Source organism: Pedomonas sp. V897 (assembly GCF_051304405.1).
In the GTDB taxonomy this organism is placed as follows: Bacteria; Pseudomonadota; Alphaproteobacteria; order Sphingomonadales; family Sphingomonadaceae; genus Pedomonas.
The window spans coordinates 83,600-139,943 of the sequence record NZ_JBPPGG010000004.1; the positions used below are offsets into that span (position 1 = coordinate 83,600).

The 56,344-nt window shown below is 67.4% G+C and carries 50 protein-coding genes, 4 tRNA genes and 1 other RNA gene (1 of these 55 only partly in view); 38 read left to right on the plus strand and 17 right to left on the minus strand.

All coding sequences use genetic code 11. The annotated features are described in order from the left end of the window. Positions 1-69: 69 nt before the first annotated feature. The 8 genes from pspB to ACSJJU_RS11175 all read left to right on the plus strand — a co-directional run bounded on the left by pspB (position 70) and on the right by ACSJJU_RS11175 (position 5,096). Complete coding sequence (gene pspB / locus ACSJJU_RS11140; RefSeq protein ID WP_435915538.1) at positions 70-294, plus strand: envelope stress response membrane protein PspB; 225 nt, start codon at positions 70-72, stop codon at positions 292-294. Position 295: 1 nt separating this feature from the next. After that, positions 296-676 carry an envelope stress response membrane protein PspC gene (pspC, locus tag ACSJJU_RS11145; RefSeq protein ID WP_435915540.1) on the plus strand — a complete coding sequence of 127 codons (381 nt, stop codon included), beginning with the start codon at positions 296-298 and terminating at the stop codon, positions 674-676. Between the two features lie 44 nt (positions 677-720). Beyond that, entirely contained in the window at positions 721-942 is a 222-nt protein-coding gene (locus ACSJJU_RS11150) for a hypothetical protein (RefSeq protein WP_435915542.1), read from the plus strand. Between the two features lie 62 nt (positions 943-1,004). Further along, positions 1,005-1,220: a hypothetical protein gene (locus tag ACSJJU_RS11155; protein WP_435915543.1), complete on the plus strand. Its 216-nt coding sequence runs from the start codon at positions 1,005-1,007 to the stop codon at positions 1,218-1,220. A gap of 148 nt (positions 1,221-1,368) precedes the next feature. Further along, positions 1,369-2,487: an efflux RND transporter periplasmic adaptor subunit gene (locus tag ACSJJU_RS11160; protein ID WP_435915544.1), complete on the plus strand. Its 1,119-nt coding sequence runs from the start codon at positions 1,369-1,371 to the stop codon at positions 2,485-2,487. A gap of 9 nt (positions 2,488-2,496) precedes the next feature. Continuing rightward, complete coding sequence (locus ACSJJU_RS11165; protein WP_435915545.1) at positions 2,497-3,741, plus strand: ABC transporter permease; 1,245 nt, start codon at positions 2,497-2,499, stop codon at positions 3,739-3,741. Further along, positions 3,738-4,445 (plus strand): ABC transporter ATP-binding protein, encoded by a 708-nt coding sequence (locus ACSJJU_RS11170; RefSeq protein WP_435915546.1) that lies wholly within the window; start codon positions 3,738-3,740, stop codon positions 4,443-4,445. The genes ACSJJU_RS11165 and ACSJJU_RS11170 overlap by 4 nt, the downstream gene beginning before the upstream one ends. Before the next feature lie 228 nt (positions 4,446-4,673). Beyond that, positions 4,674-5,096, plus strand: a complete 423-nt coding sequence (locus ACSJJU_RS11175; RefSeq protein ID WP_435915547.1) for a SufE family protein — start codon at positions 4,674-4,676, stop codon at positions 5,094-5,096. A gap of 215 nt (positions 5,097-5,311) precedes the next feature. Here ACSJJU_RS11175 and ACSJJU_RS11180 read toward each other — a convergent pair whose 3' ends face one another. The 5 genes from ACSJJU_RS11180 to ACSJJU_RS11200 form a co-directional block, all read right to left on the minus strand. Beyond that, positions 5,312-5,821 (minus strand): J domain-containing protein, encoded by a 510-nt coding sequence (locus tag ACSJJU_RS11180; RefSeq protein WP_435915548.1) that lies wholly within the window; start codon positions 5,819-5,821, stop codon positions 5,312-5,314. A 194-nt stretch (positions 5,822-6,015) separates the two neighbouring features. Continuing rightward, on the minus strand, positions 6,016-7,608 hold the full coding sequence (locus ACSJJU_RS11185; RefSeq protein WP_435915899.1) for a phosphoenolpyruvate carboxykinase: 1,593 nt from the start codon (positions 7,606-7,608) through the stop codon (positions 6,016-6,018). 234 nt (positions 7,609-7,842) lie between these two features. Next, on the minus strand, positions 7,843-8,418 hold the full coding sequence (locus tag ACSJJU_RS11190; protein WP_435915549.1) for a DUF2267 domain-containing protein: 576 nt from the start codon (positions 8,416-8,418) through the stop codon (positions 7,843-7,845). A 95-nt stretch (positions 8,419-8,513) separates the two neighbouring features. After that, positions 8,514-9,689 carry a CBS domain-containing protein gene (locus ACSJJU_RS11195; RefSeq protein WP_435915550.1) on the minus strand — a complete coding sequence of 392 codons (1,176 nt, stop codon included), beginning with the start codon at positions 9,687-9,689 and terminating at the stop codon, positions 8,514-8,516. Between the two features lie 14 nt (positions 9,690-9,703). Further along, positions 9,704-11,044, minus strand: coding sequence for an erythromycin esterase family protein (locus tag ACSJJU_RS11200; RefSeq protein WP_435915552.1), 1,341 nt, complete (start codon positions 11,042-11,044; stop codon positions 9,704-9,706). Positions 11,045-11,435: 391 nt separating this feature from the next. Here ACSJJU_RS11200 and ACSJJU_RS11205 point away from each other — a divergent pair, with 391 nt between their 5' ends. Next, positions 11,436-11,714: a hypothetical protein gene (locus ACSJJU_RS11205; protein ID WP_435915553.1), complete on the plus strand. Its 279-nt coding sequence runs from the start codon at positions 11,436-11,438 to the stop codon at positions 11,712-11,714. A gap of 94 nt (positions 11,715-11,808) precedes the next feature. Further along, a complete protein-coding gene (locus tag ACSJJU_RS11210; RefSeq protein WP_435915555.1) occupies positions 11,809-12,261 on the plus strand; it encodes a hypothetical protein in 453 nt (150 codons plus the stop codon). 32 nt (positions 12,262-12,293) lie between these two features. On the opposite strand, the gene hutI is transcribed toward ACSJJU_RS11210, so the two are convergent. After that, positions 12,294-13,565: an imidazolonepropionase gene (hutI, locus tag ACSJJU_RS11215; RefSeq protein ID WP_435915556.1), complete on the minus strand. Its 1,272-nt coding sequence runs from the start codon at positions 13,563-13,565 to the stop codon at positions 12,294-12,296. Between the two features lie 86 nt (positions 13,566-13,651). On the opposite strand from hutI, the gene ACSJJU_RS11220 reads away from it, so the two are divergent. The 8 genes from ACSJJU_RS11220 to ACSJJU_RS11255 all read left to right on the plus strand — a co-directional run bounded on the left by ACSJJU_RS11220 (position 13,652) and on the right by ACSJJU_RS11255 (position 22,526). After that, on the plus strand, positions 13,652-15,028 hold the full coding sequence (locus ACSJJU_RS11220; RefSeq protein ID WP_435915557.1) for a formimidoylglutamate deiminase: 1,377 nt from the start codon (positions 13,652-13,654) through the stop codon (positions 15,026-15,028). 46 nt (positions 15,029-15,074) lie between these two features. Beyond that, entirely contained in the window at positions 15,075-15,773 is a 699-nt protein-coding gene (gene hutC, locus ACSJJU_RS11225; protein ID WP_435915558.1) for a histidine utilization repressor, read from the plus strand. Between the two features lie 141 nt (positions 15,774-15,914). Beyond that, positions 15,915-17,588 (plus strand): urocanate hydratase, encoded by a 1,674-nt coding sequence (gene hutU, locus ACSJJU_RS11230; RefSeq protein WP_435915559.1) that lies wholly within the window; start codon positions 15,915-15,917, stop codon positions 17,586-17,588. Between the two features lie 6 nt (positions 17,589-17,594). Continuing rightward, positions 17,595-19,139: a histidine ammonia-lyase gene (gene hutH / locus ACSJJU_RS11235; protein ID WP_435915560.1), complete on the plus strand. Its 1,545-nt coding sequence runs from the start codon at positions 17,595-17,597 to the stop codon at positions 19,137-19,139. Beyond that, complete coding sequence (gene hutG, locus ACSJJU_RS11240) at positions 19,136-19,951, plus strand: N-formylglutamate deformylase (RefSeq protein WP_435915561.1); 816 nt, start codon at positions 19,136-19,138, stop codon at positions 19,949-19,951. The genes hutH and hutG overlap by 4 nt, the downstream gene beginning before the upstream one ends. Before the next feature lie 374 nt (positions 19,952-20,325). Beyond that, entirely contained in the window at positions 20,326-20,739 is a 414-nt protein-coding gene (locus ACSJJU_RS11245) for a YfiR family protein (RefSeq protein ID WP_435915562.1), read from the plus strand. After that, positions 20,736-22,007, plus strand: coding sequence for a diguanylate cyclase domain-containing protein (locus tag ACSJJU_RS11250; protein ID WP_435915563.1), 1,272 nt, complete (start codon positions 20,736-20,738; stop codon positions 22,005-22,007). The genes ACSJJU_RS11245 and ACSJJU_RS11250 overlap by 4 nt, the downstream gene beginning before the upstream one ends. A 15-nt stretch (positions 22,008-22,022) precedes the next feature. After that, positions 22,023-22,526: an OmpA family protein gene (locus ACSJJU_RS11255; RefSeq protein ID WP_435915565.1), complete on the plus strand. Its 504-nt coding sequence runs from the start codon at positions 22,023-22,025 to the stop codon at positions 22,524-22,526. 21 nt (positions 22,527-22,547) lie between these two features. On the opposite strand, the gene ACSJJU_RS11260 is transcribed toward ACSJJU_RS11255, so the two are convergent. From ACSJJU_RS11260 to ACSJJU_RS11280, 5 genes are all read right to left on the minus strand, one after another. After that, the gene (locus tag ACSJJU_RS11260; RefSeq protein WP_435915566.1) at positions 22,548-23,261 is read right to left on the minus strand and encodes a glutathione S-transferase N-terminal domain-containing protein; all 714 of its coding nucleotides are present in this window, start codon (positions 23,259-23,261) and stop codon (positions 22,548-22,550) included. A gap of 251 nt (positions 23,262-23,512) precedes the next feature. Further along, a tRNA-Glu gene (locus tag ACSJJU_RS11265) sits at positions 23,513-23,588 on the minus strand. A gap of 84 nt (positions 23,589-23,672) precedes the next feature. Beyond that, complete coding sequence (locus ACSJJU_RS11270) at positions 23,673-24,875, minus strand: dipeptidase (protein ID WP_435915567.1); 1,203 nt, start codon at positions 24,873-24,875, stop codon at positions 23,673-23,675. A gap of 103 nt (positions 24,876-24,978) precedes the next feature. After that, the gene (locus tag ACSJJU_RS11275; RefSeq protein WP_435915569.1) at positions 24,979-26,349 is read right to left on the minus strand and encodes a glutamate--cysteine ligase; all 1,371 of its coding nucleotides are present in this window, start codon (positions 26,347-26,349) and stop codon (positions 24,979-24,981) included. A gap of 168 nt (positions 26,350-26,517) precedes the next feature. Then, the gene (locus ACSJJU_RS11280) at positions 26,518-27,249 is read right to left on the minus strand and encodes a 16S rRNA (uracil(1498)-N(3))-methyltransferase (protein WP_435915570.1); all 732 of its coding nucleotides are present in this window, start codon (positions 27,247-27,249) and stop codon (positions 26,518-26,520) included. 107 nt (positions 27,250-27,356) lie between these two features. On the opposite strand from ACSJJU_RS11280, the gene ubiA reads away from it, so the two are divergent. From ubiA to ACSJJU_RS11295, 3 genes are all read left to right on the plus strand, one after another. Next, the gene (gene ubiA, locus ACSJJU_RS11285) at positions 27,357-28,295 is read left to right on the plus strand and encodes a 4-hydroxybenzoate octaprenyltransferase (protein ID WP_435915571.1); all 939 of its coding nucleotides are present in this window, start codon (positions 27,357-27,359) and stop codon (positions 28,293-28,295) included. Positions 28,296-28,430: 135 nt separating this feature from the next. Further along, entirely contained in the window at positions 28,431-29,777 is a 1,347-nt protein-coding gene (locus ACSJJU_RS11290; protein WP_435915572.1) for a TldD/PmbA family protein, read from the plus strand. Positions 29,778-29,804: 27 nt separating this feature from the next. Beyond that, complete coding sequence (locus ACSJJU_RS11295) at positions 29,805-30,656, plus strand: 3'(2'),5'-bisphosphate nucleotidase CysQ (RefSeq protein WP_435915573.1); 852 nt, start codon at positions 29,805-29,807, stop codon at positions 30,654-30,656. A gap of 1,414 nt (positions 30,657-32,070) precedes the next feature. Here the strand turns inward: ACSJJU_RS11295 and rlmB are convergent. Then, positions 32,071-32,865, minus strand: coding sequence for a 23S rRNA (guanosine(2251)-2'-O)-methyltransferase RlmB (gene rlmB, locus ACSJJU_RS11300; RefSeq protein WP_435915574.1), 795 nt, complete (start codon positions 32,863-32,865; stop codon positions 32,071-32,073). Positions 32,866-32,953: 88 nt separating this feature from the next. Between rlmB and ACSJJU_RS11305 the strand changes: the two genes are divergently transcribed. From ACSJJU_RS11305 to ACSJJU_RS11315, 3 genes are all read left to right on the plus strand, one after another. Next, positions 32,954-33,040: transfer RNA gene (locus ACSJJU_RS11305), tRNA-Tyr, on the plus strand. Positions 33,041-33,294: 254 nt separating this feature from the next. Continuing rightward, positions 33,295-33,750, plus strand: coding sequence for a WGxxGxxG family protein (locus ACSJJU_RS11310; protein ID WP_435915575.1), 456 nt, complete (start codon positions 33,295-33,297; stop codon positions 33,748-33,750). A gap of 235 nt (positions 33,751-33,985) precedes the next feature. Continuing rightward, positions 33,986-34,222, plus strand: coding sequence for a hypothetical protein (locus tag ACSJJU_RS11315; RefSeq protein ID WP_435915576.1), 237 nt, complete (start codon positions 33,986-33,988; stop codon positions 34,220-34,222). A 68-nt stretch (positions 34,223-34,290) separates the two neighbouring features. Here the strand turns inward: ACSJJU_RS11315 and ACSJJU_RS11320 are convergent. The 3 genes from ACSJJU_RS11320 to ACSJJU_RS11330 all read right to left on the minus strand — a co-directional run bounded on the left by ACSJJU_RS11320 (position 34,291) and on the right by ACSJJU_RS11330 (position 39,007). Further along, a tRNA-Gly gene (locus ACSJJU_RS11320) sits at positions 34,291-34,364 on the minus strand. A 214-nt stretch (positions 34,365-34,578) separates the two neighbouring features. Then, positions 34,579-37,716, minus strand: coding sequence for an efflux RND transporter permease subunit (locus ACSJJU_RS11325; protein WP_435915577.1), 3,138 nt, complete (start codon positions 37,714-37,716; stop codon positions 34,579-34,581). Positions 37,717-37,831: 115 nt separating this feature from the next. Further along, positions 37,832-39,007: an efflux RND transporter periplasmic adaptor subunit gene (locus ACSJJU_RS11330; protein WP_435915578.1), complete on the minus strand. Its 1,176-nt coding sequence runs from the start codon at positions 39,005-39,007 to the stop codon at positions 37,832-37,834. Positions 39,008-39,254: 247 nt separating this feature from the next. On the opposite strand from ACSJJU_RS11330, the gene ACSJJU_RS11335 reads away from it, so the two are divergent. From ACSJJU_RS11335 to ACSJJU_RS11380, 10 genes are all read left to right on the plus strand, one after another. Next, positions 39,255-39,330: transfer RNA gene (locus tag ACSJJU_RS11335), tRNA-Trp, on the plus strand. 158 nt (positions 39,331-39,488) lie between these two features. Further along, positions 39,489-39,686, plus strand: coding sequence for a preprotein translocase subunit SecE (gene secE, locus ACSJJU_RS11340; protein ID WP_435915580.1), 198 nt, complete (start codon positions 39,489-39,491; stop codon positions 39,684-39,686). A gap of 51 nt (positions 39,687-39,737) precedes the next feature. Then, positions 39,738-40,274, plus strand: a complete 537-nt coding sequence (gene nusG, locus ACSJJU_RS11345) for a transcription termination/antitermination protein NusG (RefSeq protein WP_435915582.1) — start codon at positions 39,738-39,740, stop codon at positions 40,272-40,274. A 205-nt stretch (positions 40,275-40,479) separates the two neighbouring features. Further along, positions 40,480-40,914, plus strand: a complete 435-nt coding sequence (gene rplK, locus ACSJJU_RS11350; RefSeq protein ID WP_435915584.1) for a 50S ribosomal protein L11 — start codon at positions 40,480-40,482, stop codon at positions 40,912-40,914. A 4-nt stretch (positions 40,915-40,918) separates the two neighbouring features. Continuing rightward, positions 40,919-41,620 (plus strand): 50S ribosomal protein L1, encoded by a 702-nt coding sequence (gene rplA, locus ACSJJU_RS11355; RefSeq protein ID WP_435915585.1) that lies wholly within the window; start codon positions 40,919-40,921, stop codon positions 41,618-41,620. Between the two features lie 359 nt (positions 41,621-41,979). Further along, on the plus strand, positions 41,980-42,495 hold the full coding sequence (rplJ, locus tag ACSJJU_RS11360; protein ID WP_435915587.1) for a 50S ribosomal protein L10: 516 nt from the start codon (positions 41,980-41,982) through the stop codon (positions 42,493-42,495). Positions 42,496-42,546: 51 nt separating this feature from the next. Beyond that, positions 42,547-42,924: a 50S ribosomal protein L7/L12 gene (gene rplL / locus ACSJJU_RS11365; RefSeq protein WP_259278625.1), complete on the plus strand. Its 378-nt coding sequence runs from the start codon at positions 42,547-42,549 to the stop codon at positions 42,922-42,924. A 199-nt stretch (positions 42,925-43,123) separates the two neighbouring features. After that, a complete protein-coding gene (rpoB, locus tag ACSJJU_RS11370; protein WP_435915588.1) occupies positions 43,124-47,218 on the plus strand; it encodes a DNA-directed RNA polymerase subunit beta in 4,095 nt (1,364 codons plus the stop codon). Positions 47,219-47,339: 121 nt separating this feature from the next. After that, entirely contained in the window at positions 47,340-51,497 is a 4,158-nt protein-coding gene (gene rpoC / locus ACSJJU_RS11375; protein WP_435915590.1) for a DNA-directed RNA polymerase subunit beta', read from the plus strand. A gap of 367 nt (positions 51,498-51,864) precedes the next feature. Further along, positions 51,865-52,764 (plus strand): ATP-grasp domain-containing protein, encoded by a 900-nt coding sequence (locus ACSJJU_RS11380; RefSeq protein WP_435915591.1) that lies wholly within the window; start codon positions 51,865-51,867, stop codon positions 52,762-52,764. A gap of 67 nt (positions 52,765-52,831) precedes the next feature. Here ACSJJU_RS11380 and ACSJJU_RS11385 read toward each other — a convergent pair whose 3' ends face one another. Both ACSJJU_RS11385 and ACSJJU_RS11390 read right to left on the minus strand, forming a co-directional pair. Further along, the gene (locus tag ACSJJU_RS11385) at positions 52,832-52,996 is read right to left on the minus strand and encodes a hypothetical protein (protein ID WP_435915592.1); all 165 of its coding nucleotides are present in this window, start codon (positions 52,994-52,996) and stop codon (positions 52,832-52,834) included. Between the two features lie 107 nt (positions 52,997-53,103). Further along, positions 53,104-53,574, minus strand: coding sequence for an Lrp/AsnC family transcriptional regulator (locus ACSJJU_RS11390; protein WP_435915593.1), 471 nt, complete (start codon positions 53,572-53,574; stop codon positions 53,104-53,106). A 174-nt stretch (positions 53,575-53,748) separates the two neighbouring features. Between ACSJJU_RS11390 and ACSJJU_RS11395 the strand changes: the two genes are divergently transcribed. The 4 genes from ACSJJU_RS11395 to fumC form a co-directional block, all read left to right on the plus strand. Then, the gene (locus ACSJJU_RS11395; RefSeq protein ID WP_435915594.1) at positions 53,749-54,063 is read left to right on the plus strand and encodes a hypothetical protein; all 315 of its coding nucleotides are present in this window, start codon (positions 53,749-53,751) and stop codon (positions 54,061-54,063) included. A gap of 185 nt (positions 54,064-54,248) precedes the next feature. Beyond that, positions 54,249-54,599, plus strand: a transfer-messenger RNA (tmRNA) gene (gene ssrA, locus ACSJJU_RS11400). A gap of 104 nt (positions 54,600-54,703) precedes the next feature. Then, a complete protein-coding gene (locus ACSJJU_RS11405; protein WP_435915596.1) occupies positions 54,704-55,219 on the plus strand; it encodes an SspB family protein in 516 nt (171 codons plus the stop codon). Between the two features lie 135 nt (positions 55,220-55,354). Further along, a protein-coding gene (gene fumC, locus ACSJJU_RS11410; protein WP_435915598.1) for a class II fumarate hydratase crosses the window boundary here: on the plus strand, positions 55,355-56,344 show its 5' portion. It continues 408 nt past the right edge of the window; 990 of the gene's 1,398 nt are visible here — the first part of the coding sequence; it begins with the start codon at positions 55,355-55,357; the stop codon falls past the right edge of the window.

The following is a 56,344-nucleotide window of genomic DNA, read 5'->3' on the forward strand; positions in this document are numbered from 1 at the left end:
CAAGGAATGAGGCCGCAAGGGCCCGGCGGGGCGCCGGCCCGGCGGCGGACGGGAAGGGGGTGAAGTCCTGTGGAGGAATTAACCGGAGTTCTCATCGTTGCGATCCTGTTCCTCGGAATGCCGATGGTGGTGATGCACTACGCGCTCCAGTGGAAGCGCACGCGGTCCCTGTCGGAAGACGATGAACAGCTGATGGAGCACCTTCAGGAGAAGGCCCGCAGGCTCGAAGCCCGGCTGACCTCGGTGGAACGTATTCTGGACGCGGAAAATCCGCACTGGCGCAAGGACATCTGACATGGTCCGCAAGACGAAATTCTATCTCGACAAGCGCAACGCCAAGCTGATGGGCGTGTGCAGCGGCATCGCCGACTACACGGGCGTCGATGCCCTCTGGGTCCGGGTGGCGGTGATTGCCCTCACCCTCCTTGGCGCAGGCTGGCTCACGGTTCCCGCCTATTTCATCGTCGGATTGGTGGCGGACAAGAAGCCGCTGGAGCTGTACGATATCGACCCGAGGGAAGACGCCTTCTGGCGCAGCGCCCGCACCAGCCCGGCCTCGACCATCCGGTCCGTGCGCGGCGACTTCCGGGAAATCGACCGCCGGTTGCAGGACGTGGAGGCCTATCTCACCTCGTCGAGCCGCAATCTGGCGTCGGAGATCGACAGGCTGCGCTAGGACGGGCCTGTCCGGGGAGCAGGGACAAGCAAGAGGGGAAGGCCATGGGTCCGTTTGAAATGGTTGTCGCAATCGTCCTCATCGTGGCCGTTGCGGGCGTGATGAAAGCGCGGGCGAGCAGCGGACCGGGCCAGGAGGCGGTGGAGGAAATCGCCCGCCTGCGGGCCCAGGTGGACCATCTCAGCGAACGGGTGAAGGTGCTCGAAAAGCTGGCGACGGACCCGGCCAGGCGCCTTTCGGACGAAATCGAGCGGCTGCGGGGATAGGCGCTGCGGGGACAGGCCGGGCGACCGGCCCGACGCAGCCGAGGATCGGGGAGTGGACTGTCATGTCGGTGACATGGGTAATCCTGGGGTTGGGGTGTTTTCTGGCAGTGATGGCCGTCGGCGCCGGGCTCTGGATCTGGACGGTGCGGCAGCTGCTGCGCCTGCGCGATGCGGAGCTGGAGGTGCGCGCCGCCGCCCTGGCGTGCAGCACGGAGGAGTTCGCCGGCCTGCGCAACCGGGTGGCGCGGCTGGAAGCCATCGCCGAGGGCATTTACTGATCAAGGCATTTACTGACCAAGGGCTTTTGCTGACCAAAGGGGCTTAGACCCCGGCCGGGGATCGGCTAGAAGGGATGCAGACGTAACAGAGTCTTCATGCGTTTGTCCCTTGAACATCTCATCATCGAAGCGGCCGGTCCCTTATCTCATGACATGGAAAAAACGCCTGACGCGCGGCGGCCTTGCGGTTCTTGCGCTGATCCTCGCCGCCGCTGTTGCCTGGCTGCTGCTGGCCCCGCCGGAGGTTGACGTCACCCGTCCGGTGCGCGGCCCGGCGGTGCAGGCGGTCTACGCCACCGGCACGGTGGAGCCTTCCGTCGAGGTGCGGATCGCGCCGCGCGTCGGCGGGCGGCTCATCGAGCTGCGGGCGGACGAAGGCGACCGGGTGCAGGCGGGGGCGATCCTCGCGCGGCTGGAGGACCGGGACGTGGGCGCGGGCGTCGCCGAGCTGAGGGCCCGCCTCACCCAGGCCGAGCAGCAGGTGCAGCGCATCCGCACCCTCGCGCGGCAGGGCTGGGTGACCAAGGCGGCGCTCGACGAGGCGGAGGCCAACTATGCCGCCGCCCGCGCCGCCGTCACCCAGGCGGAGGAGCAGCAGCGCTTCATGTGGCTGCGCGCGCCGGCCAGCGGCACCATCATCCGCCGCGAGGGCGAGGTGGGTGACTTCATCCCCGTCAACGAGGCCGTGTTCTACATGGCCAGGGCCGGCGCCCCCATGCGCATCAGCGCGGAGGTGGACGAGGAGGACGTGCCCCTCGTGCGCGTCGGCCAGAAGGTGCTGGTGCGCGCCGACGCCTTCCCCGAGGACGTGTTCGACGGCACGGTGGCGGAGATCACCCCGCGTGGCGACCCCGTGGCCCGCAGCTACCGGGTGCGGGTGGTGCTGCCGGAGGGCACGCCGCTGCGCTACGGCATGACGGCCGAGATCAACATCATCACCGCCCGGCGCGAAAACGCGCTGCTGGTGCCCGCCAGCGCCGTTGACGGCAACCAGCTTTGGGTGGTGGAGGACAACCGCCTCGCTCGCCGCACGGTGCGCGCCGGGGTGCGCGGGGCGGCGCGGGTGGAAATCCGGGATGGCCTGGCGCCGGACGCATGGGTAGTGGCCACGCCGCCCGAGGGCCTGCGCGACGGCCAGAAGGTGCGGGTGCGGCCGCTGCCCGCCGAAGCCCCGCTGGCGGAGCCGGTGATGGGACAGGGGCCCGCCTCGGTAGTCGCGGATTCGGCAGGCGCGGATTCGGCAGTCGCGGATACGGCAGCCCGGTAGGAACCCGCCATGAAGGTGCTGACCCGGATCGCCCTCAGCCACCTGCTCAGCCGCAGACGCCAGACGCTTGTCTCCCTCAGCGGCATCGTGCTCGGCGTCGGGTTCTTTCTGGGCGTCTCCTCCCTCATGCGCGGCTCGGAGCGGGACTTCATCGCCCGGCTCATCGACACCCAGCCGCACGTGACCGTCTCCGACGAGTTCCGCACCAACCCGCTGCAACCGGCGGAGCGGCTGTACGGCGCGGGCGCGGTCGAGCTGCGCAACGTCAAGCCGCGCACCGAAACCCGCGGCATCCGCCAGTACAAGCAGAAGCTGGCGCTGATCGAGCGGCTGCCGGGCGTGCGCGTCGCGCCCGTGCTGGTGGGGCAGGGCATCATCACCTTCGCCGGGCGCGACGTGGGCGTCACCCTCTCCGGCATCATCCCCGAGCGGATGCGCGGCGTCAGCACCATCGAGGAGGACATGCAGGAAGGGCGGCTGGAGGATCTGGACGCCAATCCCAACGGCATCATCATCGGGCGGGAGCTGGCCAACCGCTACGGCATCGACATGGGCGACAACCTGGCCGTCGCCGCGCCCAGCGGTCAGGTGCGGGTGCTGAAGGTGGTGGGCATCTTCCGCACCGGCAACCAGTCCTACGACGAGGGACAGGCGTTTGCCGCCCTCAAGCGGGTGCAGGCCATGATGGACCGGCCGAACGTGGCCAACAGTTTCGTGCTGCAACTGGACGACCCCATGCAGGCGCGGCAGGCCGCCGCGCGCATCGAGGCGCTCATCGGCTACAAGGCGGTCTCCTGGCAGGAGGCGAACGAGGACATCACCAGCGTCCTCAAGGTGCGCAACATCATCATGTACTCGGTGGTCAGCGCCATTCTGGTGGTGGCCTCCTTCGGCATCTACAACGTCATCTCGACCGTGGTGCTGGAGAAGACCCGGGACATCGCCATCCTCAAGTCCATCGGCTTCAACGCCCGGGACATCCGCCGCATCTTCCTGACCGAAGGGCTGATCCTCGGCGCGCTCGGCAGCGTCGCCGGGTGCGCGCTCGGCTGGGTCATCATCTACGGGCTGGGCAAGATCACGCTGAAGCCGCCGGGGGCAGTGGAGCCGATCCAGATGCCGGTCTACTGGGGCGCGGACCAGTTCGTGCTCGCCGCTGCCTTCGCCATCCTCTCGGCCGTGGGCGCGGCCTACCTGCCCGCGCGCAAGGGCGGGCGGGTGCAGCCGGTCGATATCCTGCGGGGGGCGGCATGAGGCAGGCGGCAGCCCCCGGTCCGGTTTTGCGCGCCGAGAACCTCAGCCGCGTGCTCGAAGGCGAGGTCGCCGCCGTGCTGGTGCGGGAGGCCTCCGTCGAGGTGCACCCGGGCGAGATGGTGGCGATCATGGGCCCCTCGGGCTCGGGCAAGTCGTCGCTGCTCTACCTGCTGGGGCTCCTCGACCGCCCCACCACCGGCACCATCTGGCTGGGCGGGGAGGACACCTCCGGCTTCACCGACGACCAGATGGCCCGCATCCGTCTCGAGAAGCTGGGCTTCGTCTTCCAGTTCCACTTCCTGCTGCCCGAGTTCACCGCGCTCGACAACGTGATGCTGCCCATGCGCCGCCTCGGCCGCCTGCCGGAAGACGAACAGCGCGAACGCGCCCGCCGCCTGCTCGCCGAACTGGGCCTCGAAGGCCACGAACACAAACGCCCGGGCCAGCTCTCCGGCGGCCAGCGCCAGCGCGTCGCCATCGCCCGCGCCCAGGCCAACGACCCGCTGGTCATCCTCGCGGACGAACCCACTGGCGCGCTCGACAGCCACTCCAGCCTCGTGGTGCGCGATACCCTCAAACGCCTCGCCACCGAACAGGGCCGGGCCATCATCGCCGTCACCCACGAACCCCGCTTCGCCGAAGCCGCCGACCGGATCATCACCATCGTCGATGGCATGGTGCAGCCGGAGGGCACGACGTTCTGAGGTTTTTTCTCACGGGATTTTTGCAGGGGACTCGGTCCCCTGCACCCCATTCGTTTTTCGGGACGTGCGCGGCAGCGGCCGGGTGCGTCTGCTCAGAACGAAAGGGGGATTGCCAAGGGGGTCCGCGACCCCCTTGGCGCAAGGAAATTCGAAACAAATGAAGCAAATCTTGTGTCCCCTGCGCACCTCGGGTTGACGGTGCGCGGGCGGTTCGCCAAATCAGGGGGCATGACCAAGCCGCTTTCGTTTGACGACCTCCAGTCCGATTTCGAGCTGTTCGAGGACTGGGAGGACAAGTACCGGATGCTCATCGAGCTGGGCCGGACGCTGGAGCCCATGCCCGATGCGCTCAAGACGGACGCCACCAGGGTGCGCGGCTGTTCCAGCCAGGTGTGGTTCTTCGCGGAGCCGCGCGCGGACGGGCGGCTGCATTTTCTGGGTGACAGCGACGCGCATATCGTGCGCGGGCTGATCGCGGTGCTGTTCCTGCTGTTTCAGGACCGGACGCCGGACGAGATCCTGGCCATCGACGCCCGCGGCAAGCTGGGCGAGCTGGGGCTGGCGGGGCATCTCTCCCCGACCCGCACCAACGGCCTCTATTCCATGGTGGGCCGTATCCAGGCGCTGGCGCAGGACGCGGCTTCCGCTTGAGGGGCGCCTGAGGGGGAGGGGAGACTCGCGCCCTCACGGGCCCCGTAATCGCCCGCAGGGGCTCGTACAGCGCGATTCCGGTGTCTGCCGCTATTTCCCCAGCGGGGATAGGTAAAAACCTCTCAGCGGGCGTTTAAACCCCCGTAGCGTCGATTTCCTGTTTTGATTGAGCTTGTTAGCCCGATTGCAACCGGCGGCGAGCGCGGGCGCGGGCGTCAGTTGCCGGTGCCGGTGCCGCGCTTGCTGAGCAGTTCGTAGGCCTTCTGCACCTCGTGGAAGCGGGCGGCGGCGGCCGGGTCGTTGGGGTTGTGGTCCGGGTGGTTCTGCTTGGCGAGCTTGCGGTAGGCGGACTTGATCTGCGCCTCGGTCGCGCCCGCATCCAGCCCCAGCGTTGCCAGCGCCTCGCGCTCGGGCGACAGGCTGGTGGAGGAGAAGGGGTTGGCCTGGCGGTAGCCCCGGCTGGCGCGCTCCTCCTCGGCGGCGCGGGCGGCGGCCTCCTCCGGGCTCATGCCCGCGAAGTAGTTCCAGTTCCGGTTGTATTCCGCCGCGTGCGCCTGGCAGAACCACCACTTCTCGTTGCTGTGGGGCGATTTGGGCGCGGGGCAGTCACCGGGCTGGCCGCAGCCTTCGCGGTCGCACAGGCGGACCGTCTGCGGCTCGCTTTCCTGGCCGTAGGCGCGCCAGCGCGGAAAGCCCCAGTCCAAGTTGCGCCGCGCGCGCGCCATTCCCGCTGCTCCCTTGTGCCATGCGTGACGAATGAACGCCCCACATACGGTCGCCTGCCGGGGCAAATCAAGACGCCGATCCGCGACATTTTGAGTGTTCGGGAGCCGGGGCCGCCAGAACGGGCTGTCCCCGCACGCAAAACGGGCCGGGATTGCTCCCGGCCCGCATGTCTTGCCCGCGTGGGACGAACGGCTCAGGCGGCCTTCGGGGCAGCCTTGCGGACGCTCTCGTCCACGTGCGCCTCGAACTGGGCGAAGTTCTCGATGAACTGCTTCACCAGCTTGCGGGCGGTGGCGTCGTAGGCGTCCTTGTCGGCCCAGGTGCCGCGCGGATCCAGCAGCGCCGAGTCGACGCCCGGAACCGACACCGGAACCTCGAAGCCGAAGTTCGGGTCGATGCGGAATTCGACGTTGTTCAGCGAGCCGTCCAGCGCCGCGTTCAGCAGGGCGCGGGTGGCCTTGATCGGCATGCGGCTGCCGACGCCGTAGGCGCCGCCGGTCCAGCCGGTGTTAACCAGCCAGCAGGTCACGCCGCCCTTGTTGATGCGCTCCTTCAGCAGGTTGCCGTAGACGCTCGGGTGACGCGGCATGAACGGCGCGCCGAAGCAGGTGGAGAAGGTGGCCTGCGGCTCCTTCACGCCGATTTCGGTGCCGGCGACGCGGGCGGTGTAGCCCGACAGGAAGTGGTACATCGCCTGCTCCGGCGTCAGGCGCGCGATCGGCGGCAGCACGCCGTAGGCGTCGGCCGTCAGCATGATGATGTTCTTCGGAACCGGGCCCAGGTTGTCCTTCGACGCATTCGGGATGAAGTCGATCGGATAGGCGCCGCGGCTGTTCTCGGCCAGCGAGGCGTCGTCCAGGTCAAGCTCGCGGGTGGCCTCGTCGATCACCACGTTCTCGAGCACGGTGCCGAAGCGGCGGGTGGTGGCGTAGATCTCCGGCTCGGCCTCGGGCGAGAGGCGAATCATCTTGGCGTAGCAGCCGCCCTCGAAGTTGAACACGGCGGTGTCGGACCAGCCGTGCTCGTCGTCACCGATGAGGGTGCGCGAGGCGTCGGCGGACAGGGTGGTCTTGCCGGTGCCCGACAGGCCGAAGAACACGGCGGTGTCGCCGTTGGGGCCGATGTTGGCCGAGCAGTGCATCGGCATCACGCCCTGCTCCGGCAGCAGGTAGTTGAGGATCGAGAACACCGACTTCTTCATCTCGCCCGCATAGGCGGTGCCGCCGATGAGCACGATCTTCTTGGTGAAGTTGACCGCGATCACGGTCTCGGAGCGGCAGCCGTGGCGGGCCGGATCAGCCCGGAAGGTCGGCAGGTCGATGATGGTGAACTCCGGCGTGAAGTTCGGAAGCTCCGAGGCCTCCGGGCGAACCAGGAGCGTGCGGATGAACAGCGAGTGCCAGGCGTACTCGTTGATGACGCGCACGTTGATGCGGTACTCCGGCTGCGAGCCGCCATAGAGATCCTGCACGAACAGCTCCTTGCCCTTCAGGTGGGCGAGGAAGTCCTGATGCAGCACCTCGAACTGTTCCGGCGTCATCGGCTGGTTGGTCTTGCCCCACCAGATGGTGTTCTCGGTGTTGGCGTCCCGCACCGTGAACTTGTCGCTGGCGGAACGGCCGGTGTGCTTGCCGGTCTTCACCACGAGCGGGCCATGCTTGGCCAGCAGCCCTTCGTTGCGGCGAACCGCTTCCTCGACCAGCTGCGGCGTGCCGAGATTCCAGTACTCGGCCGGAGCGCCCGTGATTCCGAGTTTGTCCAGACCAAAAGACGATGGGGTGCCGATGCGACTCACAGGTTCCTCCGTAGCTCGAGGGAGTTGTTGATTTTTATGGCCTTGTGACGGCCGCGGGTCCGCAAATCAAGGGTTTTGAGGTGTCATCCGCAGAATTTCGACAGCATTTGCGACGTGAAATATCAATAAATTGAAACATTTGGTCGCGACTGGGTCCATTTGCCACATTGGTGCGGTGCCCCCCCCCTTCGGGGAGGGAGGCCCGCCCCCGCGCACCCGCCGCCCTCAGGACAGTTTCTCGGGCCGGATGCGGGGCGCGTGCTCGGCGGCGGTGCCGGGGGAGCCCCAGTCCCGCAGCCGGTGCTCGCCGTCCGCGCGGCGGTCGGCGGCCGTTTTGCCCCGGTCCTTGTGGGCGGCGGCGGGGGCGGTCTCCGGCTCCCCGTCGAACAGCGCCCGGATGTTCTGCGGCAGGGAGGCCTTGATCTTGGCGATCATCGGCGCGGGCAGACGCCGCCGCAACATGCGGAACACGGCGATGGTCGAGGCGCGGGGGTTGGCCGGGCCGATGGGGCCGAACCGCTCGGCGACGATCGCGAGAAACGCCTCCTGCGAGCGCAGCGGCAGCGGCGCGCCCGCCGGGCGGAAGCCGTCGTAGTAGATGCCGCGCACGAGCAGGGGCAGCTCGGCCCCCAGATGCACCGCCTGCGCCACCGGCAGCCGGTCGCGCAGGGTTGTGAGGACAGCGCGCAGCGCGTGGTAGCAGCGCTGCCGGTCCGGCCCGATCACCTCGCCGATATCCTTCAGCCAGATGTGGGTGGTTTGCAGGGTCTTGTCGAAAACATCCAGTCCGGTGGTGCTCATGGGCGGTCTCCGGGGGCGAGGGACGAGCGCCCCGGCGCCCCGGCGGGCGGAGCGCCGGCTGAGGGTTGGCGGCCCGGTGGTCAGCGCTCGGGCGGTCAGCGATCCGGCTCGGACGGCTCGGAGATGTCCTCCAGCGCCTGCTCGGCCACGTCGTCGCTCTTGGTGGCGACGTCGCCGAGCGAGACGATGCCCACGAGGTTATGGTCCCGGTCCACCACCGGCAGGCGGCGGATCTGGGTGTCACCCATCTTGCGGATGACCGCCTCCACGTCCTCGTCCTCGAAGCACCAGCGCACGTTGGTGGACATGGCGTCTTCCACCCGGGCCTGTTCCGGGTTCTTGCCGAGGGCGGTGATGCGGATGGTCAGGTCGCGGTCGGTGACCATGCCGACGATGCGCCTTCCATCGCAGACGGGCAGGACGCCCACGTTCAGCTCGTCCATCACCTGGGCGGCGCGGCGGGCGCTGTCGGTGGGCGAGACCACGGTCACGTCCCGGGTCATGATGTCGGCCAGTTTCATGGGATGTCTCCTTGGGGCTCGGGGGAAGTCGGACTCAGCGGATTCAGATTCAACGGCTGGCGGGCGCACGGTTCCGCCGAGCACGGTGGGCGGTGAGGCGGCGGCCAGCGCCGCAATGACCTCGGCATCGCTGGTCTGGTCGAAGCGCTCGTAGGCGAGCCCCACCGCCTGGAACGGCTCGGGCGAGCCGAGGCAGACGATGTCGTCCGCCTCCGGCACCAGCGCGTCGAGCACCTCGCGCGGGGCAACCGGCACCGCCAGCACCACCTTGCGCGCCCCCTCCTGACGCAGCGCGCGCAGCACGACCCGCACGGTGGCGCCGGTGGCGATGCCGTCATCCACCAGAATGATGGTGCGGCCCGCCACCTCCAGCGGCGGGCGGCCCTCGCGGTAAAGGGCGCGCCGCCGCTCAAGCTCGGCGATTTCCGCGCCGGTGACGCCGGCGATGTACTCGGGCGTCGGCTTCAGCAGCTGCACCACGTCCTCGTTGAGCAGGGTCTGGGGCGGCTCGCCGTCCACCACCGCGCCGAGCGCCAGTTCGGGCGCGCCGGGGGCTCCCAGCTTGCGGACCAGCACCACGTCCAGCTCCGCGCCGAGAATGTTGGCGACCTCCAGCCCCACCGGCACGCCGCCGCGCGGCAGGGCGAGCACCAGCGGGCGCTCCCGCCGGTAGTGCAGCAGGCCGTAGCCGAGCCGGTGGCCCGCTTCCTGACGGTCCTTGAACAAGGGTGTCCGCGAAAACAGGGGCATGGTGTCTCTCTCCCTCACACGCCGAACGGATAGGTGTCGGGCAGGCCGTGGGGCCGGCCCGCCGGCAGGGGCGCGACGGCGCGGGTTTCCTCGAACCAGACAAAGGCGTCGAACTGGTCGGCCAGAACGGCGTCGTAGTAGTGGCTGGCCCGCTCGCTCTCCGGCCGGTAGATCACGCCGATGGCGCGGCCGAGGCGCGGCATCGCCAGCAGCGCTGCCAGCGCCGCCCCGGCGTCGGCGCCGCGTCGCCAGTCGGTGAGCGCGCAGGGCCGCTTCGCCTCGCGGAACGCTGCCTCGTAGCTGTCCGGCCGCGCGGGGCGCACGTCCATGATCTGCATCGGCGCGCCCCAGTCGCTCGCCGCCGCCACCGTGCCCCGGTCGGTGCCGAAGCCGATGAGCGCGCAGGCGTCCCCGAAGGCGGTGCGGCACAGCTCGCCGATGTTGAACTCGCCCTGCCAGCCCATGGCGGTGGCGGAGGCGTTGCCGATGTGGCTGTTGTGCGCCCACACGACCGCCTTCGCTTCCGGCCCGCGCGCGTCGAGCAGGCGGCGGAGCGTGTCGAACATGTGGCGGTCACGCAGGTTCCAGCTCTCCGCGCCGCCCAGGTACATGAGGCGGTAATACTGCTCCGCCGCGCGGACGATGCGCGCGTTCTGCGCCGCGTCGAAAAACGCCTCGCCGTTGGCGCTGAAGGAGCGGAGCCGCTCGGTCAGCAGCGCCTGAAGCTGCGCCACCACCTCGTCCTCGCACGAGGGCTTGCGGCCGGAGAGGACGGCCCGGCCATAGCGCTCCGGCGCGTCCTGCCAGGGATGCAGGCAGCCATAACGGCGGCGCGCCTCGGCGGCGGCGGGCGGATCGTGGGCGTCGAGATAGTGCAGCACCGCGTCGATGGAGGCGGAGAGGCTGTAGACATCCAGCCCGCGAAATTCGACGCGGGCCGCCTCCGGCAGGTCCGCATTGTGCCGGCGCAGCCAGCGGATGAAAGCGTCCACCTCCGCATTGCGCCACATCCAGGCGGGGAAGCGGTCGAAGGCGTGGCGCATCACCGGGGCGCGGGCGCAGTGGCGCACGAAATCATCGATGCGGGCGGCGTCCGGCCAGTCCGCCTCCACCGCGACGATGGAAAAGCCGTGGTGCTCGATCAGGTGCCGGGTGATCGCCGCGCGGGCGCGATAGAATTCGGACGTGCCGTGCGTCGCCTCGCCCAGCGCGACGACGCGGCAGTCCGCGAAGCGGGCGAACGGCGCGCCGAAGTCCGGGTCGGCCAGCGCCGGCAGCGGCTCGGCCGCGCGCGACAGCGCCTCGGCCAGTTCGGCCAGCCGGGCTTGTGTCGGCGAGTGAGCGGCTGTGACCATGGGAGCCGGGTGTTCCTTTTTCACATGCTCTTTTTTCGCGTGTTCCCGCGCCTGTTTTTCTCAGCGTCCCGCACCCCGTCCCGGTTCCGAGTCCCGGCCCCGAGTCCCGGTTTTGGCCGCCTGTCCGCACGGCCGAGAGCCGGGCGTTGCGGGACACTGGAGAACAGGGTCGTGGCGCGGGCGGTCCGGCAGCGGGCAGGGCGTATCGATAAGCGTTTGCGGGGGCGGGATTTTTCGCAGCCGGACAAGGCGGGGCCGCGGGCGCTCACCGGGCGGCAGCAGTTTTTAATAATTCTAATTTCATCTGCTTGCTCGGCCCCCGTAGAGGGTGTCTTATGGGAGAAACAACCGGGGCACAGCAGGACAAGCAACAGGGGAAAAGGAGGGACCCATGTCTCCCAATATCCTGAATGCGCCGATGCTGGGCGAAACGGAAAACGGCATGTCCGAAAACGGCATGTCCAGCGGCAGCTGCCCGGACGAGACGGCGCGCGAAACCGCTCTCACCTCCCCGGAGACATCTGTGCCGGAGACCGCCGCGGAGGATGATCTGGAAGACCGGGCGCACAATCCCTGGCGGAACCGGGAGGACGACGCCAGCAAGTGGCTTGGCCTTCTGCTGGCGGCGATTGGCGCGGGCGCGATCGGCTACCTCATCACCGGGGCGTGAGCCGCGCCCCGTCGGCAACCATCGCGCCGGCGCTTCGTTCCCGGAGCTGGGGCCCGGAGCTGGGGCCCGATCCAGGGGGAAAGGAGTGCGCGCCATGACATCCACGCCGCGTGGCAGAGGGCCGGAGAACACCCGGCAAGGCGGCCGGCAGATGGGCCAGTTCCAGCCCCCGCAGGACCAGCCCCCGCAGGACCGGGTGCCGCAGGATCGCATCGACCCGGTGCAGCGCCGGGGCAGCACGGTCTCCCAGTTGAAGCACGATATCGACAGCGGCCGCACCGGCGACAAGGTCAACTATCCCGACCATGCCGCCGCGCCGCTGGGGACCGACGACGAGGCGGGCGGCGTCTCGCACTCGCCCGAGGAAATTCACGAGGTGCGCCGGGCTGAAAATACCGGCCCGCTCGACGCGCCCGGCACGGACTCGCGCGGCAACCCGGGCGGGGAGGCGACGCGGGATGCGGGCCGCGCCTCCGCCCGCTGGATGGTGCTGGTGGTGGCCTGTGTCGCGGCGGCTATTCTGGTCTATCTGGCGCTGAGCCAGTAGGGCGGCGCCAGAAGGGCGGCGGATGATCCGCGTTATCCGCGCACGCGCGTGCCCCCGTGCACCACGGCGGCGCAGGGGTTGAACCCGGCGTGATAGCTGAGGTCCGCCGGGCTCGTGATGTCCCACATCACCAGGTCTGCCCGGTATCCGGGCGCGAGCACGCCGTGGCTTCCACTCAGCCCCAGCGCCCGCGCGGCGTTGCGGGTGACGCCCGCCAGCGCTTCCTCCGGCGTCAGGCGGAACAGCACGCACGCCATGTTCATTGCCATGAGCAGGGAGGTGAGGGGGGAGGTGCCGGGGTTGCAGTCCGTTGCGATCGCGATCGGCACGCCTGCGTCCCGCAGCGCCGCGACCGGCGGCAGTTTTTCCTCCCGCAGGAAATAGAAGGCGCCCGGCAGCAGCACCGCGACCGTGCCGCTCCGCGCCATGGCGGCGATGCCGCGCGGCGACACATGTTCCAGATGATCCGCCGACAGCGCGCCGAACTCCGCCGCCAGGCTGGCCCCGTCCATGTCGCTGATCTGCTCGGCATGGAGCTTGACCGGCAGGCCGAGATCTTTCGCGGCCTCGAAGACCCGGCGGGTTTCCTCCGCCGTGAAGGCGATGCGCTCGCAAAAGGCATCGACCGCATCGACAAGACCTTCGGCGGCAAGCACCGGCAGCATGTCCTCGCAGACAAGGCGCACATAACCGGCGCGGTCGTCGCGGAATTCGGGCGGCAGGGCATGGGCGCCGAGGAAGGTGGTCTTGACCGTTACCGGCAAATGCGCGCCGATCAGCCGCGCCGCGCGCAGCATCTTGCGCTCGGACTCCAGATCGAGCCCGTAGCCGGATTTGATTTCAAGCGTGGTGACGCCCTCGGCCAGCAGCGCTTCCACGCGCGGCAGGCTCTGCGCCACCAGCTCCTCGACGCTCGCGGCGCGGGTGGCGTTGACCGTGGAGAGAATGCCGCCGCCCCGGCGCGCGATCTCCTCGTAGGAGGCGCCTTGCAGCCGCTGCTCGAACTCCCGGGCCCGGTTGCCGCCGTGCACGATGTGGGTGTGGCAGTCGATCAGACCGGGCGTGACCCAGCGGCCCGCGCCATCGACGATTTTCCGGGCAAGCCAGTTCCTGCGGCTGGCCTCCAGCGTCGCCATCGGCCCGATCCAGGCAATGCGCCGGCCGCTGATCGCCAGCGCGGCGTTCTCGATCGCGCCATAGGGCGCGCCCGTCTCCGCCATGGTGGCGAGATGAACGTTGATCAGAAGCCGCTCCCAGCGGGTGCCGGGGGACGGCGCGCTGCCGTGAAATGCCGTGTCGCTCATGCCGTGCCGTGCTGCTCGCGCCTTGCCTGCCGTCCGTCAAGCGGCTACCCATTGTCTATACAGGTATAATAGTGTCTGAGTGATCCATGGCAACCATTCGTCTGGAACGGGTGTTGACGCCCGAAGGCTGGCGCGACGATGTGGCCCTCACCATTGATTCCGTCGGCATGATTACGGCCATCCGGCAAGCGGACAACACCAGTCCCTGCGACGTGGTGGTGCGGGGCGCGGCCATCCCCGGCCTGTGCAATGCCCACAGCCACGCGTTCCAGCGGGCCATGGCCGGGCAGGCGGAATGGCGCGGCGCGGGGGAGGACAGCTTCTGGACCTGGCGCGAGCGCATGTATGATCTGGCGCTGCGCATCACCCCGGAGGATCTGCACGCCATCGCCAGCCGGCTTTACGTGGAAATGCTGAAGGCGGGCTACACGCAGGTGTGCGAGTTCCATTACGTGCACCATGCCGAGACCGGCGCGCCCTATGCCGTGCCGACCACGCTCTCCGAAGCGATTTTTGCCGCGGCGGCGGAGACGGGCATCGGCCTCACCCACCTGCCGACGCTCTACCAGACCGGCGATTTCGGCGGTGTGCCGGCGGGCGAGCGCCAGCGCCGGTTCCTGAACACGACGGACGGCTTTCTGCGGCTGGTGGAGCAGCTTGACGCGCTGGCGCAGCGTCTGGCCCACACGCGGGTGGGCGTTGCCTTCCACAGCCTGCGCGCCGTGCCGCCCGAGGCGCTGCGCGAGACGCTGGCGGTGCTGGCGACCCGGCCCGGGCGGCCGCTGCATATCCACATCGCCGAACAGCAGCGGGAGGTGGAGGCGTGCCGCGCCGCCACGGGGCAGCGGCCGGTTGAATGGCTGCTCGCCAACGCGCCCGTGGGGGAGGGGTGGAGCCTCGTTCACGCCACGCACATGAGCGACAGCGAAACGGCGGCGCTGGCGAAAACCGGCGCGGTCGCCGTACTCTGCCCGACAACCGAGGCCAACCTGGGCGACGGCCTTTTCCCGCTGGCGCCTTACCTGGCGGCGGGCGGGCGCATCGCCATCGGCAGCGACAGCCACATCAGCGTCTCCGCCAGCGAAGAGCTGCGCTGGCTGGACTATGGCCAGCGCCTCATCCTGCAAAAGCGCAACGTCTCCGCCACCCCGCAGGAGCCGCACACCGGCGCGCGGCTGTGGCGGCTGGCGGCGGAAGGCGGGGCGCAGGCGGCGGGCGTCGCCATGGGGCGCATCGCCGTCGGTTGCCGCGCCGACCTTCTGGTGCTGGACCTGGACGCGCCCACGCTCACCTGCCTTACGGGCGACACGCTGGTTGATGCCCTCGTTTTCGCGGGGCAACCCAACCCCATCCGCCACGTCATGGTCGCCGGGCAGTGGCGCGTGCGCGACGGCTGGCATCCGAATGACGCGGCCAGCGCCGTTCGCTATCGCCAGACCCTGCGGCGGCTGCTATCCGCTTGAAAGGAAAGCCTGAGTTGCGTAACGGAAACCGGGAGATGCCCCGCCCATGCTGCCGCGATACCAGAAGGTCAAAGATCATATCCTGAGCCACATCGGCTCGGGCGCGTGGCCCTCGGGCCACCGGGTACCGTCGGAGAACGAGCTGGTGAAGCAGCTCTCCGTCTCGCGCATGACCGTCAACCGCGCCATGCGCGAGCTGACCAACGAGGGGTTGCTGGTGCGGGTGGCGGGCGTCGGCACCTTCGTGGCGGACCGCACCGCCCACGCCCACCCGCTCGAGGTGCACAACATCGCCAACGAAATCCGGGGGCGCGGCCACGAACACGCCGTGCAGGTGCTGAAACTGGAAGCGGTGGAGCCGAAGGGCGACGTGGCCGCCAGCTTCCAGTTGCGGCCGGGCGCCAAGGTCTTCCACTCCCTCATGGTCCACTGCGAAAACGGCCTGCCGGTGCAGCTGGAGGACCGCTACGTGAACCCGGCGATCGCGCCCGATTACCTCAGCGTCGATTTCACCCGGACGACGGCGCACCAGTATCTCATCGAAGTCGCGCCACTTCAGGAGGTGGAGCACATCCTGCGCGCCGTCATGCCCACCGCGCAAATCCGCAGGCTGCTCAAGATGCCCGAGGGCGAGCCCTGCCTGCTGCTCCAGCGCCGCACCTGGTCCGGCGGCGTGGTCGCCACCAACTCGCGGTTCTACTACCCCGGCTCGCGCTACGAATTCTCCAGCCGCTTCAAACCATAGCAGCGTTGCGGGCGTGAATGCGGGAGGGCCACATCCCTTCCGGGGGAAAAACATCCAGACCATGGCCTCCCGGCCGCTTGCCAGCTTCGCGAAGGCGGGTTAGCTTTCGCGCAAGCTGTCTATACAAGTATGGAGCAGGCTATGCATCACCGGCTCATGTCCAACGCCCGTCCCGTTCGCGCGCCGCGCGGCACGGAGCTCTCCGCCCGGTCGTGGCTCACCGAGGCGCCGCTGCGGATGCTGATGAACAACCTCGACCCGGAGGTGGCCGAGAACCCGGACGAACTGGTGGTCTATGGCGGCATCGGCCGGGCGGCGCGGAACTGGGAGTGTTTCGACCGCATCGTCGAGACGCTGCGCCGGCTGGGGGATGACGAGACGCTGCTGGTGCAGTCCGGCAAGCCGGTGGGCGTGTTCCGCACCCATGCGGATGCGCCGCGCGTGCTCATCGCCAACTCCAATCTGGTGCCGCACTGGGCGACGTGGGAGCACTTCCACGAACTCGATCGCAAGGGCCTGATGATGTACGGCCAGATGACGGCGGGCTCGTGGATCTACATCGGCAGCCAGGGCATCGTGCAGGGCACCTACGAGACCTTCGTCGAGATGGGCCGCCAGCACTATGGCGGTAACCTGGCGGGCAGGTGGATCCTGACGGCGGGCCTTGGCGGCATGGGCGGCGCGCAGCCGCTGGCGGCGACCATGGCGGGCGCCAGCATGATCGCGGTTGAGTGCCAGTGGAGCCGCATCGAGAAGCGCCTGCAAACGCGCTACCTCGACGTGGCGGTGCGCTCGCTGGATGAAGCGCTGGACGTTCTGGCCAGGGCGCAGGCGGAGGGCCGGGCCATTTCCATCGGCCTTCTCGGCAACGCGGCGGAGGTGCTGCCGGAAATGGTGCGCCGGGGCATCCGCCCGGATGCGGTGACGGACCAGACCTCGGCACACGATCCGGTCAACGGCTACCTGCCGGCGGGCTGGACGGTGGAGCAGTGGCAGGAGGCGCGCGAGCGCGACCCGCAGGCGGTGCGGGTGGCGGCGATCCGGTCCATCGGCGTGCATGTGGAGGCGATGCTGGCGTTCCAGAAGATGGGCGTGCCGGTGTTCGACTACGGCAACAACATCCGCCAGATGGCGCTGGAAGCGGGCGTCGGGAACGCCTTCGATTTTCCGGGCTTCGTGCCCGCCTACATCCGCCCGCTGTTCTGCCGGGGCGTGGGGCCGTTCCGCTGGGCGGCGCTGTCGGGCGACCCGGAGGACATCGCGAAAACCGACGCCAAGGTGAAGGAGCTGATTCCCGATGATCCGCACCTCCACCGCTGGCTGGACATGGCGGGCGAGCGCATTGCCTATCAGGGCCTGCCCGCGCGCATCTGCTGGGTGGGGCTGGGGCAGCGCCACCGGCTGGGGCTCACCTTCAACGAAATGGTGGCGAAAGGCGAATTGAAGGCGCCGGTCGTCATCGGGCGGGACCATCTGGACTCCGGCTCCGTCGCCAGCCCCAACCGCGAGACCGAGGCGATGCAGGACGGCTCCGACGCCGTCTCCGACTGGCCGCTGCTCAACGCGCTGCTCAACACCGCGAGCGGGGCGACGTGGGTGTCGCTGCATCATGGCGGCGGCGTCGGCATGGGCTTCTCGCAGCACGCGGGCATGGTGATCGTGTGCGACGGCACGCCCGAGGCGGCGCGGCGGCTGGAGCGCGTGCTGTGGAACGATCCCGCCACGGGCGTGATGCGCCATGCGGACGCGGGCTACAGCGAGGCCATCGCCTGCGCCCGCGAACACGGCCTCAATCTCCCGATGCTGAAAGACTGACGTGCCATGCGTGACGATGTGCTGTTTCTTGAGCCGGGTGCGGTGGACCTCGCCACGCTGCGGCGGATTTACGAGGGGCCGGTCCGGATCGCGCTGCGCCCGGAGACGCGGGAGCGGCTGGCGGCAAGCTGTCAGGCGATCGGCGATATTCTCGCCAAGGGCAAGCCGGTCTACGGCATCAACACCGGCTTCGGCCTTCTCGCCCAGACGCGCATTGCGGATGACGAACTGGAAGCGCTGCAACGCAACCTGATTTTCTCCCACTGCACCGGTGTCGGCGAGGCGCTGCCGGAGGCGGTGGTGCGGCTGCTCTTGGTTCTGAAAATCATCGGGCTGGCGCGCGGCCACTCCGGCGTGCGCCCGGAGACGGTGGACGCGCTCATCGCGCTGGTGAACGCGCAGGTCTATCCGGTCATTCCCTCCAAGGGGTCGGTCGGGGCCTCGGGCGACCTTGCGCCGCTGGCGCACATGGCGTCCGTGCTGCTGGGCGAGGGCGCGCTGATGCACCGGGGCGAGATTTTCTCCGCCCGCAAGGGGCTGGCGCTGGCGGGGCTCGCCCCCATGACGCTCGGTCCCAAGGAAGGGCTCGCGCTCATCAACGGCACCCAGGCGTCAACGGCGCTGGGGCTGGCCGGGCTGTTCCTGGCGGAGAACGTGTTCGCCGCCGCAGTGGTGGCGGGCGCGCTCAGCGTCGATGCGCTGAAGGGCAGCGACGTGCCGTTCGACGACCGCATCCATGCGCTTCGCGGCCAGCCCGGGCAGCGGGACGTGGCGGCGGCCTATCGCGCGCTGCTGGCGGGAAGCCTCATCCGCGACTCCCACCGCAATTGCGAGCGGGTGCAGGACCCCTATTCGCTGCGCTGCCAGCCGCAGGTGATGGGCGCGGTGCTGGACACACTGCGCCACGCCGCCGGGGTGCTGGAGCGGGAGGCCAATGCGGTCACCGACAATCCGCTGATTTTCGCGGAAGACCTGGAGGCGCTCTCGGGCGGCAATTTCCACGCCGAGCCGGTGGCGTTCGCGGCGGATTTTCTGGCGGTTGCGCTGGCGGAAATCGCCAACCTCTCCGAGCGCCGCCTCGCCATTCTGGTGGACCCGAAGATGAGTGGCCTGCCCGCCTTCCTCGTCGAGCACAGCGGCGTCAACTCCGGCTTCATGATCGCGCAGGTGACGGCGGCCGCGCTGGCCTCGGAAAACAAGACGCTGGCGCACCCGGCGAGCGTTGATACCATTCCCACCTCCGCCAATCAGGAGGATCACGTGAGCATGGCGACCTTCGCCGCCCGGCGGCTCCGGGACATGGCGGAGAACAGCGCCACCGTCATCGGCATCGAGCTGATCGCGGCGGTGCAGGGCATCGAGTTCCACCGGCCGATGACCTCCTCCACCCCGCTGGAGGAGGCGGTGGCGCTGGTGCGCGGGCGCGTCGCCCACTATGACGCGGACCGCTACTTCAAGCCGGACATCGACGCAGGCCGCGCCTGGGTGCTGGAGGGCGCGTTCAACCGCTGGGTCGCTTCCCTGTTGCCCTCAACCGGAGCAGTGGCATGACGCGGGTTTATGAATTTTCCGAAGGCTCGCTGCCGCTGCTCGTGAGCATTCCGCACGCGGGCGCGGCCCTGCCGGAGCCGATCGCGCGGCGCCTGAGCCCGCCCGCCCGCGCCGTGCCGGATACGGACTGGCATGTGGAGAAGCTCTACGCCTTCGCCAGCGCCATGGGCGCGAGCGTGCTCAAGGCCAATTTTTCCCGTTACGTGGTCGATCTCAACCGGCCGACGGACGGCGGCCTGCTCTACCCCGGCCAGCGGGAGACCGGCCTGTGCCCGCTCATCACCTTCAACGACGAACCGCTCTACGCCCCCGGCGACGAACCGGGGACGGCGGAAATCGCGGCGCGGGTGGAGACCTACTGGAAGCCCTACCACGACCGGCTGGCCGCGACGCTGGCGGCGCTCAAGGCGCGCCACGGCTTTGCCGTGCTGTGGGACGCCCATTCGATCCGCGCCGAGGTGCCGGTGCTGTTCGAGGGGCGTCTGCCGGATTTCAATCTGGGAACCGGCGGCGGCACAGCCTGCCCGGCGGAGATCGCCGAGGCCCTGCTGGCGGTGGCGGCGCGGGCGGAAGGGTTTACCGCCGTGCTCGACGGCCGTTTCAAGGGCGGCTACATCACCCGCCATTATGGCCGCCCGGAGGAGGGCATCATCGCCGTGCAGCTGGAGCTGGCCCAGTCCGCCTACATGGAGCAAAACCGGCCGTCGCTGTGGGATGCGGACCGGGCCGAGCCCGCGCGCGCCGTGATCGAGCAGCTGCTGCGTGTGGCCGTCGAGGGTGCGCGCCGGTTTGCGGGAGGAGGAACGGCCTGACGCCGGTTGTTGCCGTGTGAAACGGTTGCCGCGGTGATCAAACCCGAGTAATGATTCGGGTTATACCGTTGATTTTTCAGCCGGGATAAGTCCGCCGGGGGGAGAGTGGTTTAACTTTTTGTTGACTACTCTCCGGCATGGGACGTCCGACATTCCGTCAAGACTTCCTGGTGGTCCGTTTCGGCGTTGACCAACAATCAAGGACGAGGGGCTTGAGAGTTAGCGCTGTATCGCTTCTCTGCGCTGTGCTTCTCTGCACAGGCCTGCCGGCGCCCCGCTTTGAGGCGGGTGCCGCCCTGGCCCATACCATCGCGCAGGGCGCCGCGACGCCCGACCCGTCCATCGTCGTTGACAGTGCAAGGCTTGCGCGCGTCGTGCGAGGGATCATCAGTTATACGAAATGGCCGGAAGAACCCGCCGTTCTGGAGGTCTGCCTCATCGGGACGCTGCGCCACGGTCAGGGCCTTGAGACGGCCCTTCCCCAGACGCCGGGGCGGGCCTTGCGCCTGCGCCCGGTTGCCAGGGTCGATGCGGAGGCCATGGCGGGCTGCCATGCGGCCTATATCGGCGAGATCAGCGCGGAGGAGCAGGACAAGCTCCGCCTCCTCACCCAACCGCTGCTGACCCTGCGCGAGCATGACCCGCTCTGCCGGAGCGGCAGCATGTTCTGCCTGCGGTTCGCGGAGAAGCGGATCTCCTTCGATCTCAACATCGATGCGGTTGCGCGCAGCGGGCTTCGGGTGGACCCGAAGGTGCTGCTGCTGGGCTACAGGGCAGACCGGCCATGAAATACCGCAAGACACCCCGCGCTGCCTCGTCGCGCTCACAGGAGCAGCCCCGGCTGCGTGATGTGATGCGCCGCCTGCACCTGCGCGTGACGCTGGTGTCGGCGGCTCTGGCGGGGCTGGCCGTGCTGCTGGCGGGCTTTGCGGTCATCCGCTCCTACGCGCTCGACAACCTCGCGCTGATCGGCCAGTCCGCCAGCTATACGGCCGAGGCCGCCACGGTGTTCAACGACGAGGTCGCCCTGGCCGAGGCGCTCGCGCCCACCATCAGCCGCGAAGGGATCACGGAAATCGCGATCATTCTCAGCGACGGGCGCACGCTGTGGCGCTGGCAGCGTCCCGACGCGGGCGCGGGACACCGGCTTCGCCAGTGGATGAACGGGATCATCTTCCCCGACCCGGTGGTGGTGCCGGTCTCCCATCAGGATCAGAAGATTGCGGAGGTGCATCTGCGCGGCGACGCGGGCGGCCTGCTGCGCTACGTGGTGGTTGCCGTCGCCGGCGCGCTCGCCTGCCTCGTGTTCAGCGCCATCACCGCCTTGATCCTCTCCCGGCGGCTTCAGAACACAATCGTGCGGCCGCTGCTGCACCTGACGGCGGTTGCCCACTCGGTGCGGGTCAATCGGACGTTCAACCGGCGCGTGCCGGCGTCGTCCATCGCCGAGATCAGCGCGCTAGCGGATGACTTCAACGCCCTGCTGGCGGAGCTGCAGGCCTGGGGGGAGAAGCTTCGGCAGGAGAATGAATCCCTTGCCCACCTCGCCCTGCATGACAGCCTGACGGGCCTGTCCAACCGGGTGCGCTTCGAGGCCAGTCTGCGTCAGGCGGTGAGTCAGGGGCGGGAGACGGGCGGCCAGGTGGCGCTGCTGTTCATGGACTGCAACGACTTCAAGGCAATCAATGACCAGCTCGGCCATGCCTGCGGCGACGCTGTACTGGCGGAGATCGGCGCACGGATCACGAAACTGCTGGGTGACGCCCATCTGGCGGCCCGCCTTGGCGGCGACGAGTTCGCCATTCTCCTGGCGCCGCTCGACTCCCCGGCGGAGGCCCAAACGCTGGCGGACCGGCTGCTGGAGGCCATGGCCGAGCCGATTCGTCTGCCCGATGGCAGCGACATCACGGCTTCGGTCAGCATCGGCATGGCCTTCTTCCCCGACCCCTGCGGCGACGAGGAAGCCCTGCTCGACGCGGCGGACAAGGCGATGTACGAGGCGAAGCGGTCCCGGCGGCGTGCAGGAGGGCCGGGCGCAGATGTAAATCCCGTGTAAGTCTGACGGAGAGGTATGGTGTTGTCTTTGTTCAAGCGGTTGACCGGTTTTGTTCTGTGCTGCTTCCTGCTGGCAGCCTGTCAGACCACGCCTGTCAAACACGGGCTGACCCCGGAGCAGATTGCAACGCTGAAGGCCGAAGGCTTCGTCGAGACGGACGACGGGTGGATGTTCAGCATAAACGACAAGCTGCTGTTCGACCTGAATGACAGCCGTCTGAAGGAGGATCAGCGCGAGGCAATCCGCCGGCTGACCCGCGTGCTGCTCGGCGTGCAGATCAATGCGGCCCGCGTCGAGGGGCATACGGACGACACGGGCCGGGCGGCGTTCAATGACAAGCTCTCCCGCGAGCGCGCCGAGTCCGTCGCCGGGGCAATGGCCGAGGCCGGCATGCCGCGCCAGAACCTGCGGGTCGAGGGGCTGGGTTCGCGCTATCCGATCGTACCCAACACCACCGAGGAAAACCGGCGCGAGAACCGGCGCGTCACCATCATTGTTGGCGGCACCATCGGCCACTGAGGCCGGGGGCCGATCCGCCCGTCAGGAGGCGGAGGGGCTTGGCGGGATGGTGAGCCCGCGCTGCACGGCGGGTCGCGCCAGCCCCGCCTCCAGCCAGCGCCCCACGTGGGCGAAGCGGGCGAAGTCCACAAGCGCGCCCGCCTCGTAGAAGCCCACAAGGTTGCGCACCCAGCCGAGCATGGAGATGTCGGCAATCGAATAGTCCTCGCCCATGATCCACGGGCGATCCTTCAGCCGCTCGTCCAGCACGCCGAGGAGGCGGCGGGACTCGGCGACGTACCGCTCCAGCGGGCGCTTGTCCTCAAGGGCGCGGCCGTCGAATTTGTGGAAATAGCCCACCTGGCCGAACATGGGGCCAATGGCCGCCATCTGGAAAAACACCCACTGAATGGTCTCCCAGCGCCGGGCCGGGTCCGCGGGCAGCAACTGGCCGGTCTTGTCGGCGAGATACATCAGGATCGCGCCGGATTCGAACAGGCCGAACGGTTTGCCGCCGGGGCCATCGGGGTCGAGGATCGCCGGGATCTTGCCGTTGGGGTTGAGCGCGGGAAATTCCGGCAGCCTGCTCTCGCCGGCCGAGATGTCGATGCGGTGCACCTCGTAGGGCAGGCCGATTTCCTCCAGCATGATGGAGACCTTCACGCCGTTGGGCGTGGGCAGCGAATAGAGCTGGAGCCGGTCCGGGTGCCGGGCCGGCCACCGCCGGGTGACGGGAAAGGCGGAAAGATCGGTCATGGCGCGGGCTCCCGGTCCGTGAAGGGACCACGAGGGTATGGGGCCGAGGGCCGATAATCAACCTGGGCCGGTTCGGGGGGCGAGCGCCCTCCAACCAATAAATGCGTCTATGCTGGCGGGCGCCTTCATGGTTGAGGCGTCGTCTCGGGACCAACCGGAGCGGCGCCACCGTTTCTGGCCAAGAGCGCGCAAAAATTCCCTGTGAGCAGAATTTTTTCTGCGCGGAATTTCCTGGAATATCGGGAGGAAATTGGCGCCCCGTAGGGGAATCGAACCCCTGTTTCAGCCGTGAGAGGGCCGCGTCCTAGGCCGCTAGACGAACGGGGCGCGCTAAGACGATGGGCGTCGTGTACGGGGGATGGGGGTTGCTGTCAAGCGCCTCTTCCACACAAATTTGCAGGGATGCACATTTCACGGTGCGGGGTCGCCCCGGCCCTGCGGAAGCGCCTGCCGCAGCACGCGCACGGCGTTGCCGCCCATGACCTTGGCGATGTCTTCCTCGCTGAGCCCGGCGCGCACGAGACCGGCCGTCAGCGCCGAGATGCCAGCGGAATCCAGCACGGTGGTCACGGCCCCGTCCCAGTCCGATCCCAGCGCCACATGGTCGATGCCCGCCAGGTCGCGCACATGGAGGATGGCGCGGAGGATGCCGTCGAGCGACGCGTCGCAGATGGCGGCGTCCCAGTAGCCGATGGCGACCACGCCGCCGGTGGCGGCGATGCCCCGGATCTCCGCGTCCGTCAGGTTGCGGTTGGTGTCGCAGGTGGCCTTCACCCCGCCGTGGGAAAAGACCACCGGTTTTTGCGCCATGGCCAGCACGTCGGCGATGGTGGCGTGGCTGGCGTGGGCCACGTCCACCACCATGCCGAGCCGCTCCATTTCCCGAATCACCCGGCGGCCGAGCGGCGTCAGCCCGCCCTTGCGCTCGCCATGCACCGAGCCTGCCACCTCGTTGTCGAAGAAGTGGGTGGGGCTGGCCATGCGGTAGCCCGCGTCATGGAGCCTCTTGAGGTTCTCGAACCGGCCCTCCAGATCGTGCAGCCCCTCGACGGAAAGGAGCGCGCCCACAACCGGCTTGCCCGCCGCCCGCTCGGCCAGCAGCCGGTCCAGGTCGGCGCGGGTGCGGATCACCACCAGGCGCCCGCCGGAGCCGTCCGCGAAGCGGTGCAGCTTCTCCGCATGATAAAGGGAGCGCTCAAGCAGCGAGCCCCAGGTGCGCACCGGCTGCAACTGGGCGATGGAGAGCAGGGTGATGTTGTCCGTGTCCCCGGCGTTGCGGTCGTAGTTGAGGCCGCGCGGCGATTTGGTGACGGAGGAGAACACCTGAAGCGCCACATTGCCGTCCTCAAGCCGTTCGAGGTCGATGTGGCCGTGGGCGCTGCGCCGGAGCAGGTCGCGGTTCCACAGCAGCGGGTCGGCGTGCAGATCAACGATCGTCAGGCGCTGGTGCAGCGCGGCGGCCGCGCCGCTGGCCGGGGGCGGCGGGGCGTCGATGAGGCGGTTGACATGCCGGTCATACCAGCCGGGCAGAATGCCAAAAAAACCGGCCAGCCCCAGCGCCACCAGTCCGCCGAAGGCCGCCAGCGCAATCCTCCGTCCCCGTGTCACACGCATCTCCCCCTGTTGCGCGCATGAGCCTGGGGCGGGAGCCTACCGGGGGCGATTCCCGCTGCCAAGTCGCAGGCCCCCCGAACGGGTGGGGGGTGACCCGGGAAAATCAGAAGCTTTCTTCGGCGAAGAGGCGCGTCACGTCGCCTTGCCAGCGGCCATGGTAGGCCTCCAGCAGCCGCTCGGCCGGGGTAATGCCGCTCTCGGCAATCTCGTGCAGCGCGGCGAGGTGCACCGTTTCGTCCTCGCCGCGGGCATTCAGGCGCTTGCGGGCCTTGAGGCCGCCCTCGGCGATTGCCAGAGTCCGGCGCGCCACATCGGCGAGGGTGCCGCCGCGGAACGGCGTCTTGAGGCCGAGGCGCGGCACATCGCGGCGCAGCTGCTCATGCTCCTCGATGGTCCAGTCCTTCGCCAGATCCCAGGCAGCGTCGAGCGCGGCAGCATCGTAGAGCAGGCCGACCCAGAGGGCAGGCAGGGCGGTGATGCGATCGGCGGGGCCGCTGTCCGCCCCGCGCATTTCGAGGAAGGTCTTGAGGCGCACCTCGGGGAAGGCGGTGGAGAGGTGGTCCTTCCAGTCCGCCAGCGTCGGGCGCTCGCCCGGCAGGGCGGCAAGGCGGCCCTCCAGGAAGTCGCGGAACGACTGGCCCGCCACGTCGATGTACTGCCCGTCGCGGAACACGAAATACATGGGCACGTCGAGCATGTAGTCGGCGTAACGCTCGAAGCCGAAGCCGTCCTCGAACACGAAGGGCAACATGCCGGTGCGGTCGGGGTCCGTGTCCGTCCAGATGTGGCTGCGGTAGGAGAGGAAGCCGTTGGGCTTGCCTTCCGTGAACGGCGAGTTGGCGAAAAGCGCGGTCGCCACCGGCTGCAAGGCCAGGCTGACGCGGAACTTCTTCACCATGTCGGCTTCGGAGCCGAAATCCAGATTCACCTGCACGGTGGAGGTGCGGAACATCATGTCGAGGCCGAGCGTGCCGACCTTGGGCATGTAGTTCATCATGATCCGGTACCGGCCCTTGGGCATGACCGGCATTTCCTCGCGGCGGCGGTTGGGAATGAAGCCGTGACCCAGATAGCCGACGCCCGCCGACTGGCCGACCGTGCGGCATTCCTCCAGATGGCGGTTCAGCTCCGCGAAGGTGTCGTGCACTGTTTCCACGGGCGCGCCGGACAGCTCCAGCTGTCCGCCCGGCTCCAGGCTGACGGACGCGCTCCCCTGCTTCAGCGCGATGACGTTGCCGCCTTCCTCGATCGGCTCCCAGCCGAGGGCGGCAAGACCGGCGAGGATGTCGCGGATGCCGCCCGGCTCGTCATAGCGGGGCGGGCGCAAGTCGTTGGTTTTGTATACGAACTTCTCGTGCTCCGTCCCGAGACTCCAGCCGCTTTCCGGCTTGGACCCCGAAGCCAGGTACTCGGCCAGGGTTGCCCTGGACTCGAGAGTCCGTTCATCGTCGCTGCTGGTCACCCGTGTGCTCATGGCCGAGGCCTACTCAACTTTTTTTGCCTTCACAAGGCATGGAATTGCTTGTTTGTTTTCGCTTTGAGAACGCATTGTCACGGGCCATCGACCACGAGCACCGGCCGGCCCCATTTTCACGCCTGCCGCGGCGGTAAAGGACGCGATCCCGGAACCGATTGTTCCGTATCAGGACCAATCGCCCTGCGCCGCCTGCCACAGGCTGACGGCGGCGACCGCGGCGGTATCCGCCCGGAGAATGCGCGGCCCGAGCGACAGGGGAACGGCCGAAGGCATCGCCCGGATCATCTGCCGCTCCTCGTCCGTGAACCCGCCTTCCGGGCCGATGAGGATGGCGGCGGGCGCGCCGCGCGGCCGATCCTTCAGCGCCTCCAGCATGGGCGTGCCGCCGGTCTCGTCGCAGAACAGCAGAGTGCGCTCGGCAGGCCAGCTTGCCAACAGCTTTTCCAGCGGCGCCGGTTCGGCAAGCGTGGGCAGCGCCGTGCGTCCGCACTGCTCGGCCGCTTCCACCATATTGGCGTGCAGGCGGTCCAGCGGCACCCGGTCAACGATGGTGCGCCGGGTGATGACCGGCTGCACCTGCGCGACGCCCAGCTCGCACGCCTTCTCCACGATGAAGTCGATGCGCCCGCGCTTGATGGGGGCGAACAGCAGCCACAGGTCCGGCACGGTCTCGAGCGGGCGCAGCTGCCGGCGGACGGAGAGCTTCGCCTGCTTGCGGTGGGGATCGTCGATGACCGCCTCCCACTCGCCGGTTGCGCCGTCGAACAGGGCGACGCTGTCACCCGCCTGCATCCGCATCACCTCGATGAGGTAATGGCTGGCCTCGCGCGGCAGGACGACGGGCGCGCCGTCGGCGAGGCGCTGGGAGACGTAGAGGCGGACAAGAGGCTTGGACATGCGGGAAACCGGTCGGAGTGTGGTGGTGGTTGGGCGGGGCCGATCTGCTTGACACGAATGAAGGGGCGTTTGAAGGAAGGACCATTCGTTAGCACGAGGGTTACGCCATGCACCAGTCATCCGGTTCATTCTCCCCCGATCAGCCGCCGGTGACGCCAGACGCGGTGCGGGGCAGCTGGGTGGAAAGGATGCCGTCAGGGTGGCAGCCCTATCTGCGGCTCTCCCGGCTGGATCGGCCCATCGGCACCTGGCTGCTGCTGTTGCCGTGCTGGTGGTCGGCCTCGCTGGCCTCCGCCTCCACCGGGCAGGGGTTCCCCGACCTGACGCTGCTGCTGCTGTTCGCGCTGGGCGCCATCGCCATGCGCGGCGCGGGATGCACCTTCAACGACATTGTGGACCGGGACATCGACGCCCGGGTGGCGCGCACCCGCAACCGCCCGCTCCCGGGCGGGCACGTGACCCTGGCGCAGGCCTGGGTGTGGCTGTTCATGCAGTGCCTTGTCGGGTTGGCCGTGCTGCTCATGCTGACGCCCGCCGCGCAGGTTGTGGCGCTGGGCTCCATCGCGCTGGTGGCGGCCTATCCGTTCATGAAGCGGATCACCTGGTGGCCGCAGGCGTGGCTCGGCCTCACCTTCAACTGGGGCGCGCTGGTCGGCTGGTCCGCCGTCACCGGCGACTGGCCCGCGCTGCCCGCCCTCCTGATGTACGCGGCCGGCGTGTTCTGGACGCTGGGCTACGACACCATCTACGCCTTTCAGGACATGGAGGACGACGCGCTGGTCGGCGTGCGCTCCTCCGCCCGGCGGCTGGGCAGCCACGGGCGGGCGGGCGTCTCGGTGTTCTATATGCTGACCTCCGTGCTGCTGCTGGCCTGTCTGTACGCGGCGGGCTCGGGCAAGGTCTGGCTGCTGCTCCCCGCGTTCGTTCACATGGCCTGGCAGGTGCGCACGCTCCGGCCCGAGAACACGCCGCTGTGCCTGCACCTGTTCCGCTCCAACCGCGATTGCGGCCTGCTGGTCTGGGGCGCGTGCCTTTTTGCCATGTGAGGGACGCAGCGTGAGGGAGGCGGGGGCCGCCGCCATGCGTTCAGAGCGGGAGGCGGCTCCCATATCCGCCCGGAACTGTTCTGGCGTTCAGAATTGTTATGGCCCTGTTTGCGATCATTCACTAATCGGACTGCCATGTTGACGATTGATGCCGCGCTTGAGCGCCTGACCACCCTGATCGACCGTGCCCGCAAGGCGGGCGCGACCGCTGCCGATGCCATCTACGTGGAGGATGCCTCGGTTCATGCCCAGGTGCGCCTCGGCGAGCTGGAGGATGTCTCGCGCTCGGAAGGGGCGGAGATCGGCCTCAGGGTGTTCGTCGGCCAGCAGATGGCGAGCGTTTCCACCTCCGACTTCTCGTCCCAGGGGGTCGATGCGCTGGTGGAGCGGGTCGTTGCGATGGCGAAGGCCGCGCCGCCCGACCCCTACGCGGGCCTCGCGCCGGAGGAGATGCTGCTCAAGGGCGCGCTGCCCGATCTCGACCTCTACGACGACACCCCGGTGGATGCGGACCGCCTCAAGATGGAGGCGCTGGCGGCGGAGGAGGCCGGGCGCGCCGTGCCGGGGATCGCCAACAGCGAGGGCGCGTCGGCCAGCGCAGGCGAGGTGGTGATCGCCATCGCCACGTCCCACGGCATTGCCCACGGCTACCGCACCACCTCCCACAGCGTCTCGGCCACCATGGTGGCGGCGGGCGAGGGCGGCATGGAGCGGGATTACGACTACTCCTCCGCCCGGCACCGCTCGGACCTGGAGCCGGCCGCGCTGGTTGGCCGCCGCGCCGCCGAGCGCACCGTCCGGCGCCTCAACCCGATCAAGCTGTCCTCCGAAGTCATGCCGGTGGTGTTTGATCCGCGTCTTGCCTCGGGGCTGGTCGGGCATCTGATCGGGGCGATCACCGGCTCGTCCATCGCCCGCAAGTCCAGCTTCCTGCTGGACGCCAGGGGCAAGCAGATCTTCGCGCCGGGGATCACCATCCGCGAGGAGCCGCTGCGCCGGCGCGGCCTGCGCTCCCGCCCCATGGACGGCGAGGGCCTGCCGACGCGGACGCTCGATATCGTCTCGGACGGCGTGCTCACCACCTGGCTGATGGATTCGGCCTCGGCCCGGCAACTGGGCGAGAAACCCACCGGCCATGGCTCGCGCGGAATCTCCGGCCCGCCGGGCACCAGCGTCGGCAACCTCATGCTGATGCCGGGCACGGTCTCCCGCGCCGACTTGCTGCGGGACATCAAGCGCGGCTTCTACGTGGTCGAGCTGATCGGCAGCGGCGTCAACGGCATCACCGGCGACTACAGCCGGGGCGCGGCGGGCTTCCTCATCGAGAACGGCGAGCTGACCCGGCCGGTGGCGGAGGTCACCATCGCCGGCAACCTCAAGGACATGTTCGCCTCGCTCGTGCCTGCCGATGATCTGGAATTGCGCTACGGCATCGATGCGCCCACAGTACTCATTCCCCGCATGACGGTGGCGGGGAACTGAGCGAGCCCCTAGCTGCGAGTTCATGCCGTGGAAAGCCTCTCTCCCCTCCAGCGCGACGCCGATCTGGTCCAGGACTTCCAGCTGATCCGGACCGTCGCGCGCGAGGCAGGCGAGCTGGCGCGGCGCTATTTCCACGAGCCGCTCGAGGCGTGGGAGAAGTCGCCGGGCAACCCGGTGAGCGAGGCGGACCTGGCGGTCGATGCGCTCATCAAGGACCGGCTGCGCTCGCACCGCCCCCAGTATGGCTGGCTGTCGGAAGAGACGGTGGATGATCCGGCGCGTCTCGGTTGCCGCCGCGTGTGGGTGGTGGACCCCATCGACGGCACCAAGGCCTTTGTCGCCGGGGCGGACGGCTTTGCAGTCTCCATCGCGCTGGTGGAGGATGGGCGGCCCATCCTCGGCTGCCTCTACGCCCCCTTGCGGAACCTGTTCTTCAGCGCCGCCAAGGACGAGGGGGCAACCCTCAATGGCCTGTCCATCCACGTGGCCGGTTCCGACCGGCTGGAAGGCTGCCGCATGCTGGCGGACCGGGAGCTGTTCCTCGCCGACTTCTGGCCCGAGCCCTGGCCGCTCATGAAGCTGGACAAGCCCAATTCCATCGCCCTGCGGCTGGGGATGGTGGCGGCCGGCATGGCCGATGCCGCCGTTGCGCTCCGGCCCAAGTGCGAATGGGATCTGGCCGCGGCCCTGCTTGTGTTGCAGGAGGCCGGGGGCGTCTGCACCGATCACCTCGGCGGCCACCCGCGCTTCAACCGGCCGAACCCGGTTTATCCCACCGTCATTGCCGCCAGCGCGGAACTCTATCCGCAGGTGCTGGCCCGCGTCGCAGCGGGCGTTGCCAGCTGGCAGGTTCGCACCGGGCAAAAGACCATCCCCTGATGGGGTAGGTTTCTTCTGACTAATTCATTGAATTTACAGACTTTTTGTTGCGTGCCGCATGGCGGCGGCCACAAAATGAAATCGCCGGAGCGGACGGACCACTCCGGCGATTGGCGGGATTTCTCCCGTCGTTCCAGAAGGAGAGCCAAGGTGCCAGAAACCTTCATCCTTCTGGCCCTGATGGTACGTCGGATCATGATCTCCATCAAGATCCGGTTGACCTTCTAAGACCATAGGGCCGGGCCCGGAGAGTCGATGGCTCTCCGGGCATGGCCCGGGAGGGGAAGGCCGTCAGGGAAAAACCGGTGGTCGCAGGCGAAGCGGGGAGAGCGGGCGCAATGGCCTTGCCTCTTCCCGCTCGGGCGGAACGCAAGTGCCGCCCGCTCAATCCGACGACACCCACCTGGCTCTGAAATGAGGGTAACGGCACGGGGAGGCGGGACGGCCCCAACGGGCGGCTCCGCCTTCCATATCATCTGTCCCGTATTAATTCATTGATTTTACACGGTTTCTATTGCGAACCCCATGGTGGCAGCTGCAAAATGAAATCGCCGGAGCGGACGGGCCACTCCGGCGATTGGCGGGATTGCTCCCGTCGTTCCAGAAGGAGAGCGAGGCTATGCAAACCCTCATCCTTCTGGCCCTGATGGTACGTCGGATCGTGATCTCCATCAAGATCCGGTTGACCTTCTAAGACCATAGGGCCGGACCCGGGGAGCCCAAGGCTCTCCGGGCATGGCCCGGGAGGGAAGGCCGTCAGGGAAACCGGTGGTCGCAGGCGAAGCGGGGAGAGCGGGTGCAAAGGCCTTGCCTCTTCCCGCTCGGGCGGAACGCAAGTGCCGCCCGCTCAATCCGGCGGCACCCACCTGGCTCTGAAATGAGGGTAACGGCACGGGGAGGCGGGGCGGTCCCGACGGACAGCTCCGCCTTCCATATCATCCGCCTCGTATTAATTAATTGAATTTACACGGTTTTTCTTGCGTGCCGCGTCGCGGCAGCTGCAAAATGAAATCGCCGGAGCGGACGGGCCACTCCGGCGATTGGCGGGATTGCTCCCGTCGTTCCAGAAGGAGAGCGAGGCTATGCAAACCCTCATCCTTCTGGCCCTGATGGTACGGCGGATCGTGATCTCCATCAAGATCCGGCTGACCTTCTAAGACCATAGGGCCGGGCCCGGAGAGGCGATGGCTCTCCGGGCATGGCCCGGGAGGGAAGGCCGTCAGGGAGAACCGGTGGTCGCAGGCGAAGCGGGGAGAGCGGGCGCAAAGGCCTTGCCTCTTCCCGCTCGGGCGGAACGCAAGAGCCGCCCGCTCCGCCGGGCAGCGTCCACGCAGCTCTGAAATGAGGGTGTCCACCAAGGGAGGCGGGGCAGTTCGAAAGGACGGCTCCGCCTTCCAGGGGGGCTGATGACCTCCTACCCCCGCGCGGCAGCGGCGTAGAGGGCGATGGCGGCGGCGTTGGAGACGTTGAGGCTTTCCACCCGGCCCGAGATGGGGAGTTTGGCCAGCTCGTCGCAATGCTCCACCACATTGGGGCGCAGCCCTGCGCCTTCCGCGCCCAGCACGAGGCAGGGACGGCAGGTGCCCAGCACGTCGCTGAGGGAGCGTTCGGCCCGGCCATCCATGCCGATGCGCCAGAAGCCGGCCTCCGCAATCTCATCGAGGGCGCGGGCAAGGTTCACCACCCGTACCCACGGCACCAGTTCCAGACAGCCGGAGGCGGACTTGGCGAGTGCGCCGGTCTCGGGCGGGGCGTGGCGGTCCTGCGTGACGACGGCGCAGGCGTCGAACGCGGCCGCCGAGCGGAGAATCGCGCCGATGTTGTGGGGATCGGTCACCTGGTCGAGCACCAGAATCGGGCGCCGGTCCTCCGGGGCGATGTTCTGGAGAATGTCGAACAGGGCCGGGCCTTCCAGAGGATGGGTCTCCAGCACCAGACCTTGAGTCGGCGCGCCTTCCGGGACGAGTCGCTTCAGCTCCTGCGAGTCCATCACGCGCACGTCGAGTTTGGCGGGTGTTTCCACCTCGGCCAGCGCCTCGCGGGTGGCGTAGAGGCGCACCAGCCGCCTCTCGGGGTTGGCAAGCGCCGCCGTTACCGGATGCCGGCCGTAAAGCCGCACCAGATCAGGCCGGTTCGGAGCCCGGTTGGGGGACGATGGACGGCCATTTCGGCCGCCCCGCTCGGGGGAGAATTTTTTTTGTTGTCGCATATGCATTATTTGGCGTCTCAGCCGTTGACATGAAAGCCCAAATCGACCATTTAGCCGCCCACGCCAACCACGGCACGATCGTTGAGTTGGAGGGGTGGCCGAGCGGTCAATGGCAGCAGACTGTAAATCTGCCGACTTCACGTCTACGTTGGTTCGAATCCAACCCCCTCCACCACCGTCGCTCTCCGGCACCGTCGCTCTCCGGCATGATCCCCTGCTCCGCAACCGTGGTTCTCGGGTCCAAAATCTCCTGACGGTTCCTGTCTCCTGATTGAATCCGCCGTCCGTGTCCCGGTGCCGTGACGCACAGGGAACGAAATGGGAACGGCGGACATGGAGGCGCGTTTGCTCCCCCAGATCGCCCGAACCTGCCCCCGTTATGCCAAGGCAAGCAGGCCGGGTTTCCCCCTTCGGACTGGGAGAGACAAAATGGTGTTCAAGCAATACGGCATGACCGCCTTCGCCGCGGTTGTTGTGGCAGGCATGGCCGGCGGCGCATTGGCACAAGACACCACCGTGCCTCCGGCGACAGGAACAGGCGCAACCGGCACCACCACCACCACCGATGCTCCGGCCGCTGTCGCACCGGGCGCGGGCACGGCCACGGAACCGGCAGCGGGCGCAACCGACGCGGTGGGCACGACCAATGCCTACGGCACGACCGACTCCACCGACGCCTACGGCACGACCGGCACCACCACGACCACCTCCAGCACGACGGTCGACACGCCGGCACAGACCGCGACGCCGACGGCCGCCGATGACGATGGCGGCATGGATCTGGGGTGGCTCGGCCTCATCGGTCTGGCGGGCTTGCTGGGCCTGCGCGGACGGCACGAGGAGCATATCCGCAGCGACATGGGCCGGCCCACCCCGACTCATTGATCGCTTCCCTTGAGGGCGCTCCCTGCCGGGCGACGCCTGGGCAGGAACACGGGCACAAGGCCGCGGCCGCACCCCCGGCGGCGCGGCCTGCCTCCCCGATTGGGGGGAGGCGGCTCGAATCGCGCGCTCGTGCGTTTTACGGCACATGAACAGCGACACGTCAGACCCGACAAGCGCCGCACCGTCAGCCGAAGGGACCGGACGGCCCGTCCCGGCGTGCGCCGAGGCTGCGTCCGTGGGCGACGTGGGCGGGGTGCCCCTCCCGCAGGAAGACGCGCTCCCGGCAGAGGGGGCGGAAGGCGGGGCGCAACTGACGGACTGCGAGACGGACGGCGCGGCAGAGGCGGACGCGGAGATGGACGCGCCGGAGCCGTCCGGCTTGCCCCCCAAGGGGCGCATGCCCTGCCGCCCCTGGCCGCGCCGGAGCGACCGGTACTACGGCTACGGGGGACGCGGCCGCAGCGCCTGGTAAGGCTTGGCAAGGCCTGTCGCGCCGAAGTCCCGGCAGCGGCAAGATCAGCAAAACATGTGGGGAAAGTCTGGAGCGGGCGACGGGAATCGAACCCGCACAACCAGCTTGGAAGGCTGGGGCTCTACCATTGAGCTACGCCCGCTCGAGCAGACAGATGCTTAGGTTCTGAGGGGTTTCCCGGTCAAGCGGAAAACGACGCCGCGGCGCGCAGCGCCAACCTCTTCGAGGAGGGGCGCAGCGCGCGGGCGCGGGCGGGTGTTTCGCGGCCCTGCGCCCCATGCGAAGCCCCCTGCGAAAACGCCCTCCGGCCGGGGGCGGGAGGGCGTTTCCGTGACGTGGCAGTGTCGGTCCGGGGCTTATTCCGCCGCCGGGATCTCCGCCGGTTGCGGATGGTGCGCCGGCGACGCATGGCTGCGATCGCCGGAGGGCGCCTCGCCCGCATGTTTGGGCCGGTGGTCGCCCGCCAGGAAGCTGTAGACCACGGGCACGATGAACAGGGTGAACAGCGTGCCGATGGTCATGCCGCTGGCGATGACGAGACCCAGCGAGAAGCGGCTGACCGCGCCCGCGCCCGAGGCCATCAGCAGCGGCAGCACGCCCGCCACCATGGCGGCGGTGGTCATCAGGATCGGCCGCAGGCGGATGGTGGCCGCCTTGATGATGGCCTCCGCCTTGCCCAGGTTCTCGCGCGCCTGAAGCTCGTTGGCGAACGACACCATGAGAATGCCGTGCTTCGAGATGAGGCCCGCCAGGGTCAGGAGGCCGATCTGGGTGTAGATGTTGATGGTGAAGCCCGGCGGCTGGGTGGGCCAGTTGCTGCCCACGTTGAACACGAACAGCGCACCGCACAGCGACATCGGCACCGACACCAGAATGATGAGCGGATCGCGGAAGCTTTCGTACTGCGCCGCCAGCACCAGGAAGATGATGATGAGGGCGAAGACGAAGGTCTCGGCGAGGGTCGAGCCTTCCTGCTTCAGCTGGCGGCTCTGGCCCTTGTAGTCGTAGCTGAAGCCCTCGGGCAGGATGCGCTCGGCGGCCTCCTCGAGGAACGCCAGCGCCTCGCCGGAGGTGCGGCCGGGGAAGGGCACGCCCGAGAGCGTCGCGCTGTTCTGCTGCTGGAACGCGGTCAGCGAGTTGGGCTGCACCGAATAGGTGACCGACACGAAGGTGGACAGCGGCACGAGGTTGCCGCTGGCGGAGCGCACATAGTAGTTGCCCAGCAGCTCGTCGTTCAGGCGGTAGCTGCGCGGCACCTGCGGGATCACCCGGTAGCTGCGGCCTTCCAGATCGAACAGGTTGATGTAGTTGCCGCCCAGGAGCGTTGCGAGCGTGGCGCCGATGTCGGCCATGCTCACGCCCATCTGGGTGGCCTTCTCCCGGTCGATGTGCACGTCCGCCTGCGGCTTGTCGAAGGACAGCGACACGTCGGTGAAGATGAACATGCCGCTCTTGTCCGCCTCCTCCTTCAGCTGGGCGACGACCGGCTCCAGCGTCTTGTGGTCGCCGAGGGTCTGGATGACGAACTCCACCGGCATGCCGTTGCCGGGCGTCGGCAGGGCGGGGAGGTTGAACACGGAGGACTTGAGACCCGCGTATTCGTCCAGCTTCGCCTGCAACAGCGGCTGGATCTCGCGCGGGCTGCGCTCACGCTGATCCCACGGCTTCATGAGGAAGCCGCCCATGCCCTGCGAGCCGCCGATGCCGTTGATGAGGAACGACGTCTGGTACTCGGGGAAGGTCTTGAACATGTCGTGGAAGGTGTCGACATAGGCGTCCATGTAGTCGAGCGTCGCCGACTCCGGCGCGCGCCACTGCATGAACAGGAAGCCCTGATCCTCCTCCGGCGCCAGCTCCTTGCGGGTGGCGTCATAGAACATGACGCATCCCGCCAGCACCAGCGCGCCCAGCGTCAGCATGGTCCGGCGGGCGGCCAGCGCCTGGCCGAGCCGTGCGGCGTACCAGTTGTCGAGCGCCACGAAGTGCCGGTCGAGCCAGGCGGCGAACCGGTTCTGCTCGTGGGGCTTGAGGATGCGCGAGGCCATCATCGGCGACAGGGTGAGCGCCACGATGCCGGAGATGACGACCGCCGCCGCGAGGGTGAAGGCGAACTCCTGGAACAGGATGCCCGTAAGCCCCGAGACGAAGCCGATGGGCGCGTAGACCGCCGCCAGGGTGATGGTCATGCCGATGACCGGCAGGGCGATTTCCCGGGCGCCGATGATGGCGGCGTCCAGGGGCGTGCGGCCCTCCTCGATGTGGCGGGTGACGTTCTCCACCACCACGATGGCGTCGTCCACCACAAGGCCGATGGCCAGCACCAGCGCCAGCAGTGTCAGCAGGTTGATGGAGTAGCCCAGCACCTGGAGCAGGAACAGCACGCCGATGAGCGACAGCGGAATGGTGACGACCGGAATGAGGGTCGAGCGCACGTTGCCGAGGAACAGGAACACGACGGCAATGACGATGAGGGAGGCCTCCAGCACCGTCTTGACCACCTCGTTGATCGATTCGGCGATGTACTCGGTGGCGTCATAGTCGATGGAGACGCTGAGGCCCTGCGGCAGGTCCTTCTTGAGCGCCTCCAGCTTCTCGCGGACCTTGGGAATGACGGTGAGCACGTTGGCCGCCGGCGCGGTGGAGACGCCGATGTAGACCGCCTTCTGGCCCGCCGCGTAGGACGACATGTCATAGGATTCGGGGCCAAGCTCCAGATCCGCCACGTCGGCGAGGCGCACGAGGGTGCCGCCCCGGCTGGCGACGGTGAGGTTGTTGAACTCCTCGACGCTGGACAGGTCGGTCTTGGCGTCCACCGTCGCCTTCACGAACATGTCCTTCAGCTCGCCGGGCGCGGCGGTGAAGTTGTTGGCCTGAAGCGCCGCGCTCACGTCGGTTGCGGTGACGCCCAGCGCCGCCATGCGGTCCGGCTTCAGCCAGACGCGCATGGCGAAGGTCTGCGCGCCCAGAATCTCGGCGCTGGCGACGCCGTCGATGGTCTGAAGGGCGGGCTGCACCACGCGCACCAGATAGTCCGTCACCTGCGACGAGGTGAGCGTCTCGCTGTAGAACGAGACGTACATCGAGGCGTTGCCCTCGCTGGTCTCGCGGGTGACGACCGGGTCGAAGGCCTCGCGCGGCAGCTCGGAGCGGATCTTGTTCACCTTGGAGATGGCGTCCGCCACCGCGCGGTCGGCGTCCGCATCGAGGTGCAGCTGGAGCAGCACCTCGCTGTAGCCCTGACCGCTGGTGGACGAGATGGTGTCCACGCCTTCCGTGCCCGAGACAGCCTGCTGGATCTTGGTCGTGATGAAGCTCTGCACCACCTCGGGGCTCGCGCCCGGGTAGGTGGTGCGGATGGTGATCTGCGAGTTCTCGAGGAACGGGAACTGGCGCACGGTGAGGTTCGCCAGCGCCTGCGCGCCGAGCAGAAGGATCAGGAGGCTGACGACCATCGACAGGACGGGCCGTCGGATAAAAATGTCGGTGAACTTCACACCAACCTCCAATGACATGAGCGCCGGAGGCAGCGCTCCTTAAAGCAGTGTGGCCGGCGCATGGGGGGCTGCGCCGCCTGTGACGATCCCGCGGGGGGTGAGCCGGCGGACCGGCTCAGTTCCGCGGCAGGGGGCTTGCGGCCGGGTCGAGGCTGATGGCGTTGTTGATCATCGCCTTGGCCCCGTCGCTCAGCTTGAGCTGACCGGCCGTTGCCACCAGTTCGCCCGCCTTGACGCCCTCCAGAATAGCCGCCCGGCCATTGATGGTCTCCCCGGTTTTGACGGTGCGCCGCTCCGCCACGTAGAGCGGGCGGTCCGCCTCGGCCCCGTTCGCCGGGGCGGCCTGGGCCTCGCCGGAGGCCTTCGGCGCCGGGGCGGGCTTCAGCACGTAGACGGTGTTGCCGTAGAGCGAATAGGCGACCGCCGTCGCCGGCACCGTCACCACCTCGGACTCCTCCGAGCCCTGGATGGTCACGTTGGCGAAGGCACCGGGCGTCAGCACGCCGTCCGGGTTGGGCAGGGTGGCCTGCACGGAGATGTTGCGGGTTCCCTCGTCCACCTTGGCGTCGATCGAGGTGATCTTGCCCTCGAAGCGCCGGTCCGGCGCGGCGTCGACCGACACGAAGACGCTCTGGCCGAGGCGGATGCGCCCGATGGTCTGCTCCGGCACCGGGAAGGTGGCGTAGATGGGATCGACCGCCTGCAGGGTGACGACCGTCGTGCCGCGGCTGAGGTACTGCCCCAGGTTGATCTGGCGGATGCCGATGCGGCCCGAGAACGGCGCGCGGATCAGCTTCTTCTCGAGGCTGGCCCGGGCGCGGGCGAGCTGGGCGCGCGCCTCGTCATGGGCGGCGACGGCCCGGTCCAGCGCGGCGCGGGAGGCGGTCTGGGTCTCCGCCAGCTTCCGGGTGCGCTCCAGGTCCTTTTGGGCGTTGGCGAGCGTTGCCTCGTAGAGGGCCACGTCTGCCGCTTCCGTTTCGGTGTCCATGCGGACCAGAACCTGGCCCTTCTTCACCATCTGCCCGGACTGGAACAGAATCTCCCGCACCACGCCATCCACCTCGGCGGCGATGTCCACACCGTTGACGGCCTGGATCGAGCCGATGGCCCGCAGGGAGTCGCTGCGCCGCTCCAGACGGGCCTCCTCGGCGGCCACCACCACCGGCGGTGCCTCTGCGCCGAGCAGGTATTCCTTCAGCATCTTCGGCAGGATCACATAGTTGTAGAGACCCAGGAGGCCAAAGAGGACGGCAAGGGCAACAAGCCCGATCATGGATTTGCGAAGTCGCATGGGACACCAGATTACAGGGACAAAGAGCGGACAAAGGCAGACTTGCTGCAGCGCGGAATGTCGCGGAGATAACCAAATATCACGGCGGGTTCAAGGTTAAGCAACCAAAACGGCCACCCGGGGGACAAGAGCGCCGGAAAGCGTGTCATGCCCGCAACGAAGGAGGCGCGAGATTTCACTTGCCCTTGCCGCGCAGCGATTCTATAGCACCGCACTCTGATGCGCCGTAGGCCAAGCCTGTGGGGATAGGAGTGTAGCTCAGTTGGTAGAGCATCGGTCTCCAAAACCGAGGGCCGGGGGTTCGAGTCCCTCCACTCCTGCCACCGCTTCGGCGGAACCGAAACACGCTTGGGTATGACGCATCGGGGAGGTGGAAGCTGAGAACGGTCTGACCGCCACCGGATGGTGAGCTGTTGGACTGTTTTGTTTTGTCCGTATCATGCAACACTGATTCGGGCGCAAGCGAACGGAGAGAAGAACGATGGCGAAGACCAGCCCTGTCGAGTTCGTTCGGCAGGTTCGCCAGGAAACGCGCAAGGTCACGTGGCCGACGCGGAAGGAGACGATGATCACCACGATCATGGTCTTCATCCTGACGGGCATTCTTTCCGTCTTCTTCCTGGGCGTCGATTGGGTTCTTGCCTCCATCGTGCAATTTCTGCTGAACCTTGGCCAATAAGGCCGGGATCGGTTCGGGACGACCTCAAGGCAAAGCAGACCAAGGGCCGAAATGACAGCGCGCTGGTACATCATTCACGCCTACTCGGGCTTCGAGAACAAGGTTCGGGATCAGATCAAGGCCGAGGCGGAGCGCCTGGGTCTGGCTGCCTTCATCCCGCAGGTCGAGGTGCCGACCGAGAAGGTGACCGAGGTTCGCCGCAACAAGAAGGTTGTGACCGATCGCACCTCCTTCCCGGGCTACGTGCTCGCCAAGATGGAGATGAACGACGAGGTCTATCACCTGGTGCGGAACACGCCGAAGGTGACCGGTTTCCTCGGTCCCAAGGGCAAGCCCCAGGCGATCACCGAGGCCGAGGCGGCCCGCATCCTGAACATGCAGACCGAGGCGGCGGCTCCCAAGGCCAAGGCCCGCGCCGAGTTCGAGATCGGCGATTCGGTTCGCGTGCTGGACGGTCCGTTCGCCAGCTTCAACGGTCTGGTGGAGGAGATCGATTACGACCGCGCCCGCGTGAAGGTGTCGGTGTCGATCTTCGGTCGCGCCACGCCGGTCGAGCTGGACTTTGACCAGGTCGAGCGCGTCAAGTAAGAACACAGGTTTCCGCCGGAGCCGGCCTGCCCCGCCTCCGGCGCGCCGCGTTGGCCCCAGGGTCATGCGCGGCTTCTCGGGCAGGGCTCTCTCCGGGCGCGGTTGACCGGAAGGGCAGCGTGGGAGGCAGTGCCATCTGCCGCGCACCACGGCAACCGCAGCCACCGGCGGGGTCTTCCGCCGGATGCAAGAGAAGGTTGGAGCAATGGCCAAGAAAATTACCGGCTATATCAAGCTGCAAGTGCCGGCTGGTTCCGCCAACCCGAGCCCGCCGATCGGTCCGGCTCTGGGTCAGCGCGGTGTGAACATCATGGAATTCTGCAAGGCGTTCAACGCCAAGACGCAGGAAATGGAAAAGGGCACCCCGATTCCGGTGATCATCACCGTGTACGGCGACCGCTCCTTCTCCTTCATCATGAAGACTCCGCCGGCCGATTACCTGCTCGCCAAGGCCGCCAAGATCCAGAAGGGCTCGTCCACGCCGGGCAAGGGCGCCTTCGTGGGCAAGGTGACCCGTGAGGACGTGCGCAAGGTCGCCGAGATCAAGCTGCCGGATCTGAACACCACCGATATCGAGGCCGCCATGCGGTCGATCGAAGGTACGGCCCGTTCCATGGGCCTTCAGGTCGTGGAGGGCTGAGACCATGGCAAAGCTGACCAAGCGCATGCAGAAGCTGGTTCCGACGGTGGATCGTCAGAAGCTGTACACCGTCGATGAAGCCATCAGCCTGGTGAAGCAGAACGCCGTCGCCAAGTTCGACGAGACGATCGAGATCGCGATCAACCTGAACGTCGATCCGCGTCACGCCGACCAGATGGTCCGCGGCGTCACCACCCTGCCGAAGGGCACCGGCAAGACCGTTCGCGTCGCCGTGTTCGCCAAGGAAGCCAAGGCTGAGGAAGCCAAGGCCGCTGGTGCCGACGTGGTGGGCGCCGAGGATCTGATCGACGCCGTCTCCAAGGGCGAGATCAACTTCGACCGCTGCATCGCCACCCCGGACATGATGGGCCTGATCGGCCGCGTCGCCAAGATCCTGGGTCCGAAGGGCCTGATGCCGAACCCGAAGCTGGGCACCGTGACCCCGAACGTGGCCGAAGCCGTGAAGGCGGCCAAGGGCGGTCAGGTGGAGTTCCGCGTCGAGAAGGCCGGTATCATCCACGCCCGTCTCGGCAAGGCTTCGTTCAGCGCCGAGGACCTGCGCGCCAACTTCGACGCCTTCGTCGACGCCATCATCAAGGCGAAGCCGTCGGGCGCCAAGGGCAAGTACCTCACCAAGATCGCCCTGAGCTCCACCATGGGCCCGGGCGTGAAGGTCGATATTGCCAACGTCAACGGCGCGATCTAACGCCTGACGTTCCACCCATTCCCTGCCCGGTCCGCAAAGCCGGGCAGGGGAACCGGCGGGCAGATCCTGGCAACAGGGATGTCCGCCAGCCGTCCGAGACTGCAGGCGCGGGGGCGTTGTTTTGAGGGGGCTGGTCCCCTCGGGATGACCGAACCGCTTAAACGCCAAGCCTGCACAGACGGGGAAACAAGACTTTATGGCACTCGCGGTGCGATCGCGGGGCCAACCGCAAGGGAAGCCACTGGGCTGACTGGCGCGGGTGTCGGGATGACCCCACGGACGGGCTAAGGGGTCCGGTTTGCCGGACCTCGGCTCAACCGGCCGGAAGGCGCAGCCGACCGGCCTTTAAGGAGAAGAGCATGGACAGAGTCCAGAAAAAGGAGTTGGTCTCCTCGCTCAATGCTACCTTCTCTGAGACGTCAGTGGTCGTGGTCACCCGGAATCTGGGTCTGACCGTCGCCCAGGTGAACGATCTCCGGAGAAAGATGCAGGCTGCGGGCGCCAGCTTCAAAGTGGCGAAGAACCGGCTCGCTCGCATTGCCGCCGAAGGCACGCCGTATGCGTCGATCAGCCCGCTGCTGACCGGCCCGACGGCGATTTCGACCTCCCAGGATCCCGTGGCTGCCGCCAAGGTGATCGTGGAATTCGCGAAGACCACCGACAAGATCGAGATCGTCGGCGGCGCGATGGGGTCGACTGTCCTCGACGTCAATGGCGTGAAGGCGCTGGCCTCCCTGCCGTCGCTCGACGAACTGCGCGGTACGCTCGTGGGTCTCATCAATGCCCCGGCGACCAAGATCGCGCGCGTCGTCAGCGCTCCGGCAACCAAGGTGGCTCGCGTCGTCTCGGCTTATGCCGAGAAAGAAGCCGCTTAACCCTAAGACAATTGATTTGGGCGCCAGGATGCGCCCTATTGGAGAACGAAAATGGCTGATCTTGCGAAACTGGTTGATGATCTGTCTGCCCTGACGGTCCTGGAAGCGGCCGAGCTGGCCAAGATGCTGGAAGAGAAGTGGGGCGTTTCGGCTGCTGCGGCCGTCGCCGTTGCTGCTCCGGCTGCTGGCGGCGCTGCTGCTCCGGCCGCTGAAGAGAAGACCGAGTTCGACGTGGTGCTCGTGTCCGACAACGGCAAGAAGATCAACGTGATCAAGGAAGTCCGCGCCATCACCGGCCTGGGCCTGACCGAAGCGAAGGCTCTCGTCGAGGGCGCGCCGAAGGCCGTGAAGGAAGGCGTGGCGAAGGACGAAGCCGAGAAGATCAAGAAGCAGCTCGAAGAAGCCGGCGCGACCGTCGAGCTGAAGTAAGCCGCTTCGGCCGGGGTGTTTCCGCTCCGGCCACTGCGTCCAAGGGGTGCGCCGCTCCAGGCCCGGAGCGACGCACCCCGAAGGCGTTTTCGGCAGTTGGTAAATTGTACTATGCGTAAATGGGGCCCAGCCGGTGCGACGCCGGCGCTGTCGCCGCGCAAGCGGCAGTTGATCTGAACGAACGAGGACGAACACACCCATGGCCACCCAGGCGACGTCGTTCACGGGACGCAAGCGCATTCGCAAGACCTTCGGTCGCATCCGCGAGGTCGTGGAAATGCCGAATCTTATCGAGGTGCAGCGCGAAAGCTACGAGCAGTTTCTCCGCTCGCAGCCTGGCTATGTGTCCGGTCTGGAGAAAACGCTGCGGTCGGTCTTTCCGATCCGCGATTTCGCCGGTACCGCCGAGCTGGACTTCGTCCGTTACGAGCTTGAGGACCCGAAGTACGACGTTGACGAGTGCCGTCAGCGGGGCATGACCTATGCCGCGCCGATGCGCGTGACCCTGCGTCTGATCGTTTTCGAAGTGGATCAGGACACCGGTGCCCGCTCCGTGCTCGATATCAAGGAGCAGGACGTGTACATGGGCGACATGCCGCTCATGACCGAGAACGGCACCTTCATCATCAACGGCACCGAGCGCGTCATCGTCTCCCAGATGCACCGCTCGCCGGGCGTGTTCTTCGACCACGACAAGGGCAAGACCCACTCCTCGGGCAAGTACCTGTTCGCCGCCCGCGTGATCCCGTACCGCGGTTCGTGGCTCGACTTCGAGTTCGACGCGAAGGACATCGTCAACGTTCGTATCGACCGCAAGCGCAAGCTGCCGGTCACCACGCTGCTCTATGCCCTCGGCCTCAACTCCGAGGAGATCCTGAACGAATTCTACGGCCGCGTGACCTGGAAGCGCTCCGCCGACGGCTGGACCGTGCCGTTCGTGCCCGAGCAGTGGCGCGGCCTGAAGCCGGCCTTCGACGTGATCAACGCCTCCACCGGCGAGGTGGTGTTCCCGGCCAACCAGAAGATCACCCCGCGCGCTGCCCGCAAGGCGGCCCAGGACGGCCTGACCGAGCTGCTGATCCCGACCGAGGAGATCTACGGCCGTTACGCCGCCTACGACATGATCAACGAGTCGACCGGCGAGATCTACATCGAGGCCGGTGACGAGGTGACCCAGGCCAACCTGGAGAAGCTGGACGCCGCCGGCTTCGACCGCCTCGACGTGCTCGACATCGACCACGTGAACGTGGGTCCGTGGCTGCGCAACACCCTGATGGCCGACAAGGTCGAGGACCGCGACCACGCGCTGGCCGAAATCTACCGCGTCATGCGCCCTGGCGAGCCGCCGACCCGCGAGACCGCCGAGGGCCTGTTCCACGGCCTGTTCTTCGACCCCGAGCGCTACGACCTCTCGGCCGTGGGCCGCGTGAAGATGAACATGCGTCTGGACCTGGAGTGCCCGGACGATGTGACCGTGCTCCGCAAGGAGGACATCCTCGCCGTCATCAAGACCCTGATCGACCTGAAGGACGGCAAGGGCGAGATCGACGACATCGACAACCTGGGCAACCGCCGCGTCCGCTCGGTGGGCGAGCTGCTGGAGAACCAGTACCGCGTCGGCCTGCTGCGCATGGAGCGCGCGGTCAAGGAGCGCATGTCCTCGGTCGATATCGACACGGTCATGCCGAATGACCTCATCAACGCCAAGCCGGCCGTGGCGGCGGTGCGCGAGTTCTTCGGCTCGTCGCAGCTGTCCCAGTTCATGGACCAGACCAACCCGCTGTCGGAAGTGACGCACAAGCGCCGCGTGTCGGCCCTTGGCCCGGGCGGTCTGACCCGCGAGCGCGCCGGCTTCGAGGTGCGCGACGTTCACCCGACCCACTACGGCCGTATCTGCCCGATCGAAACGCCGGAAGGCCCGAACATCGGTCTGATCAACTCGCTGGCCACCTACAGCCGCGTCAACAAGTACGGCTTCATCGAGACGCCGTACCGCAAGGTGGTCGATGGCCGCGTCACCGACGAGGTGGTGTACCTGTCGGCGATGGAGGAGCAGAAGCACACCATCGCCCAGGCCAACTCGCTCACCGACGAGAACGGCATGCTGACCGAAGAGCTGGTCTCGGCGCGTCAGGCCGGTGAATTCCTGCTGGCGCCGCGCGACCAGATCACCCTCATGGACGTCAGCCCGAAGCAGCTGGTGTCGGTGGCCGCGTCGCTCATTCCGTTCCTGGAGAACGACGACGCCAACCGCGCGCTCATGGGCTCGAACATGCAGCGTCAGGCCGTGCCGCTGGTGCGCGCCGAGGCGCCGTTCGTCGGCACCGGCATGGAAGCGACGGTTGCCCGCGACTCCGGTGCGGCCATCGCGGCCCGCCGCGGCGGCATCATCGACCAGGTGGACGCCACCCGCATTGTCATCCGCGCCACCGAGGACGTGGAGCCGGGCAAGTCGGCGGTGGACATCTACACCCTGCTGAAGTTCCAGCGCTCCAACCAGAACACCTGCATCAACCAGCGTCCGCTGGTGAAGGTGGGCGACGTGGTGGCCAAGGGCGACATCATCGCCGACGGTCCGTCCACCGAGCTGGGCGAGCTGGCGCTGGGCCGGAACGTGCTGGTCGCGTTCATGCCGTGGAACGGCTACAACTACGAGGACTCCATCCTCATCTCCGAGCGGATCGTGAAGGAAGACATCTTCACCTCGATCCACATCGAGGAGTTCGAGGTGATGGCCCGCGACACCAAGCTGGGCCCGGAGGACATCACCCGCGACATCCCGAACGTCGGTGAGGAGGCGCTGCGCAACCTCGACGAGGCCGGCATCGTCTACATCGGCGCCGAGGTGCACCCGGGCGACATCCTGGTCGGCAAGATCACGCCGAAGGGCGAGAGCCCGATGACGCCGGAGGAGAAGCTGCTCCGCGCCATCTTCGGCGAGAAGGCCTCCGACGTGCGCGACACCTCGCTGCGTCTGCCGCCGGGCGTCTCCGGCACGGTGGTCGAGGTCCGCGTGTTCAACCGACATGGCGTCGAGAAGGACGAGCGCGCCATGGCCATCGAGCGCGAGGAAATCGAGCGCCTGACCAAGGACCGCGAGGACGAGCGCGCCATTCTGGACCGTTCCACCTACGCGCGTCTGAAGGATATCCTGGTGGGCGAGACCGCCACCTCCGGCCCGAAGGGCTTCAAGAAGGGGGCGGAGATCACCGAGCAGGTGCTGGCCGAGACGCCGCGTCACGAGTGGTGGAAGTTCGCCATTGCCAATGACGAGCGCCAGACCCACATCGAGGCTCTGAAGGACCAGTGGGAACAGGCCCGCAAGAGCCTGGAGAAGCGGTTCGAGGAGAAGGTCGAGAAGCTCCAGCGCGGCGACGAGCTGCCGCCGGGCGTGCTCAAGATGGTCAAGGTCTTCGTCGCGGTGAAGCGCAAGCTCCAGCCGGGCGACAAGATGGCCGGCCGTCACGGGAACAAGGGTGTCATCTCGCGCATTCTTCCGATCGAGGACATGCCGTTCCTCGAGGACGGAACGCACGTGGACATCGTTCTGAACCCGCTGGGCGTGCCCAGCCGCATGAACGTCGGTCAGATCTTCGAGACGCACCTGGGCTGGGCCGCGCGCGGCCTGGGCCAGCAGATCCGGCAGATGCTGGAGCACTTCCACCAGAACGGCCGCAACGACACGGCGGCCATTCGGGAGCGCCTGAAAGCGATCTACGGCTGGCAGTACGACACCGTGGCCAACATGTCGGACGAAGAGGTGGTGGAGCTGGCCTCCAACCTCACCTCGGGCGTGCCGATGGCGACCCCGGTGTTCGACGGCGCAACGCCCAAGGATGTGGCGCAGATGCTGGAGATGGCGGGTCTCGATCCGTCGGGTCAGGTCGATCTCTACGACGGCCGTACCGGCGAGCGCTTCGACCGCAAGGTGACCGTGGGCTACATCTACATGCTGAAGCTCCACCACCTGGTCGACGACAAGATCCACGCCCGCTCGATCGGCCCGTACAGCCTGGTCACCCAGCAGCCGCTGGGCGGCAAGGCCCAGTTCGGCGGCCAGCGCTTCGGTGAAATGGAGGTCTGGGCGCTCCAGGCATACGGTGCCGCCTACACCCTCCAGGAGATGCTGACGGTGAAGTCGGACGACGTGGTCGGCCGCACCAAGGTGTACGAGGCGATCGTGAAGGGCGACGACACGTTCGAGGCCGGTATCCCCGAGTCCTTCAACGTGCTGGTCAAGGAAATGCGTTCGCTTGGCCTCAACGTCGAGCTGCAGTCGGCCGACGAGGAATAGGAGACGGCGGAGCCGCCCGTCGCACCCCGAAAGCGGGGCAGGCGATGGGCGGCCGTCCGTGGTGCGGCGGCTCTCGCCACGGACAGCTTAGCATCGAGCCTTCGGTTCAGAGGACCTACGCATGAACCAGGAACTGGTGAATTTCTTCAATCCGGCCCAGAAGCCGGAGACCTTCGACAGGATCAAGATCTCCATCGCCTCGCCGGAGCGGATCAAGAGCTGGTCGTTCGGTGAAATCAAGAAGCCGGAGACCATCAACTACCGGACCTTCAAGCCGGAGCGCGACGGCCTGTTCTGCGCCCGCATCTTCGGTCCGATCAAGGACTACGAGTGCTTGTGCGGCAAGTACAAGCGCATGAAGTACAAGGGCATCACCTGCGAGAAGTGCGGCGTCGAGGTCACCGTCTCGAAGGTGCGCCGCGAGCGCATGGGCCACATCGAGCTGGCCGCGCCGGTGGCGCACATCTGGTTCCTGAAGTCGCTGCCGAGCCGCATCGGCCTGCTGCTCGACATGCCGCTGAAGGACCTGGAGCGGGTCCTGTACTTCGAGAACTTCGTGGTGATCGAGCCGGGCCTGACCCCGCTCAAGAAGTATCAGCTGCTCACCGAGGACCAGGTCTTCGAGGCGCAGGAGGAGTATGGCGAGGACGCCTTCACCGCCGGCATCGGCGCCGAGGCCATTCGCGAGCTGCTCATGAGCCTGGACCTGGAGGCCGAGCGCACCCGTCTGCGCGAGGAGCTGGAGCAGACCAAGTCCGAGCTGAAGCCGAAGAAGATCATCAAGCGGCTGAACGTCATCGACAGCTTCATCGAGTCCGGCAACCGGCCGGAGTGGATGATCCTGACCGTGATCCCGGTCATTCCGCCCGAGCTGCGCCCGCTGGTGCCGCTGGACGGTGGCCGCTTCGCGACTTCGGACCTCAATGACCTCTATCGCCGCGTCATCAACCGTAACAACCGTCTGAAGCGGCTGATCGAGCTGCGCGCGCCGGACATCATCGTCCGCAACGAAAAGCGCATGCTCCAGGAAGCGGTGGACGCGCTGTTCGACAACGGCCGCCGCGGCCGCACCATCACCGGCGCCAACAAGCGTCCGCTCAAGTCCCTCAGCGACATGCTGAAGGGCAAGCAGGGCCGCTTCCGCCAGAACCTGCTCGGCAAGCGCGTGGACTACTCGGGCCGTTCCGTGATCGTGACCGGTCCGGAGCTCAAGCTGCACCAGTGCGGCCTGCCGAAGAAGATGGCGCTGGAGCTGTTCAAGCCGTTCATCTACTCGCGCCTTGACGCCAAGGGTCTGTCCATGACCCTGAAGCAGGCCAAGAAGTGGGTGGAGAAAGAGCGCAAGGAGGTGTGGGACATCCTCGACGAGGTGATCCGCGAACACCCCGTGATGCTCAACCGCGCGCCGACGCTGCACCGCCTCGGCATCCAGGCGTTCGAGCCGGTGCTGATCGAGGGCAAGGCGATCCAGCTGCACCCGCTGGTCTGCGCCGCGTTCAACGCGGACTTCGACGGTGACCAGATGGCCGTGCACGTGCCGCTTTCGCTGGAAGCCCAGCTGGAAGCCCGCGTGCTGATGATGTCGACCAACAACATCCTGTCCCCGGCGAACGGCAAGCCGATCATCGTGCCGTCGCAGGACATGGTGCTGGGCATCTACTACCTCTCCATGGAGCGCAAGGGCGAGCCGGGCGAGGGCATGATGCTGGCGGACATGCAGGAAGTGCACCACGCGCTGCACTCCAAGGCGGTGACGCTGCACTCCAAGATCATCACCCGCGTCCCGCAGACGGACGAGAACGGCAACACGTACCTGAAGCGCGTGGAGACCACGCCGGGCCGCATGCTCATCAGCGAGACCCTGCCGAAGTCGCACAAGGTGCCGTTCGAGATCGTCAACCGTCTCCTCACCAAGAAGGAGCTGGGCGACGTCATCGACACCGTGTACCGCCACTGCGGCCAGAAGGAGACGGTGCTGTTCGCAGACGCCATCATGGCGCTGGGCTTCCGCCACGCCTGCATGGCCGGCATCTCCTTCGGCATGGATGACATGGTCATCCCCGAGGAGAAGGCCAAGCTGGTGGATGAGACCCGCGCGCTCGTGAAGGAATACGAGCAGCAGTACCAGGACGGTCTCATCACCCAGGGCGAGAAGTACAACAAGGTGGTCGACGCCTGGGCCCAGTGCGGCGACAAGGTCGCCGACGCGATGATGAAGCGCATCTCCTCGACCCCGGTCGACCCGGAGACGGGCCGCGAGCTGCCGATCAACTCCATCTACATGATGGCCCACTCGGGCGCCCGTGGTTCGCAGGCCCAGATGAAGCAGCTCGCCGGTATGCGCGGCCTCATGGCCAAGCCGTCGGGCGAGATCATCGAGACGCCGATCATCTCGAACTTCAAGGAAGGCCTGACCGTGCTGGAGTACTTCAACTCCACCCACGGCGCCCGCAAGGGTCTGGCCGACACGGCGCTCAAGACGGCGAACTCGGGTTACCTCACCCGCCGTCTGGTGGACGTGTCGCAGGACTGCGTCATCATCGAGGAGGATTGCGGCACCGAACGCGGCCTCGAGATGACCGCCATCGTCGAGGGCGGCCAGGTGATCGTCAGCCTCGCCGAGCGCATTCTGGGCCGTACCGCGGCCATCGATGTGCTCGACCCGAAGACCGGCGAGGTCATCGTCACCGCCGGCACGCTGCTCAACGAGCCGGAAGTCGATCGCATCGCCAAGGCGGGCGTGCAGTCGCTCAAGATCCGCTCGGTGCTCACCTGCGATACCGAGCAGGGCGTCTGCGGCAAGTGCTACGGCCGCGACCTGGCGCGCGGTACGCCGGTCAACATCGGTGAGGCGGTCGGCGTCATCGCCGCCCAGTCCATCGGTGAGCCGGGTACGCAGCTGACCATGCGGACGTTCCACATCGGCGGCGCCGCGCAGGTGTCCGAGCAGTCGTCCATCGAGGCGTCTGTCGACGGCCGCATCGAGCTGCGCAACGCCCACACCGTGGAAGACAGCCGTGGCCGCCTCATCGCCATGGCCCGCAACATGGAGCTGGTCATCATCGACGCCGAGGGCCGCGAGCGCGCCTCGCACCGCATCGCCTACGGCGCCCGCCTGCTGAAGCGGGAGGGCGACCAGGTGACGAAGGGCGAGCGTCTGGTGGAATGGGACCCCTATACCCGCCCGATCATCACCGAAAAGGCGGGTGTGGTGAAGTATCAGGATCTCATCGAGGGCGTGTCGCTCTCCGAGAACACCGACGAAGCCACCGGCATCACCAGCAAGGTGGTGGTGGACTGGAAGTCGCAGCCCAAGAGCGGCGACCTGCGTCCGCGCATCACCCTGCTGGACGAGTCCGACGGCACCACCGAAGCCGCCCGCTACTTCCTGGCGGTGGACGCGATTCTGTCGGTCAACGACGGCGACCGTGTGGCCGCGGGTGACGTGATCGCCCGTATCCCGCTGGAAGCCGCCAAGACCCGCGACATCACCGGCGGTCTGCCGCGCGTTGCCGAGCTGTTCGAGGCCCGCAAGCCGAAGGACCACGGGATCATCGCCCAGGCCACCGGCCGCGTCGAATTCGGCAAGGACTACAAGACCAAGCGCCGCATCATCATCCGTCCGGAAGATGGTTCGGATCCGGTCGAGTACCTGATCCCGAAGGGCAAGCACATCTCGGTGCAGGAAGGCGACTTCATCCAGAAGGGTGAGTACCTGATCGACGGCAACCCCGATCCGCACGACATTCTCGACGTGCTGGGCGTGGAGGCGCTGGCCAACTACCTGGTCAACGAGATCCAGGAAGTCTACCGCCTCCAGGGTGTGAAGATTAACGACAAGCACATCGAGGTGATTGTTCGCCAGATGCTGCAGAAGGTGGAAATCACCAAGTCGGGCGACTCCACCCTGCTGCCGGGCGAGCAGATCGACCGCGAGGAAATGGACGAGATCAACGCCAAGCTCATCAAGGAAGGCCGCGAGCCTGCCGAGGGCAAGCCGGTGTTGCTCGGCATCACCAAGGCCTCGCTGCAGACCCGGTCGTTCATCTCGGCGGCGTCGTTCCAGGAGACCACCCGCGTCCTCACCGAAGCCTCGGTGCAGGGCAAGGTGGACCGCCTGACCGGCCTCAAGGAAAACGTCATCGTCGGCCGCCTCATCCCGGCGGGCACCGGCGCCGGCGTCAACCGCATCCGCGTGGCCGCCAATGCGCGCGACGCGGCGCTGCGGGCCGCCCAGGCCGCCAAGCAGCTCCCGGCCCCGGAAGAAGCCGCGTCGTAAGACCGGCGTCCATACGGAAGGATTGAGATCAGAGCCGTCGGAGGTAACTCCGGCGGCTCTTCTGCTTTGGCAGGCAGTGCTTGCGGTATGGAAGATGAAAGGGGGTCTTGGACCCCCTTTCGATCCCCCTTTCGTTCCAAACGGCCGTGGTTCCGGTGCAGGTTCGTGCAACGGCCGGATCTCCGGAGGGCAGGGGGCGGATGCAGGGCGCGGCCCGATCAACCCTTCCGGACGTGTTCCCGGTGCGCGCCGGAGACGCCGCCGAAAAAAATGAAAGGGAGGAGCAGGAGGGACCAAGTCCCTCCTGCAAAATCCGAAAAGACCCGCTAAACCAAGGCCCACCCACTCTTGTGCAAAAGGTGCCCCTGTGTCTGTTCGTCCCGTTGTTGCTGTTCTTGCGTCCCGTGACATGCTGCCGGATGTGCCGGATCGGCGGAAGGATGCCCACGAGGGGGACGCGCAGGTGGCGCTGATGCGCCAGGCGCTGGCGCAGGTCGGGCGGGATCTGGAGGTCGTGCAGTGGGATGGCGAGGGGATTGACTGGTCGCGCTACGAGGCGGCGATCACCGCCATCACCTGGGACTATGCAGAGCGGCCCGAGGCGTTTCTGGCGCGGCTGGAGGCGATTTCCGCCGAGACCCGCCTCATCAACAGTGTGGACGTGATCCGCTGGAACATGCGGAAAACCTATCTCAGGGATCTGGCCGGGCGCGGCGCGCAGCTGGTGCCGACCCACTGGGCGGCGCGGGCGACGCCGGAGGCGGCCGAGGCGGCCTTTGCCGAATTCGGCGCGGACCGCATTGTCATCAAGCCGGTGGTGGGCGCGGGGGCATGGCGGCAGGTTCTGCTGCGCCGGGGCGAGCCCTGGCCGGACGCCGAGGCGCTGCCGCCGCACGAGGCCATGATCCAGCCGTTCCTGCCCGCCATCCAGAGCGAGGGCGAGTACAGCTTCATCTTTCTGGGCGGCCAGTTCAGCCATGCGGTGATCAAGACGCCCAAGGAGGGCGACTACCGCATCCAGGTGAGCTTCGGCGGCGTGGCCGAGCCCTATCTGCCGTCCATGGAGGATCTGGCGGACGCCCGGGCCGTGCTGGACTCGGTGCCGGAGGATGTGTTCCATGCCCGGGTGGACATGGTGCGGGCCGAGGACGGGTCCCTGTTGCTGATGGAGCTGGAGCTGATCGAGCCCTACCTGTTCATCGACGACGCGCCGGAGTTCGTGCGCGCCTTCGCCGAGGGCTATGCGACGTTCATCGAGACCGTCTAGCTTCGAAACAGGCTAGCCGCCCCGGCGGGGCACGGGCCCCGCGCGGCTGGCTCCCGCCAATTCTGCCCTAGCGCGCCTGGTCGCCGTACACGCAGGCGCCGCTGCGCCATGCACCGCCCCGATCGAGGCAGGCATCCTCCGCCATGCGCGAGGAGAAGCTGAATAGCGCCAGAACGGAGGCCGCCAGCAGGGCCGTGCCGAGCAGAAGCATGTGCTTGTGGATCGCTGTCATGCGCCAAAGTGTAGCAGGGCGGCAAAGCGTCGCAAGCGGCAGGGACTATCCTTTCTGTCAGGTTCGGCCTTGCTGTCAGTGGGGGGCAGTGGGAGGACAGTGGGGGGCTACACCCCGACCGGCAGGGCGGTGGTGTTCTTGATTTCGCTCAGCGCGATGGTGGACTTGATTTCCTGCACGCCGGGCAGCTTGGAGAGGGTTTCGAAGAAGAACCGCTCGTAGGCTTCGACGTCGGCGGCGACGATCCGCAGGTTGAAGTCCGTCTCCCCCATCATGACGTAGCACTCCAGCACCTCCGGGATCTCGCGGACGGCGGCGGTGAACTCGTCCATGTGCTGGCGGCCGTGGGCGGAGAGCTTCACCTGCGCGAAGATCTGGGTGTTCAGCCCCAGCTTCTTGCGGTCGAGCAGGGCCACCTGCGCCCGGATGTAGCCTTCCTCCTTGAGGCGCTGGATGCGCCGCCAGCACGGCGACTGGGACAGCCCCACCTGCTCGGCGATCTCCGCTGCCGACAGGCTGGCGTCCTTCTGGAGCAGGGCGAGGATCTTGCGGTCGGTACGGTCAAGGGTCGCTTGCATTAATAAACTCACCGATTGAGAAACTGTGCATTAATTTTGCATTATCTTAGCGAAATGCTCCGAAAAAGAAAAGAAAAACCAACGGCTCCACGCTATAACCAGTCCGAGAAGGGGCAAAATCTGCCCCGGAGAGATGCCAGACAGAGAGATGTCGGAAGGAGTTGAGGTGCGGTCATGGTGATGCCGAGCGATCAGGGATATGCCTACCAGGTGGTGACGGAGCAGGATCCGGGCGCGCTGTCGCGCGTGCTGGAGTTCTTCGCGATGAACAACCACATTCCCGAGAGCCTGGCTGCCCACCGCCTCGACGAGGAGGCCCTTCAGGTGGAGGTGACCGTGCCGGACCTGGACTATGCCTCCGCCCGGGTCATCGCCGCCAAGATGAAGCAGATGGTGGTGGTGCGGAACGTGCGGCTGTTTCAGGCCATGCGGAAGGCCCGCGCCAATGCGGCCGGCGGCGTCATGGAGTTTACCGAAGTTCTGATCTAAGGGCCCCGGCCCCGTCTTGACGGGGCGTCAGGGCACCCGGTTCCCGCAACCCGGATGTACGGTTGCGGGTCCTCACAGAGCACCGGTCCGCCACCCGCGGGCCGGTGTTCTGCTGTTTGGCCGGCCCTGTGTCGTCTGGCCCGCTCTCATTGGTCCGTATATTTCTGGGGCCCTGTTTCAATCCGGGCCTTCAAATCCGACCGGGTCTCCCCTATATTCGGTGTGCCGCCTCGCGCGGCTATGGCGATAAACGGTGTCGTGGAATAGACACAGCGGACCCGGGGGCGGTACCCGGCACCTCCACCACAAGCGCCGTCGCAGGAGGATGCGACGTTTCTGATGGGGGTGAACTAGGATCGACGTGTGTTCAAAGACGACGACCTTCGCCCGGCCCGACTGAGCCGTTAAACCGGTCAAATCGACAAATGCCAACGATAACGAGGCATTCGCTCTGGCCGCGTAACCTGATCCGATAGGATAGGGTTACTTCAACCAAAGCGCGGTTCGTGGTGCACCGGGCAACAGAAGCACTAACGCGGCAGGGAGGGCGCCGGGCAACAGAAGTCCCTCCATTTTACTGATATTTCGGCAGCGGGCGAACCCGCCGCTTGACGCCAACGGGGCTGTGCCGCACGGTGACATGGTGACGACAGAATCGCTCATCCCTTACGAAGACTATGTCCAGGCTGCGCTGCGCAGCGTGGTGGCCCGCGTGCTCAAGTCGGTGGAAAAGGGCGGCCTGCCCGGCCAGCACCACTTCTACATCGCCTTCAAGACCCGCTATCCGGGCGTGGTGCTGCCCAAGCAGCTCCTTGAGAAGTACCCGGACGAGATCACCATCGTGCTGCAGAACCGCTACTGGGATCTGCATGTGCACGAGGACTTCTTCGAGGTGAGCCTGTCGTTCAACCAGGTGCCGGCCCACATCGTGGTGCCCTATGCGGCGCTGGTGGGCTTCGTGGACCCGGCCGTGAACTTCGGCCTGCAATTCCAGCCGCCCGAGGCCGAGGTTCTGCCGCAGGCGGTGCCGGACGAAACGCCCGCGCCCCAGGCGGAGGAACCGGCCGCGCCCGCGCCCGCATCCGGCGACGCGCCGGCAGACGAGGGCGGCAGCAGCAACGTCATCACGCTCGACCGCTTCCGCAAGAAGTCCTGACCGGGGCGCCCGCGCTCCTGTTGTCCAGCCTCCCCGCTGCGATCCTTGTGGCGCCTTGATCCTTTCGTGATCGCACTTACCTGAGCACAGCAGCGCCATCGCGTCGTGCGGGGCGGATGGACGGGTAAGGAGCGGATGATGACAACGCGCACGGAAACCGACAGCTTCGGCCCCATCGACGTGCCCGGCGAGCGCTACTGGGGCGCGCAGACGCAGCGATCCATCCAGAACTTCCCCATCGGGGGCGAGCGGATGCCGCCGCCGCTCATCCATGCGCTGGGCTACATCAAATGGGCCGCGGCGCGGGTCAACGCGCGCTTCGGCGACCTGGAAGGCCAGCTGGCGCAGGCCATCGAAACGGCCGCGCGCGAGGTGGCCGAAGGCCGCCACGACGACGAGTTCCCGCTGGTGGTGTGGCAGACCGGCTCCGGCACCCAGAGCAACATGAACGCCAACGAGGTGATCGCGGGCCGCGCCAACGAGATCCTGCTGGGCGTCCGGGGCGGCAAGCATCCGGTGCACCCCAACGACCATGTGAACCGCTCCCAGTCCTCCAACGACACCTTCCCCACCGCCATGCACGTGGCCGCCGCCCGCGAGGTGGTGGAGCGGCTGATCCCGGCGCTCCTCCACCTTCAGGAGGCGCTGGAGGCCAAGGCGGAAAGCTGGGCGGACATCATCAAGATCGGCCGCACCCACCTTCAGGACGCAACCCCGGTAACGCTGGGGCAGGAGTTCTCCGGCTATGCTCACCAGGTCGCCGCCGGGATCGAGCGGCTGAAGGCGGCGCTGCCGCGCGTCTACGAACTGGCGCAGGGCGGCACGGCGGTCGGCACCGGCCTCAACACCCGGCAGGGCTGGGCCGAGGCCATCGCGCTGGAATTGCGGGAGCTGACCGGCCTGCCGTTCGTCACCGCCCCCAACAAGTTCGAGGCGCTGGCCACCCACGACGCCATGGTGGAACTGTCCGGCGCGCTCAACACCATCGCCGTCAGCCTCAACAAGATCGCCAACGATATCCGCCTGCTCGGCAGCGGGCCGCGCTGCGGGCTGGGCGAGTTGAAGCTGCCCGAGAACGAGCCGGGCTCCTCCATCATGCCGGGCAAGGTGAACCCCACGCAGGCG

Excerpts from the sequence above, each read along its gene's own strand:
- pspC (WP_435915540.1), top strand. The coding sequence starts at position 296 with ATGGTCCGCAAGACGAAATTCTATCTCGACAAGCGCAACGCCAAGCTG.
- ACSJJU_RS11150 (WP_435915542.1), top strand. The coding sequence starts at position 721 with ATGGGTCCGTTTGAAATGGTTGTCGCAATCGTCCTCATCGTGGCCGTT.
- ACSJJU_RS11155 (WP_435915543.1), top strand. The coding sequence starts at position 1,005 with ATGTCGGTGACATGGGTAATCCTGGGGTTGGGGTGTTTTCTGGCAGTG.
- ACSJJU_RS11160 (WP_435915544.1), top strand. The coding sequence starts at position 1,369 with ATGACATGGAAAAAACGCCTGACGCGCGGCGGCCTTGCGGTTCTTGCG.
- ACSJJU_RS11165 (WP_435915545.1), top strand. The coding sequence starts at position 2,497 with ATGAAGGTGCTGACCCGGATCGCCCTCAGCCACCTGCTCAGCCGCAGA.
- ACSJJU_RS11170 (WP_435915546.1), top strand. The coding sequence starts at position 3,738 with ATGAGGCAGGCGGCAGCCCCCGGTCCGGTTTTGCGCGCCGAGAACCTC.
- ACSJJU_RS11175 (WP_435915547.1), top strand. The coding sequence starts at position 4,674 with ATGACCAAGCCGCTTTCGTTTGACGACCTCCAGTCCGATTTCGAGCTG.
- ACSJJU_RS11180 (WP_435915548.1), bottom strand. The coding sequence starts at position 5,821 with ATGGCGCGCGCGCGGCGCAACTTGGACTGGGGCTTTCCGCGCTGGCGC.
- ACSJJU_RS11190 (WP_435915549.1), bottom strand. The coding sequence starts at position 8,418 with ATGAGCACCACCGGACTGGATGTTTTCGACAAGACCCTGCAAACCACC.
- ACSJJU_RS11195 (WP_435915550.1), bottom strand. The coding sequence starts at position 9,689 with ATGCCCCTGTTTTCGCGGACACCCTTGTTCAAGGACCGTCAGGAAGCG.
- ACSJJU_RS11200 (WP_435915552.1), bottom strand. The coding sequence starts at position 11,044 with ATGGTCACAGCCGCTCACTCGCCGACACAAGCCCGGCTGGCCGAACTG.
- ACSJJU_RS11205 (WP_435915553.1), top strand. The coding sequence starts at position 11,436 with ATGTCTCCCAATATCCTGAATGCGCCGATGCTGGGCGAAACGGAAAAC.
- ACSJJU_RS11210 (WP_435915555.1), top strand. The coding sequence starts at position 11,809 with ATGACATCCACGCCGCGTGGCAGAGGGCCGGAGAACACCCGGCAAGGC.
- hutI (WP_435915556.1), bottom strand. The coding sequence starts at position 13,565 with ATGAGCGACACGGCATTTCACGGCAGCGCGCCGTCCCCCGGCACCCGC.
- ACSJJU_RS11220 (WP_435915557.1), top strand. The coding sequence starts at position 13,652 with ATGGCAACCATTCGTCTGGAACGGGTGTTGACGCCCGAAGGCTGGCGC.
- hutC (WP_435915558.1), top strand. The coding sequence starts at position 15,075 with ATGCTGCCGCGATACCAGAAGGTCAAAGATCATATCCTGAGCCACATC.
- hutU (WP_435915559.1), top strand. The coding sequence starts at position 15,915 with ATGCATCACCGGCTCATGTCCAACGCCCGTCCCGTTCGCGCGCCGCGC.
- hutH (WP_435915560.1), top strand. The coding sequence starts at position 17,595 with ATGCGTGACGATGTGCTGTTTCTTGAGCCGGGTGCGGTGGACCTCGCC.
- hutG (WP_435915561.1), top strand. The coding sequence starts at position 19,136 with ATGACGCGGGTTTATGAATTTTCCGAAGGCTCGCTGCCGCTGCTCGTG.
- ACSJJU_RS11250 (WP_435915563.1), top strand. The coding sequence starts at position 20,736 with ATGAAATACCGCAAGACACCCCGCGCTGCCTCGTCGCGCTCACAGGAG.
- ACSJJU_RS11255 (WP_435915565.1), top strand. The coding sequence starts at position 22,023 with ATGGTGTTGTCTTTGTTCAAGCGGTTGACCGGTTTTGTTCTGTGCTGC.
- ACSJJU_RS11260 (WP_435915566.1), bottom strand. The coding sequence starts at position 23,261 with ATGACCGATCTTTCCGCCTTTCCCGTCACCCGGCGGTGGCCGGCCCGG.
- ACSJJU_RS11270 (WP_435915567.1), bottom strand. The coding sequence starts at position 24,875 with ATGCGTGTGACACGGGGACGGAGGATTGCGCTGGCGGCCTTCGGCGGA.
- ACSJJU_RS11275 (WP_435915569.1), bottom strand. The coding sequence starts at position 26,349 with ATGAGCACACGGGTGACCAGCAGCGACGATGAACGGACTCTCGAGTCC.
- ACSJJU_RS11280 (WP_435915570.1), bottom strand. The coding sequence starts at position 27,249 with ATGTCCAAGCCTCTTGTCCGCCTCTACGTCTCCCAGCGCCTCGCCGAC.
- ubiA (WP_435915571.1), top strand. The coding sequence starts at position 27,357 with ATGCACCAGTCATCCGGTTCATTCTCCCCCGATCAGCCGCCGGTGACG.
- ACSJJU_RS11290 (WP_435915572.1), top strand. The coding sequence starts at position 28,431 with ATGTTGACGATTGATGCCGCGCTTGAGCGCCTGACCACCCTGATCGAC.
- rlmB (WP_435915574.1), bottom strand. The coding sequence starts at position 32,865 with ATGCGACAACAAAAAAAATTCTCCCCCGAGCGGGGCGGCCGAAATGGC.
- ACSJJU_RS11310 (WP_435915575.1), top strand. The coding sequence starts at position 33,295 with ATGGTGTTCAAGCAATACGGCATGACCGCCTTCGCCGCGGTTGTTGTG.
- ACSJJU_RS11330 (WP_435915578.1), bottom strand. The coding sequence starts at position 39,007 with ATGCGACTTCGCAAATCCATGATCGGGCTTGTTGCCCTTGCCGTCCTC.
- secE (WP_435915580.1), top strand. The coding sequence starts at position 39,489 with ATGGCGAAGACCAGCCCTGTCGAGTTCGTTCGGCAGGTTCGCCAGGAA.
- nusG (WP_435915582.1), top strand. The coding sequence starts at position 39,738 with ATGACAGCGCGCTGGTACATCATTCACGCCTACTCGGGCTTCGAGAAC.
- rplK (WP_435915584.1), top strand. The coding sequence starts at position 40,480 with ATGGCCAAGAAAATTACCGGCTATATCAAGCTGCAAGTGCCGGCTGGT.
- rplA (WP_435915585.1), top strand. The coding sequence starts at position 40,919 with ATGGCAAAGCTGACCAAGCGCATGCAGAAGCTGGTTCCGACGGTGGAT.
- rplJ (WP_435915587.1), top strand. The coding sequence starts at position 41,980 with ATGGACAGAGTCCAGAAAAAGGAGTTGGTCTCCTCGCTCAATGCTACC.
- rplL (WP_259278625.1), top strand. The coding sequence starts at position 42,547 with ATGGCTGATCTTGCGAAACTGGTTGATGATCTGTCTGCCCTGACGGTC.
- rpoB (WP_435915588.1), top strand. The coding sequence starts at position 43,124 with ATGGCCACCCAGGCGACGTCGTTCACGGGACGCAAGCGCATTCGCAAG.
- rpoC (WP_435915590.1), top strand. The coding sequence starts at position 47,340 with ATGAACCAGGAACTGGTGAATTTCTTCAATCCGGCCCAGAAGCCGGAG.
- ACSJJU_RS11385 (WP_435915592.1), bottom strand. The coding sequence starts at position 52,996 with ATGACAGCGATCCACAAGCACATGCTTCTGCTCGGCACGGCCCTGCTG.
- ACSJJU_RS11390 (WP_435915593.1), bottom strand. The coding sequence starts at position 53,574 with ATGCAAGCGACCCTTGACCGTACCGACCGCAAGATCCTCGCCCTGCTC.
- ACSJJU_RS11395 (WP_435915594.1), top strand. The coding sequence starts at position 53,749 with ATGGTGATGCCGAGCGATCAGGGATATGCCTACCAGGTGGTGACGGAG.
- ACSJJU_RS11405 (WP_435915596.1), top strand. The coding sequence starts at position 54,704 with ATGGTGACGACAGAATCGCTCATCCCTTACGAAGACTATGTCCAGGCT.